The organism is Barnesiella sp. An22, assembly GCF_002159975.1.
Taxonomy (GTDB): Bacteria; Bacteroidota; Bacteroidia; order Bacteroidales; family Barnesiellaceae; genus Barnesiella; species Barnesiella merdigallinarum.
This window is the reverse complement of the sequence record NZ_NFJR01000005.1, coordinates 115,343-173,013: the sequence shown is the minus strand read 5'-3', so window position 1 is coordinate 173,013 and position 57,671 is coordinate 115,343. Positions and strand designations below refer to the sequence as shown.

At 55.2% G+C, this 57,671-nt stretch carries 39 protein-coding genes, 2 tRNA genes and 2 pseudogenes (2 of these 43 running past the window's edge); 23 read left to right on the top strand and 20 right to left on the bottom strand.

Annotation, left to right across the window (positions count from 1 at the left end; translation table 11 throughout):
* The 3 genes from metH to B5F38_RS07215 all read right to left on the bottom strand — a co-directional run.
* Window positions 1-1,298, bottom strand: the beginning of a protein-coding gene (gene metH / locus B5F38_RS07225) for a methionine synthase (RefSeq protein ID WP_087408612.1). The gene continues 2,389 nt to the left of window position 1, outside the view; only the first 1,298 of its 3,687 coding nucleotides appear in the window; the start codon lies at window positions 1,296-1,298; the stop codon falls past the left edge of the window.
* Window positions 1,299-1,537: 239 nt separating this feature from the next.
* Window positions 1,538-2,125 carry a crossover junction endodeoxyribonuclease RuvC gene (ruvC, locus tag B5F38_RS07220; protein ID WP_087408611.1) on the bottom strand — a complete coding sequence of 196 codons (588 nt, stop codon included), beginning with the start codon at window positions 2,123-2,125 and terminating at the stop codon, window positions 1,538-1,540.
* Complete coding sequence (locus B5F38_RS07215; protein ID WP_241147825.1) at window positions 2,126-2,521, bottom strand: DUF4286 family protein; 396 nt, start codon at window positions 2,519-2,521, stop codon at window positions 2,126-2,128.
* Between the two features lie 66 nt (window positions 2,522-2,587).
* On the opposite strand from B5F38_RS07215, the gene B5F38_RS07210 reads away from it, so the two are divergent.
* From B5F38_RS07210 to lgt, 10 genes and pseudogenes are all read left to right on the top strand, one after another.
* Window positions 2,588-4,162 (top strand): sulfatase, encoded by a 1,575-nt coding sequence (locus B5F38_RS07210; protein WP_087408609.1) that lies wholly within the window; start codon window positions 2,588-2,590, stop codon window positions 4,160-4,162.
* Window positions 4,163-4,176: 14 nt separating this feature from the next.
* A complete protein-coding gene (locus tag B5F38_RS07205) occupies window positions 4,177-6,489 on the top strand; it encodes a glycoside hydrolase family 20 protein (RefSeq protein WP_087408608.1) in 2,313 nt (770 codons plus the stop codon).
* Window positions 6,490-6,616: 127 nt separating this feature from the next.
* Window positions 6,617-8,158: an arylsulfatase gene (locus tag B5F38_RS07200; protein WP_087408665.1), complete on the top strand. Its 1,542-nt coding sequence runs from the start codon at window positions 6,617-6,619 to the stop codon at window positions 8,156-8,158.
* A 47-nt stretch (window positions 8,159-8,205) separates the two neighbouring features.
* Window positions 8,206-11,304, top strand: a complete 3,099-nt coding sequence (locus B5F38_RS07195; protein WP_087408607.1) for a glycoside hydrolase family 2 TIM barrel-domain containing protein — start codon at window positions 8,206-8,208, stop codon at window positions 11,302-11,304.
* A 218-nt stretch (window positions 11,305-11,522) separates the two neighbouring features.
* Window positions 11,523-11,596, top strand: a tRNA-Ala gene (locus tag B5F38_RS07190).
* Between the two features lie 85 nt (window positions 11,597-11,681).
* Window positions 11,682-12,599, top strand: coding sequence for a glycerophosphodiester phosphodiesterase family protein (locus tag B5F38_RS07185; RefSeq protein ID WP_087408606.1), 918 nt, complete (start codon window positions 11,682-11,684; stop codon window positions 12,597-12,599).
* A 149-nt stretch (window positions 12,600-12,748) separates the two neighbouring features.
* A pseudogene (locus tag B5F38_RS14590) lies at window positions 12,749-12,841 on the top strand (type I restriction endonuclease subunit M); the annotation flags it as partial.
* Between the two features lie 186 nt (window positions 12,842-13,027).
* Window positions 13,028-14,236: a hypothetical protein gene (locus B5F38_RS07180; protein WP_087408605.1), complete on the top strand. Its 1,209-nt coding sequence runs from the start codon at window positions 13,028-13,030 to the stop codon at window positions 14,234-14,236.
* A gap of 894 nt (window positions 14,237-15,130) precedes the next feature.
* The gene (locus tag B5F38_RS07175; protein ID WP_087408604.1) at window positions 15,131-16,027 is read left to right on the top strand and encodes a diaminopimelate dehydrogenase; all 897 of its coding nucleotides are present in this window, start codon (window positions 15,131-15,133) and stop codon (window positions 16,025-16,027) included.
* Window positions 16,028-16,137: 110 nt separating this feature from the next.
* Window positions 16,138-17,001: a prolipoprotein diacylglyceryl transferase gene (gene lgt, locus B5F38_RS07170; RefSeq protein WP_087408664.1), complete on the top strand. Its 864-nt coding sequence runs from the start codon at window positions 16,138-16,140 to the stop codon at window positions 16,999-17,001.
* A 316-nt stretch (window positions 17,002-17,317) separates the two neighbouring features.
* Here the strand turns inward: lgt and B5F38_RS07165 are convergent, their stop codons facing one another.
* The 6 genes from B5F38_RS07165 to B5F38_RS07140 are packed head-to-tail and all read right to left on the bottom strand — an operon-like array spanning window position 17,318 to window position 26,470.
* Window positions 17,318-18,883: a PCMD domain-containing protein gene (locus B5F38_RS07165; protein ID WP_087408603.1), complete on the bottom strand. Its 1,566-nt coding sequence runs from the start codon at window positions 18,881-18,883 to the stop codon at window positions 17,318-17,320.
* A 10-nt stretch (window positions 18,884-18,893) separates the two neighbouring features.
* Window positions 18,894-19,757, bottom strand: coding sequence for a hypothetical protein (locus tag B5F38_RS07160; protein WP_087408602.1), 864 nt, complete (start codon window positions 19,755-19,757; stop codon window positions 18,894-18,896).
* On the bottom strand, window positions 19,754-20,485 hold the full coding sequence (locus B5F38_RS07155) for a hypothetical protein (RefSeq protein WP_087408601.1): 732 nt from the start codon (window positions 20,483-20,485) through the stop codon (window positions 19,754-19,756). The genes B5F38_RS07160 and B5F38_RS07155 overlap by 4 nt, the downstream gene beginning before the upstream one ends.
* Window positions 20,478-22,586: a PCMD domain-containing protein gene (locus tag B5F38_RS07150; protein WP_087408600.1), complete on the bottom strand. Its 2,109-nt coding sequence runs from the start codon at window positions 22,584-22,586 to the stop codon at window positions 20,478-20,480. Before B5F38_RS07150 ends, B5F38_RS07155 begins: the two co-directional genes overlap by 8 nt.
* 1 nt (window position 22,587) lies before the next feature.
* Window positions 22,588-23,856 (bottom strand): DUF4493 domain-containing protein, encoded by a 1,269-nt coding sequence (locus B5F38_RS07145; RefSeq protein ID WP_158096855.1) that lies wholly within the window; start codon window positions 23,854-23,856, stop codon window positions 22,588-22,590.
* A 16-nt stretch (window positions 23,857-23,872) separates the two neighbouring features.
* Window positions 23,873-26,470: a DUF4493 domain-containing protein gene (locus B5F38_RS07140; protein WP_087408598.1), complete on the bottom strand. Its 2,598-nt coding sequence runs from the start codon at window positions 26,468-26,470 to the stop codon at window positions 23,873-23,875.
* 408 nt (window positions 26,471-26,878) lie between these two features.
* Between B5F38_RS07140 and B5F38_RS07135 the strand changes: the two genes are divergently transcribed.
* The 3 genes from B5F38_RS07135 to B5F38_RS07125 all read left to right on the top strand — a co-directional run bounded on the left by B5F38_RS07135 (window position 26,879) and on the right by B5F38_RS07125 (window position 29,852).
* The gene (locus tag B5F38_RS07135; RefSeq protein ID WP_087408597.1) at window positions 26,879-28,201 is read left to right on the top strand and encodes a UDP-glucose/GDP-mannose dehydrogenase family protein; all 1,323 of its coding nucleotides are present in this window, start codon (window positions 26,879-26,881) and stop codon (window positions 28,199-28,201) included.
* A 378-nt stretch (window positions 28,202-28,579) separates the two neighbouring features.
* Window positions 28,580-29,200: a DUF4923 family protein gene (locus B5F38_RS07130; RefSeq protein WP_087408596.1), complete on the top strand. Its 621-nt coding sequence runs from the start codon at window positions 28,580-28,582 to the stop codon at window positions 29,198-29,200.
* A gap of 154 nt (window positions 29,201-29,354) precedes the next feature.
* Window positions 29,355-29,852: an outer membrane beta-barrel protein gene (locus B5F38_RS07125; protein WP_087408595.1), complete on the top strand. Its 498-nt coding sequence runs from the start codon at window positions 29,355-29,357 to the stop codon at window positions 29,850-29,852.
* Between the two features lie 254 nt (window positions 29,853-30,106).
* On the opposite strand, the gene B5F38_RS07120 is transcribed toward B5F38_RS07125, so the two are convergent.
* From B5F38_RS07120 to B5F38_RS07100, 4 genes are all read right to left on the bottom strand, one after another.
* Complete coding sequence (locus B5F38_RS07120) at window positions 30,107-32,731, bottom strand: valine--tRNA ligase (RefSeq protein WP_087408594.1); 2,625 nt, start codon at window positions 32,729-32,731, stop codon at window positions 30,107-30,109.
* A gap of 136 nt (window positions 32,732-32,867) precedes the next feature.
* Window positions 32,868-34,052 carry a PatB family C-S lyase gene (locus B5F38_RS07115; RefSeq protein WP_087408593.1) on the bottom strand — a complete coding sequence of 395 codons (1,185 nt, stop codon included), beginning with the start codon at window positions 34,050-34,052 and terminating at the stop codon, window positions 32,868-32,870.
* A gap of 47 nt (window positions 34,053-34,099) precedes the next feature.
* Complete coding sequence (locus B5F38_RS07110; protein ID WP_087408663.1) at window positions 34,100-35,377, bottom strand: porin; 1,278 nt, start codon at window positions 35,375-35,377, stop codon at window positions 34,100-34,102.
* A 309-nt stretch (window positions 35,378-35,686) separates the two neighbouring features.
* Window positions 35,687-35,776: transfer RNA gene (locus tag B5F38_RS07100), tRNA-Ser, on the bottom strand.
* 158 nt (window positions 35,777-35,934) lie between these two features.
* On the opposite strand from B5F38_RS07100, the gene mltG reads away from it, so the two are divergent.
* Window positions 35,935-36,981 (top strand): endolytic transglycosylase MltG, encoded by a 1,047-nt coding sequence (mltG, locus tag B5F38_RS07095; protein WP_087408591.1) that lies wholly within the window; start codon window positions 35,935-35,937, stop codon window positions 36,979-36,981.
* A gap of 341 nt (window positions 36,982-37,322) precedes the next feature.
* Here the strand turns inward: mltG and B5F38_RS14400 are convergent, their stop codons facing one another.
* The 3 genes from B5F38_RS14400 to B5F38_RS07085 all read right to left on the bottom strand — a co-directional run bounded on the left by B5F38_RS14400 (window position 37,323) and on the right by B5F38_RS07085 (window position 40,620).
* Entirely contained in the window at window positions 37,323-37,481 is a 159-nt protein-coding gene (locus B5F38_RS14400; RefSeq protein ID WP_164470576.1) for a hypothetical protein, read from the bottom strand.
* 63 nt (window positions 37,482-37,544) lie between these two features.
* Window positions 37,545-39,128: a replicative DNA helicase gene (gene dnaB / locus B5F38_RS07090; protein ID WP_087408590.1), complete on the bottom strand. Its 1,584-nt coding sequence runs from the start codon at window positions 39,126-39,128 to the stop codon at window positions 37,545-37,547.
* A 190-nt stretch (window positions 39,129-39,318) separates the two neighbouring features.
* Window positions 39,319-40,620, bottom strand: coding sequence for a histidine phosphatase family protein (locus B5F38_RS07085; protein ID WP_087408589.1), 1,302 nt, complete (start codon window positions 40,618-40,620; stop codon window positions 39,319-39,321).
* A 292-nt stretch (window positions 40,621-40,912) separates the two neighbouring features.
* Here B5F38_RS07085 and B5F38_RS07080 point away from each other — a divergent pair, with 292 nt between their 5' ends.
* From B5F38_RS07080 to dnaJ, 8 genes are all read left to right on the top strand, one after another.
* The gene (locus tag B5F38_RS07080; RefSeq protein WP_087408588.1) at window positions 40,913-41,380 is read left to right on the top strand and encodes a hypothetical protein; all 468 of its coding nucleotides are present in this window, start codon (window positions 40,913-40,915) and stop codon (window positions 41,378-41,380) included.
* Window positions 41,381-41,642: 262 nt separating this feature from the next.
* Window positions 41,643-42,542 carry a DUF4279 domain-containing protein gene (locus B5F38_RS07075; RefSeq protein WP_158096854.1) on the top strand — a complete coding sequence of 300 codons (900 nt, stop codon included), beginning with the start codon at window positions 41,643-41,645 and terminating at the stop codon, window positions 42,540-42,542.
* A 138-nt stretch (window positions 42,543-42,680) separates the two neighbouring features.
* Window positions 42,681-43,499 carry a 4-(cytidine 5'-diphospho)-2-C-methyl-D-erythritol kinase gene (ispE, locus tag B5F38_RS07070; protein ID WP_087408586.1) on the top strand — a complete coding sequence of 273 codons (819 nt, stop codon included), beginning with the start codon at window positions 42,681-42,683 and terminating at the stop codon, window positions 43,497-43,499.
* Window positions 43,500-43,530: 31 nt separating this feature from the next.
* Window positions 43,531-44,097 (top strand): Crp/Fnr family transcriptional regulator, encoded by a 567-nt coding sequence (locus B5F38_RS07065; RefSeq protein WP_206422484.1) that lies wholly within the window; start codon window positions 43,531-43,533, stop codon window positions 44,095-44,097.
* A 122-nt stretch (window positions 44,098-44,219) separates the two neighbouring features.
* Entirely contained in the window at window positions 44,220-45,374 is a 1,155-nt protein-coding gene (locus B5F38_RS07060) for an acyltransferase (protein WP_087408584.1), read from the top strand.
* 83 nt (window positions 45,375-45,457) lie between these two features.
* Window positions 45,458-48,028 carry a beta-N-acetylglucosaminidase domain-containing protein gene (locus B5F38_RS07055; RefSeq protein WP_087408583.1) on the top strand — a complete coding sequence of 857 codons (2,571 nt, stop codon included), beginning with the start codon at window positions 45,458-45,460 and terminating at the stop codon, window positions 48,026-48,028.
* Window positions 48,029-48,250: 222 nt separating this feature from the next.
* On the top strand, window positions 48,251-48,862 hold the full coding sequence (locus tag B5F38_RS07050) for a nucleotide exchange factor GrpE (protein ID WP_087408582.1): 612 nt from the start codon (window positions 48,251-48,253) through the stop codon (window positions 48,860-48,862).
* A gap of 22 nt (window positions 48,863-48,884) precedes the next feature.
* Entirely contained in the window at window positions 48,885-50,042 is a 1,158-nt protein-coding gene (gene dnaJ, locus B5F38_RS07045) for a molecular chaperone DnaJ (RefSeq protein ID WP_087408581.1), read from the top strand.
* A 100-nt stretch (window positions 50,043-50,142) separates the two neighbouring features.
* Here dnaJ and B5F38_RS07040 read toward each other — a convergent pair.
* Window positions 50,143-52,836 (bottom strand): annotated as a pseudogene (locus tag B5F38_RS07040) (glycoside hydrolase family 2 TIM barrel-domain containing protein).
* 225 nt (window positions 52,837-53,061) lie between these two features.
* Between B5F38_RS07040 and ung the strand changes: the two are divergent.
* Window positions 53,062-53,724: a uracil-DNA glycosylase gene (gene ung, locus B5F38_RS07035; RefSeq protein ID WP_087408580.1), complete on the top strand. Its 663-nt coding sequence runs from the start codon at window positions 53,062-53,064 to the stop codon at window positions 53,722-53,724.
* Between the two features lie 65 nt (window positions 53,725-53,789).
* Here ung and B5F38_RS07030 read toward each other — a convergent pair whose 3' ends face one another.
* The 3 genes in view from B5F38_RS07030 to B5F38_RS07020 are tightly spaced (at most 26 nt apart) and all read right to left on the bottom strand, a layout consistent with a single transcriptional unit that may run on beyond the window.
* Window positions 53,790-54,965, bottom strand: a complete 1,176-nt coding sequence (locus tag B5F38_RS07030; protein WP_087408579.1) for a LamG-like jellyroll fold domain-containing protein — start codon at window positions 54,963-54,965, stop codon at window positions 53,790-53,792.
* 26 nt (window positions 54,966-54,991) lie between these two features.
* A complete protein-coding gene (locus B5F38_RS07025; protein WP_087408578.1) occupies window positions 54,992-56,500 on the bottom strand; it encodes a DUF4091 domain-containing protein in 1,509 nt (502 codons plus the stop codon).
* Between the two features lie 14 nt (window positions 56,501-56,514).
* Window positions 56,515-57,671: the 3' portion of a glycoside hydrolase domain-containing protein gene (locus tag B5F38_RS07020; protein WP_087408577.1), read on the bottom strand. It continues 388 nt past the right edge of the window; the window shows 1,157 of its 1,545 coding nt (coding positions 389-1,545); the start codon falls outside the window, past its right edge; it ends in the stop codon at window positions 56,515-56,517.

The window sequence follows — 57,671 nt, the reverse complement described above, 5'->3', positions numbered from 1 at the left end:
ACCTCCCATTTCGACGAGTCGATCATGACGGGTACCCGGTAGATGTCGGGGTCGGAGACGATGAGGTTCAGGAAGTTGACCATCTCGTCGCGGGCGTCGAGCATGGCGTCGTCCATGTTGATGTCGATGACCTGTGCTCCCGCCTCGACCTGCTGGCGGGCGATGTCGAGCGCCTCGGCGTAGTTCTTTTCGTGAATGAGCCGCAGGAATTTGCGCGAGCCGGCTACGTTGCATCGCTCGCCGATGTTTACGAAGTTGGTCTCGCGCGAGACTACCAGGTCGTCGAGTCCGCTCAAGTGCAGCCTATGGTCGCGGGAAGCCGGACGACGGGGCGCAGCCCCAGCCACGAGTTCGCGATAGGCCGCAATGTGTTCGGGGGTGGTTCCGCAGCAACCGCCCACGATGTTGACCAGCCCCTCGTCGATAAACTCTTTGATTTGTACGGCCATCGACTGGGGTGTTTCGTCGTATTCGCCCAACTGGTTGGGCAGTCCCGCGTTGGGATAGGCGCTCACGTAGCAGGGGGCCATGGCCGCCAGGCGTTGCAGCCAGGGCTTCATGTCGCGGGCCCCGAACGAGCAGTTGAGTCCCACGGCCAGCAGGGAGGCGTGCGATACCGAGGTGAGGAACGCCTCGATGGTTTGCCCCGAGAGGGTGCGGCCGCTTTCGGTAACGGTGACCGAGAGCACCACGGGCACCTCGCGACCCGCCGACTCCATGGCCTGCCGCGCAGCCCACAGGGCGGCTTTGGCATTGAGGGTGTCGAAGATGGTCTCGACGAGCAGCAGGTCTACGCCTCCCTCGACGAGCGCCTCCATCTGTTCGCGATAGGCTGCGGCAAGGGTGTCGAAATGGAGGCTGCGCAGGGCGGGATTCTCCACGTCGGGCGACATGGAGCAGCTCTTGTTCGTAGGTCCTACCGACCCCGCTACGAAGCGCGGTTTCTCGGCAGTCGAGTAGTCGTCGGCCGCTTGGCGGGCCAGACGGGCGGCGGCGAGGTTGATTTCGCGCACGGCCCCTTCGAGCCGATAGTCGGCCATCGATATGGCGTTGGCATTGAAGCTGTTGGTCTCGATAATGTCGGCCCCGGCCTCGAGGTAGGCCCGGTGTATTTCGTCGATGATGTGCGGGGCGGTGAGACATAGCAGGTCGTTGTTGCCCTTCAGCTCCACACCGGTGTGGGCAAAGCGTTCGCCCCGGAACTCCCGTTCGCCGAGTCCGTAGCGTTGTATCATGGTTCCCATGGCTCCGTCGAGCACGAGAATGCGTTGGTCGAGTAGTTGTTTCAGAGTAGTCATATCATGTAGAGGTATGGCGTGAATACAAAAAAGGGCAGGATTGGAAATCCCCGTGTACAAAGGTAACGCTAATTATCGTTTGGCCTCTCGAAATAATCTCTTCTTTGGGGTGGGTGATGTGGTGAAATATTCTGTTTTTCGCCCGACAGAGCAGAGGAAACAAACAAATATTCTGCCAATAATGGAGATAATATGTAGCTGAGGACCGGGGCGGGAGCTGATGCGACGCGGGTCGGACGCTATTTCTTGGGCGAAGGTTTCCCGTTCGAGACCTTGTCGGGGTTCTTGCTGATGAAGTCCTTCCAGCTGTTGTAGCTCTTGGGCACCTGAGGCCGGTTGGTCTGGTAGAAGTGGCAGAGGGCGGCCGCCAGACCGTCGGTAGCATCGAGCTGGGGCAGCATGTTCTCATCGGGGATGTGGAGGATGCGTTGCAGCATGGCGGCCACCTGCTCTTTCGAGGCACCGCCGTTGCCGGTAATCGACATCTTTATTTTCAGGGGGGCATATTCGGTGATGGGAATATCGCGCGAGAGGGCGGCCGCCATGGCTACCCCCTGGGCGCGGCCCAGTTTGAGCATCGACTGCACGTTCTTGCCGAAGAAGGGAGCCTCGATGGCCATCTCGTCGGGCAGATATTGCTCGATGAGGCCCAGCACCCGGTCGAAGATGCGCCGCAAACGCAGGTAGTGGCTCTCGAACTTGTTGAGCTGAATCACCCCCAGCGCCACCACCTCGGGCTTGTTCTTGACCACGCGCAAGATGCCGTAGCCCATCACGTTGGTGCCGGGGTCGATGCCTATGATTACTCGGTCGTTCTCGGGTGTCATTTACAAGTCGATTACTTCGAGCAAGGTGCTGAATCCCAAAACCTGATCGCCAAACCGTTTTTGCATCTCGGCAAGCAGCGCCTCGCCGCACTCTTCGTGCCAGCGTTCCAGCGATTCGGTATCGGGCGATTTGAACTGGAGCGAGAGGCTGGTGCCTTCGTCTTCGTTATCGGCAAAGATGCGGGTCAGTTGCGGCTCCCGCAGCAGGCCGTGCTCCACGACGGTAGGGATATACGACTCTTTCAGCCAGTCGATAAACTCGTCTTTGCGAGCATTGTCGGCATGATAGGTGGTGTTGAAGATAATCATCTCGAACGGTTTTTGAACGGTTATATCAGTTACAAAGGTAAGAAGATTTTGCGAAAGTCGTATGGAGATGGATGTCTCATTTGTCATTGTGCTTTTCTATTTATATATTTGTAGAATCTGTTATTTGTCCAACCTATAAGTGCTTTAATCCTTATGAAATCGATTGACTCCAACTGGCTTTATGCCGTAGCCTCTTTTGCGGTAGTGGGTAGTTTGGCTTCGTGCCAGAACACCAAGAGGGAGGCGCTACGCCCCAATATCATCTATATTATGACCGACGACCATACGGCTCAAATGATGAGTTGCTATGATACCCGCTATATCGAGACTCCCAATCTCGACCGCATCGCCCGCGACGGCGTGCGGTTTACCAACAGCTTCGTGACCAACTCGCTGAGCGGTCCCAGCCGGGCTTGCATGATTACCGGCAAGTTCAGTCATAAAAACGGTTTTACCGACAATACCACCTGCCGGTTCGACAGCTCGCAGCAAACCATGCCCAAACTGTTGCGGCAGGCCGGTTACCAGACGGCTATCGTGGGCAAATGGCACCTCGAGTCGTTGCCTACGGGCTTCGATTTCTGGGAGATTCTGCCGGGACAGGGCGACTATTACAACCCCGATTTCATTACACAGAACAACGATACGGTGCGCAAGCACGGCTATGTGACCAACATCATTACCGACGAGAGTCTCGACTGGCTGCAAAACAAGCGCGACAAGTCGAAACCTTTCTGCCTCTTTATCCACCACAAGGCGATTCATCGCAACTGGATGGCCGATACCTGCAACCTCACGCTGTACGAAGACCGTGAGTTCCCTTATCCCGAGACCTTCAACGATACGTATGAGGGCCGTCTGGCCGCTGCGGCTCAAGAGATGAGCATCGCCAAGGACATGGACCTGATTTACGACCTGAAGATGTTGCGCGCCGATAAGGATAGCCGACTGAAATCGCTGTATGAGTCTTTTTACGGACGTATGGATTCGGCCCAGAAGGCTGCCTGGGACAACTTCTATAATCCCATTATCGACAAGTTCTACAAGGACAACCTGCAGGGCGAGGAGCTGGTGCACTGGAAATACCAGCGCTACATGCGCGACTATGCCAAGACGGTGAAGTCGCTCGACGACAATGTGGGCCGGGTGCTCGATTACCTCGAGAAAGAGGGGCTGCTCGACAATACGCTCGTGGTCTATACCTCTGACCAGGGTTTCTACATGGGCGAGCACGGCTGGTTCGACAAGCGCTTCATGTATGAAGAGTCGATGCACACGCCGCTCATCATGCACCTGCCCAAGGGGCTCGACAAACGGGGCGACATTCCTCAGATGGTGCAGAATATCGACTATGCGCCCACCTTCCTCGAACTGGCCGGGGTTACCGTGCCCGACGACATGCAGGGCGAGTCGCTGGTTCCGCTGTTGCAGGGCGAGTCGCCGGCCGACTGGCGTACCTCGATGTACTACCACTTCTACGAGTTCCCTGCCGAGCACATGGTGAAGCGCCACTACGGCGTACGCACCGATCGCTACAAGCTCATCCACTTCTACAACGACATCGACGTGTGGGAGCTCTACGACTTGAAGAACGACCCTTGCGAGATGCACAACATCTACGGGCAGGAGGGTACCGAGGAGATTACCCGTGACCTGAAGAAGGAGCTGAAGCGGCTGCAAATACAATACGACGACCCGATCTTGAACGAGTTTCCCATTAACGAATAAACGAGGGGAGAGCCATGAAAATAAAACTATGGATTGCTTGCGCTCTGGGGTTGAGCCTGCCGGTATGGGCGGGCGAGTCGGTCGGGGCCGAGGCGTTGCCGGTGATACCGGCGCCGATGACATGCAGCGTAGACAGCGGCTATTTCTACTTTACCCCCTCGACAACAATCGGGGTGGAGTGTGAGTCGCAGTTGCAGATGGTCTCGACTTTTGTCGACCGCTTGGGCCGCACGGCCGGTTTTCTGCCGGCCATCGAGGTAGGAGCTCCCGAGCCCGATGTGCGGCTGACGACGGTGCCCTCGATGCCCCCCGAGGCTTATCGGCTCGAGGTGTCTGCCGGGCGGATGACGATAAAGGCGTCGGGCGATGCCGGTTTCTTCTATGCCTTGCAGACGTTGCGTCAGTTGCTCCCGCCCGCCATCGAGGGGGTGGAGCCTGTGGCGCGTAACCTTTGCCGGGTGCCGGCGATGACGATCGACGACGCTCCGCGGTTCGGATATCGGGGGCTGATGATTGACGTGTCGCGCTACTTTATGCCCAAAAAAGATTTGTTGCAGATTATCGAGGCGTCCTCGATGCTGAAAATCAACAAGCTGCACTTGCATCTGGTCGACGACAACGGCTGGCGCATCGAGATTAAGAAGTACCCCCGCCTCACGCAGGTGGGAGCCTGGCGCGTGAAGCGCGACGAGCTCTTTCCCAACCGCCGCAACCAGGAGCGGGGCGAGGAGGCTACCGAGGGCGGATACTATACGCAGGACGATATTCGGGAGATTGTGCGCTATGCGGCCGAACGTCAGATCGAGGTAATCCCCGAGATTGAGATGCCGGCCCACACCAATTCGTCGCTGGCTGCCTATCCGCAGTTGGCCTGCCCCGTGGAGGACCGCTTTATCGGGGTGTTGCCGGGCATTGGCGGGAAGAACTCCGAGATTGTCTATTGTGCCGGCAACGACAGCGTGTTTTCGTTTCTCGAGGATGTCATCGACGAGATTGTCGAACTCTTCCCCTCGAAATACATACACCTGGGTGGCGACGAGGCTTCGAAGGTAAACTGGGCACGATGCCCGTTGTGCCAGGCCCGCATGAAGGCCGAGCACATCGACCATATCGAGGAGCTGCAAAGTTACTTTATGACCCGCATGTGCGACTATGTGCGCAGCAAGGGCAAGGAGGTGATGGGCTGGGACGAGCTCACCAACAGTACCCTGCCCGAGGGGGCCATCATCTACGGTTGGCAAGGTTTGGGCAAGGCGGCTCTCAAGGCGGCCGAACAGGGGCATCGGTTTGTGATGACTCCGGCCCGGGTGCTTTACCTCATTCGTTATCAGGGACCCCAGTGGTTCGAGCCGTTTACCTATTTCGGCAACAATACCCTGAAGGATGTCTACCAGTATGAGCCGGTGCAGCAGGATTGGAAACCGGCCTACGAATCGCTGCTGATGGGGGTACAGGCTTCGATGTGGACCGAGTTCTGCAACTCGCCGGCCGATGTGGAGTATCTGCTTTTCCCCCGGTTGCTGGCCTTGGCCGATGTGGCCTGGACTCAAAAGGGCACGAAGGATTGGCCCGGATTCCTCGCCCGGCTCGACCGGGTGTTGCCTCACCTCGAGGCATTGGGCGTGACTTGCGCCCGCTCGATGTACAACATCGACCACCGGGTTACCCCCGAGAAGAAGAGACTGCGGGTAGACCTCTCGTGCATCCGCCCCGATGTGGAGATACGCTACACCTGCGACGGCACGGAGCCGGTGGCCACGTCGCCGCTATACGAAAAACCGTTTACGGTCGATGCCTCCACCTGTGTTCGGGCGGCTACCTTTGCACAAGGTGTGCAGATGGGGAAGACCCTCACCCTGGATATGCAGTGGAATCTGGCTACGGGCAAACGGGAGATAGCCAACAACGGGAGTGCCGGTGTACTCACTAACGGTGTGCGGGGCAGTTTGCGCCATACCGATTCGGAGTGGGTGGGCTGGTACGACCAGGATGCCACGTTTGTGATTGACCTGGGAAAGAAGACCCCGGTGAGCGAGGTGACTCTCGGCTGCATCACCAACTCGGGCATGGCGGTTCACAAGCCTGCCGTAATCAGGCTGTCGGTTTCGAACGACAAGAAGAACTACCGCCCGGTGGGCGAGATTCGCTATTCCCGGGAGGAGATTTTCGAGAACCGCATGGCTATCGAGGATGCCCGTTTCGACAACCTCGGGGTGAAAGCCCGTTATCTGAAGTTCGAGGTGGTGAATCCGGGTCTCTGTCCGGCCGGCGATGTGCGCGAAGGGCAGAAGGTCTGGATGTACTTCGACGAGGTGATGGTGCAATAGTCGCCCGACAGCCCAGGGGATAGCCCTGATACGGCTTCCCGAAGAACAATTTTTTTTGACTTTTACCGCACCCTGCTCTATGCGGGGCAAGGGTGCCATCCATACGATACACAAAACAGAGAAAGAGATGAAATCGATACCTTTGATATTACCTTTGATGGCTCTGCCGCTTCCTTTCGCGAGCCATGCCGCCGAGCGGGAGTCGCAAACGCCCAACGTCATATTCATTTATGCCGATGACATCGGCTATGGCGACTTGAGTTGCAACGGCGCCAAGACCATCAGCACGCCCCACGTCGAACAACTGGCCGCCGAGGGGGTGCGCTTTACCAATGCCCATAGTGCGGCGGCCACCAGTACGCCGGCCCGCTATGCCATGCTCACCGGCGAGTATGCCTGGCGTCGGCAGGGCACGGGCATTGCCGATGGCGATGCCGGTATGATCATACGCCCCGACCGTTACACCCTGGCCGACATGTTTCACGAGGCTGGTTACACGACCGGTGCCATAGGCAAGTGGCATCTGGGGTTGGGCGACAAGAAGGGGACGCAAGACTGGAACGGGCTCATTTCGCCCAACCTGTCGGACATCGGGTTCGACTACTCCTACATCATGGCGGCCACGGGCGACCGCGTGCCCTGCGTGTTTGTGGAGAACGGGCGGGTAGCGAATCTCGACCCCGACGACCCCATCTACGTCAGCTATCAGAAAAATTTTCCTGGCGAACCTACGGGCAAGAACAACCCCGAGTTGCTCACCATGCTCCCTTCGCACGGTCACAACCAGAGTATTGTGAACGGCATTTCGCGCATCGGGTTTATGAAGGGGGGCAAGTCGGCCCTGTGGAAAGACGACCGGATTGCCGATGAGTTGACGGCCAAGGCCATCGACTTCATCGAGCAGCACAAGAACGAGCCCTTCTTCCTCTACTTTGCCACGCAGGATGCTCATGTGCCCCGGGTGCCTGGCCCCCGTTTTGCCGGCAAGTCGGGTATGGGACCGCGAGGCGACGTGCTGCTGCAGTTCGACTGGAGCGTGGGCGAGGTGATGGCTGCGCTGAAGCGGCTGGGGCTCGACGAGAATACGATTGTGATTCTCTCGAGCGACAACGGGCCGGTGGTAGACGACGGTTATCGTGACCAGGCGGTCGAGCTGCTGGGCAACCACAAGCCGGGCGGACCCTTCCGCGGAGGCAAATACAGCCTGTACGAGGCCGGTACCCGCGTGCCGTGCATTCTTCGCTGGACCGGTCGTGTGCAACCGGCGGTCTCCGACGCGCTGGTTTGTCAGCTCGACTGGATGGCTTCGCTGGCCTCGCTGCTGGGGGTGTCGATGCCTGCCGGAGCTGCTCCCGACAGCGAGAACTGGCTCGATGCCTGGCTGGGCAAAGACCGTCAAGGGCGCAGCTCGCTGGTCGAGCAGAATGCCCAGAACAACCTCTCGATTATTACCGCCGACTGGAAATACCTCGAACCGGGCGAGGGTAGCCCCTACAACAGCAACGTGGGTATCGAGACCGGTAACAGCCCCGACCCTCAGCTTTACGACATGCGCAGCGATAAGGGCGAGACGAAAAACGTGGCTGCCCAATATCCGGCCGTTGTCGAGGAACTGGCCCGCAAGCTGGCCGAAATCAAGGACGGTCGGGTAGGGCTCCCGCTGGAGTGAGGATGTGTGAAGGTAACTTTTTTTGAAATCTATACTTTTTTGAAACGATGAAGAGAACAATATGGACGGGCCTCTGCCTCGCTTGCCTGACGGCAGCGACCATGCAGGCTCAACAGAACCAGCCCGAGTGGCAAAGCCAATATGCCACGGGACTGAACAAACTGACCCCGCATGCCTATGTGTGGCCTTATGCGGCGGGCGATGTCGAGGCTATTCGCGAGCAGGCCTGTGAGTCGTCGCCCTACTACATGAGTCTGAACGGAGCCTGGCGGTTCAACTGGGTGCGCAACCCCGACACGCGGCCGGTCGACTTCTACCGCCCCGACTACTACGTGGGCAACTGGAACGAGATAGAGGTGCCCGGCAACTGGGAGCGTCAGGGATACGGTACGGCCATCTATGTGAACGAGTCGTACGAGTTCGACGACCCCATGTTCAATTTCAAGAAAAATCCGCCCCTGGTGCCTTACGCCGAAAACGAGGTGGGCTCGTATCGCCGCACCTTCACCGTGCCCGACTCGTGGGCCGGGCGTCGCATCGTGCTCTGTTTCGAGGGGGCCGCGTCGTTCTACTACGTGTGGCTCAACGGCGAGCTGCTGGGCTACAACCAGGACTCCAAGACCCCGGCCGAGTGGGATGTGACCGACCGCGTGAAACCGGGCGAAAACGTGCTGGCCGTCGAGGTCTATCGCTGGAGTGCGGGTTCGTATCTCGAGTGTCAGGATATGTGGCGGTTGAGCGGCATCGAGCGCGATGTCTATCTGTACAGCACGCCGCAGCAGTATATTGCCGACTACAAGGTGGTGTCGCCGCTCGACCGGCAGGACTACCGGGATGGCGAGTTGTCGCTGGCCGTGCATGTGGGCGGAGTCGGCGGGATTGAAAAGCCTACCGTGGCCTACGAGTTGTACGATGCCGACAACCGGCTGGTGGTGCGCGATACCCGCGAGGTGTCGGCCGACAGTATCGTGAGCTTCGAGCAGGTGATACCCGATGCTCACCCCTGGAGCGCCGAGCAGCCCTATCTCTATACGTTGGTTGTGAATCTGAAGGACGAGGCCGGACGGGTGGTCGAGACGACCGGTTGCCCGGTGGGCTTCAAGACCTCGGAAATCAAGGAGGGCCGCTTCTGCATCAACGGGGTGCCCGTCCTGGTCAAGGGGGTGAACCGCCACGAGTTCTCCGACCGCGGCCGCACCGTGAGTAAGGAGCTGATGCTGAAAGATATACAACTGATGAAGCAGAACAACATCAATACGGTGCGTTGCGCCCACTATCCCAACAATCCCTATTGGTACTACCTGTGCGACCGCTACGGACTCTATGTCATCGACGAGGCCAACATCGAGTCGCACGGCATGGGGTACGGCCCGGCTACGCTGGCCAAGGATACCACCTGGCTCAAGGCTCACATGGACCGCACGCGGCGCATGTACGAGCGTAGCAAGAACCACCCTTCGATCTCCATCTGGTCGCTGGGCAACGAGGCCGGCAACGGGGTCAACTTCGAGCACACCTACCGCTGGCTCAAGTCGGTCGAGACCAACCGCCCCGTGCAGTACGAGCGCGCCGAGCAGAATTTCAATACCGACATCTATTGCCGCATGTACCGCAGCATCGACGAGATAAAGGCCTATCTGGCCCAGCCCGACATCTACCGCCCCTTCATCCTCTGTGAGTATGCCCACGCCATGGGCAACAGCGAGGGCGGTCTGCAGGACTACTGGAAGGTGTTCGAGTCGGAGCCGATGGCTCAGGGCGGTTGCATCTGGGACTGGGTAGACCAGTCGTTCCGCGAGGTCGATGCCAACGGCCGCTGGTACTGGAGCTACGGCGGTGACTACGGTCCCGAGGGGATACCTTCGTTCGGCAGCTTCTGCTGCAACGGTCTGGTCAATGCCGCCCGCGAGCCGCACCCCCATCTCCATGCCGTCAAGCATGTTTACCAATATATCAAGTCGACCCTCACCGATGCCGACAACCTCACCGTCACGGTGAAAAACTGGCACGACTTTACCGACCTCGACGCCTATACCCTGCACTGGAACGTGACGGCCGACAACGGTACCGTCGTGGCCCGGGGCGAGCAGGTGGTTGCCTGCGCTCCGCACCAGACGGTCGATGTCGCCTTGGGTCGTGTGGCACTGCCCCGCGACGCCCGAGAGGCCTACCTCAACCTCAGTTGGACCCCCAACCACGCTACGGCTTTTGTCCAGACGACCGACGAGGTGGCCTACGACCAGTTCGTGCTCGAGGCCAATCCGCGCTACGAGGCCAAAATCGATCTGCCTTCGGGCCGGTCGCTGAAACGCGACGGCTACACCTGGAGCAACGACCGGGTATCGGCTTCCGTATCGCCCGAGACCGGCGCCCTGACCTCCTATCGCTACAACGGCGCCGAGATGATAGCCTCGCCCCTGGTGCTCTCGCTTTACCGTCCCTTGACCGAGAACGACAAGAAGGACAAGACCAGCGGCCAGTTGTGGGCGAAGGCCGGCCTCTCGTCGGTATCGCAGCGGGTCACCTCGATCGAGCCGGGCAAGAACGGATGCGAGGTGGCCATTGCGCTCACCAATGCGCAGGGCCAATCGATAGGAGAGGGCACACTCACCTACGCCTTCGACCGTAAGGGCGTGTTGACGGTACACACCACATTCACCCCCGACACCACGGTGGTGAAGTCGTTGCCCCGCGTGGGCCTCACCTTCGGGATGCCGGCCGGGAACTGCCGTCGGGTAACCTATCTGGGCCGGGGCGATATGGAGACCTACGTCGACCGCCTCGCCGGCAAGATAGCCCTTTACGAGACCAGCCCCGACGCAATGTTCCACTGCTATGTAGTGCCCCAGGCTACCGGCAATCGCACCGATACCCGTTGGGCAACCTTCGGCAGCGAGGCCGGTAACGGCTGGAGAGTCACGGCCGATGCACCCTTCCAGTTCAGCGCCACGCCCTACACCGATGCCTGCATCGATGCCGCCACCCACGTAAACGAGTTGCATGCCGACGGTACGGTCACTGTTCACCTCGATGCTGCCCAAACCGGGGTAGGTACCGCCACCTGTGGCCCCGGCATATTGCCCGCCTACCGGTTGCCGCTCGACACCTATCGGTTCGATTTCACCTTTGTCCCGGTGACAAAATAGCATAAAAGCAAGAATAAGAGAGAAACGTAAAAGATTTCATCTCCTTGCGAGCGGGGCGGATGTTCACTACATTCGCTCCGCTTTTTTCTATGGTCTATTTTTTTTCGGGATATAACTCTTTGAAGATGAGGCGCTCGATTTTAAATGCAGAAAAAAGTTGAAAATATCTTTGCACGGTTCGAAAAAAGCGCTTATCTTTGCAGCGCAAATCAGCACGAGGGGTATTAGCTCATCTGGCTAGAGCGCGACACTGGCAGTGTCGAGGTGAGCGGTTCGAGTCCGCTATACTCCACTTCATTATCTATCTTTCAAAACATATCATTGGGTGAGTTTCTCGTATCGAGGAACTTTTTTTATTGGCATAAAAAGGTAAGATAATGAAAATCAACAGTGTAAAACATTTGAGGTTATGGGCCGTGGCCACATTGTGGCTGCTGGCCGTGTCGGCTTGGGCGCAAGAGCGGGCCGAACAGATACGGGAGCGGTTGTTGGACCGCGAACTGTCGTCGGTAATCGTGGTTGCTCATCGGGCCGACTGGCGCAACTTCCCCGAGAACTCCCTGGCGGCGATACAGAGCGCCATCGATATGGGGGTCGACATGGTCGAACTCGATTTGCAGCGCACCCGCGACGGCAAGTTGATTTTGATGCACGACGACACGCTCGACCGCACCACAACCGGCAGAGGCAAGGTAGGGGAGTGGACGCTCGACTCGATACGCACCCTGTACCTGAAAAACGGGTGCGGCATCAGGACCCGTCACCGGGTACCCACCCTCGAGGAGGCCTTGCGGCTGGCCCGGGGAAAAGTCATGATCAACCTCGACAAGGCCGACCGCTACTTCGACCAGGTGTACGAGCTGCTCGAAAAGACAGGAACCACCCGCCAGATTGTGATGAAGGGGAGCCGTCCCGCCGCCGAAGTCAGAGCCCTCTACGGCAAATACCTCGACCGGGTCATCTATATGCCGGTGGTCAACCTCGACAAACCGGGAGCCCGGGAGCAGGTAGAAGCGTTTGTCCGCGCCATGCAGCCGGCCGCATTCGAACTGCTGTATGCCCGTGACGACAATCCGCTGCCCCGTCAGCTGGCCCGTTCGCTCCGAGGCAAGTCGCTCATCTGGTACAACCTCTTGTGGGACACCCTCGCTGGCGGACACGACGATGACCGTGCGCTTTCGGCACCCGACCGGGAGTATGGCTGCCTTGTCGACTCGCTGGGCTGCCGCATCTTGCAGACCGACCGCCCCGCCTTCCTGCTCGACTACCTGCGCCGCCGGGGCCTGCACGAGTGAGGGCCGTGGCATCGCATTTTGCCCGCGGCATATGCCGCGGGGGAGCAAAGCCGTTTCATCTGGGACGAGGCGTCTAATTTCTCCCGTAAATGGTATTTTTTTTGTAAAAGTTGTTACCTTTACTCCAAATATCCCATTTGTGAGTATCTATGGCAGCAATGAATACAGCCGATATAGGCTTTGAGAAGGAGATTTGGAAGGCAGCCGACAAGATGCGCGGCAATATCGACGCGTCGGAGTACAATTAGAAGGTGCACTAAAAAGGGGGGATTCATAAAATCAGATATACATTGAGGTTAATCGGAGCAAATCTTCTCAATTCTTCCTTTTCGTCTCTATACTTGTTCTGTCAAAAGGACCAAAAAGGGCTATTGGTGGAGCCAAGCCGTTCATTATATTTGCTAACAAAAATTAAAAAAACAGTTACTATGAAAACAAAAAATTGGATAGCAATCGGTGTAATGGCCTTGTTGGCAGTCTCATGCAAACCTCTTGATCCTGCCGAAGAGGCTGCACGTGTCAATCGTGAAACCGATAGTTTACTCTCGGTTTATGATTCGATAGCCACGCCGTTCGTAAGGTATCAGGCTCTTATGGACATCAAGAACAAGGCTGACTCCATAATCGCGACAGCCGGGAAAAATTTCAAAAAAGAGAAATACGAAATCTTCAGCAACGCGGTTGTCTATATTGAAGATAATCCTCGTTACGAGTCAGCCTGGACATCGATGATCAACGATAATGGTGCAGAACTCGATAAGATTCCATCCAATACCTGGCTTATCAATGCCGATTCGTCTACGGTCAATACCATATTCAAGTTCAACCGGAATAGAGAACAGATTATCCCATACAATATTAAAGGTTCGAACTTTATAGAATCGAGTCAAAAGGATGGACTGATTTATGGAGAAGGTCTTATTGACAATCCTCTGTTTTTTCACTGTGACGATTCGACGAAAGTCTACGAAATATCCATAGCACCCAATCGTACTGCCCGATTCAGAAAGGCCGGGATGAAAGACCTTGCGCAAGGATATTACACTGCCGTATATGACTATAGAATTAGTTATGAGGAATATAACTATCTGGAAATAGAAAATGGAACAATAAAATATGGAGGTGGGGAATATCCACTTGTGATGGGCACAGAGAACTTTCTGGGAATGAACGTGAAAAAAATGAAGGTTGGAGATCTTATAATCATGTTCCTTCTTGAAAGATATTGCCGGGATGGATGTTACGACTGTTGGGGACCAGTTGACGATTTCAAATTCCGTTACAAGTACTCTCGCAGAATTCTCGACAAGGCAGAAAACATATCATATATCTTTGGAGAACCAGAAGAGGTATGGCGGCCCAAAAAGACCGAATCGGCTTCTTTGGATATTCCGGCAGATGGTGATTGGGATGCCGTACTCGATCTCTACGAAGAGTGTGTCGACGAATATGTGGCTGCGGTCAAAAAGGCGGCCTCGGGAGATTTGTCAGCAGCTGTGTCGTATGCAAAGATAGCCCAAAAGGCGACTGAACTCTCTGAGAAACTGTCTGGGGTAAATGACGAACTGACTCCGAAACAACAGAAAAGATATGTTAGCATACTCAACAAGATGACCGAGATGGCTAATAGGGAATAGCTTTAATTCCATAAATTTCAGAAGAGGGTCTTGCCCTCAATTCCTTGGGGCTGTGTCGTAATGTACGATACAGCCCTTTTTCGCAGGGTCTCCATCTGGATTTTCGATTGGCAGACAGTATGGAGGGACTCTTGTATGTTTTTTTTGAAGTATGTCGGGCATCATGTTTCTCGTTTTACATGAGGTGCAACCGAAAAAAAGTGATAACTTTACGGCTGAATTTTTGAGGGAAACGTAAAAAGCGTTCGGAAATTATCTCGTTTTCAGAATCTGGTAAATTCTTAACACACAGAGATAATGACAACTGGACGCTCACGCTTGTTATACAACGGGCGTGAGCTTGTCGTTTGTCTTGTGTGTGGGTTTACCAGAGCCTTGAAAACGGATGGACGATGCAGCTTACGCCCTTTTTGTATAACCGCTGCCGGAGCGTCGGCGGCATAACGATAGGGATGAGGTATGACGAGTATCGTAGCGTGTAAATTGTTTTCGGCTTTGGGGTGCTGGTTGTGGAGTGTGGTGCTGCCTTGGTCTGCCGGATGGGAGGCAAGCCGTAGTCTCGAGATTACATCGTGGCAGATTACCGTCGAAGGTCGGTGCTGGAGTTTTCGGCTTGCCGACGACGGAGACCGGTCGTGCACCTTTTGTCTGGAGGTCGAGGGGGCGGGTTGGACCGTAACGGTTCAGCATTGAATCTGGCGGAGTGTATTTGTAGCTGGTTAAAAATAGCTGAAACAGGGGGAGGAGGTTTTTATTCTTCTCTCACTTTTTGCTATCTTTAAATAAGATAGGAGTCGGTTCGGGATAATTAACCTTGAAAACTGTGTTTTCGGTTTGCCTCTCCGCTCACCTTTTACTATCTTTACGCCTCGAAAATTAAAAAAAGAACGAGATATGAAGAAAATCAGAGCTGCCATAGTAGGTTATGGCAATATAGGCCACTTTGTATTGGAGGCCTTGCAGGTGGCACCCGACTTTGAGATTGCGGGTGTGGTACGTCGTAGGGTAACCGATATTCCCCGGGAGTTGGCGGACTATCGGGTGGTGACGTCGCTCGACGAACTGGAGGGGGTGGATGTGGCTATCCTCTGCACGCCTACCCGCGAGGTGGAGCATTATGCCCTGAAGGCTCTCGAGAAGGGTATCCGCACGGTCGACAGTTTCGATATTCACACCCAGATAGGCGACTTGCGCAAGACGCTCGACGCCCAGGCCAAGGCTCACGACTCGGTGGCCATCATTTCGGCCGGCTGGGACCCGGGTACCGACTCGGTGGTGCGTGCCCTCATGGAGGCTTGTGCGCCCAAGGGGGTTACCTATACCAACTTCGGCCCCGGCATGAGCATGGGTCACACGGTGGCCGTGAAGGCGATTGCCGGCGTGAAGGCTGCCCTGTCGATGACTATCCCCCTGGGTACGGGCATCCATCGCCGCATGGTCTACATCGAACTCGAGGAGGGTTACCAGTTTGACGAGGTGGCCCGTGCCATCAAGAGCGACGACTACTTTGCTCACGACGAGACGCACGTGATGCAGGTCGAGAGTGTCGATGCCCTCAAGGATATGGGCCACGGTGTGAACATGGTGCGCAAGGGTGTTTCGGGCAAGACGCAGAACCAGCGTTTCGAGTTCGACATGAGCATCAACAACCCGGCCCTGACGGCGCAGATTCTGGTGGGTACGGCCCGTGCCGCCATGTTGCAGCGCCCTGGTTGCTACACGCTTATCGAGATACCGATGATCGATTTGCTCTATGGCGACCGCGACGAGCTGGTGCGCCGGTTGGTATGATGTGACGAAAGAATCGGGGCGGAAGATTCCCGTTTTCGCCGACAAATATGTATCTTTGTCCCTGTCTGTGTGTTTGCACGGGCAGGGCATTGTTTTTTACGAAGGTTATGATTACTGATTTTATCACTTGGACTGCCAACCCGGCACTGTTCGACGGGGTTATTCAGCTTCGTTGGTACGGGCTCTTTTTCGCGATTGGTTTCATCGTAGGGTATAGCCTGATGGACCGCATGTATCGCCACGAGCAGTTGAATGTGAAGTGGCTCGATTCGCTCTTTATCTATGTGGTGGTGGCTATGGTCATCGGGGCGCGGTTGGGGCATTGCCTGTTTTATGAATGGGACCTCTATTCGCAGCACCCTATCGAGATTCTGAAAATCTGGAAAGGCGGCTTGGCCAGTCATGGCGGTGCAATCGGTATTCTCATAGCCATCTGGATTTACTCGCGCCGGGTGACGCATCGCAGCATGCTCTTTACGCTCGACCGTCTGGTGGTGCCGGTGGCTCTGGTGGCGGCCTTTATCCGCACGGGCAACCTGATGAATCACGAGATTTACGGGCACGAGACTTCGCTGCCGTGGGGCTTCCGCTTTATCGAGAATCTGCCGGAGTGGATGGCCGGTGCGCCTCCCGTATTTTCGGCTCCGTCGCATCCGACACAGATTTACGAGGCCCTGTGCTATCTGCTGCTCTTCGGGCTGTTGCTCTACATGTATTGGCGTCGCAATGCCGAGGAGCGCGAGGGGCTCATCTTCGGTACCTTCCTCATCGGTACCTTCCTGTCGCGATTCCTGATCGAGTTTATCAAGAACGACCAGGTGGCCTTCGAGGCTTCGATGTCGTTGAACATGGGGCAGTGGCTCAGCATCCCGTTTGTCATTGGCGGGGTGTGGCTGGTGGTGCGGGCCATGCAGCGTCCGCGACTCCCTATCAAGTATGCACCGGCCAAGGCCAAAGGCAAGGGCAAGCGATAGAGGCGGCGGTATGCCGGGTGAGTGTATGGCCCGGTTCAGAACCGACGTTGAATGAATTTTTTTTGAAGAGAGAGGCGTCATTTATATGATCGACGAAGAGTTGTTCCCGGTAATCGGGGGCAGCTCTTTGTCTGTTTTTTTGGGGGGGAAAGTCTGTTTTTAGAGGAAAAGGTTTGGAGGTTGTCGTGCGGGCGGTTTATGACCCGAGGTTCATGCGGAGGATATGGAGACGAAACACCGAGGCCCTGCCTCCTGCTCGTAGCAGAGTGGGGCAGGGCCTCGGTGTATGGTGTGGGCCCGATGGCCGGGCGAGGTGTCAATAGTCGTATTCGAGCGAGAAGTCGTCGATGAAGAGCACGCTGCCGTCGCCACCCGTGAAGTAGTCGCCGTATTTGCTGGCCGAAGCTACCACAATGATGTAGGAGGGGATGCGTGAGGTATCGCGGTACTCGAGTTCGAGGGTGAAGGGGGTATATTCCGGAACCGACTCTCCCGATGAAATCTCGGCATAGGCAATCACGTGCGGGTCGTTCTTGTCGAACACCTTGCGGTCGCTGGGTTTGGTGCGAATCTCTACCGGGTCGCTCCAGTCGCCCAGGGCGATGTATATCTGGCAGGTGTCGGGTTGTCCCATGAGGGCGGTCAGGTCGCTGTTGGTCTTGTTGATGGGCACCGTGGTGTACTTGAAGTATCCCTTCAGACGAGTGGGCCGCTGGGTGAAGGGTTTGCCGAAGTTGAGCACACCGTTGGAGCCGTCGGTACGCAGGTAGTTGCCCACGTACATGTTGCCGGCTGCCAGTTTGCCCAGCGAGCCGATACCCACGAATTTGGTGGCCAGTTTGGCCGCTTGCCCGGTACCCGACCAGGTGTCGTCGGTGGGCTGGGTGTTGCTGTCGCCGAGTGTTGTTGCCCCCTTGTTGCCGGTATCCCAGAAGTTCTCGCTACCCTCGGGCCAGGGGTTCCATACCTTGCCGTCCAGGTTCCAGTAGTCGAAACTGCCGTTGGGCAGTTCGGCTGCCGAGCCGGTGGTGAAGGTCACCTCGTTGCCCGTGAGGTCGCCCGATACGGCGCGGCACACATAGGTGGTGTTGGCCTTGAGGTGAATCATGCGGGCCGTGAACGAGCCTTTGTCGTGGGTGATATAGGAGTCGGGTACCTGTTCCCAGGTTTCGGCGGTAGCCTCTTTGATTTCGAATCCGTTCTGAGCCCCCTCCTTGCCGCTGCCATGCAGCCAGGCCACATTGGTCCAGGCATCGACCCCGTCGGTCGACACTTCGCTCTCGGTGGGTACGACGTAGAGAGTCCACTCTTCCATGATGTCGTGGTAGGTGATGATTACCTTTTGGTATCCCAGCGAGAAGTCGGAGATATTCTCGATTTGGGGCGAGTAGGTGGTAATCCCCTCGGGACCCAGCACCAGTTCGGTGATGTGGATTTTCGAGAGGTCGGCATCCTTGTTTACATAGGCGACAGCCCGGTGATTGTAGGCGTCGAATACCGGGGCACCGATTTGCCCCTCGACGCTGAAGGCGCGCGCGATGTTTTGGGCCGCCTGTATGGTCCAGGTGTAGTCCTGGTAAATGGAGAGGGTAATCGAATAGTCGTGAGTGAGGTCGATGGTCGAGTCGGCCGGTAGAGTAGAGGTGGCTCCTTCGGTTACGGAGAGCGACTCGATGCGTACCCGCCGCATGTCTACGGTGTCGGCCAGTTCTATTCGCACGGTCTGGGTGGCGTTGTCGATGGTAGCCGCACCCACCTGACCTTGGGCGGAAATGGCAAGAATCTGAGCCTTGATGCGGGGGTAGGGGATGTCGTTCTGGATGCACGATGTCAATAGCAACGCGCAGAACAACGGGATTATGTAGCTTATCTTTTTTCGCATGACTTTCATTCTATATGTGCAGGCACATGCCTATGTTGATGTTGAAGAGGTTGAGCTTGAAGTCGGCCCCGCTCGAGCGTCGGCTACCCGTCTCTACGTTGTTGGTGGTCTGTTTGATGGTGCCGTAGCGCAGACCGGCTACCCCGAAGGAGACGCTGGTGCTGATGTTGTTCATGATGAACACGCAGAAGCCCGGGTTCAACCCCAGTTTGATTTCCGAAGTGGTCGTTTTGGTGTTGCGCAGGTTTTCGTCGGTACCTCGCACGAAACGGTTGGAGCCGCTCGAGAAGGCCAGCTCGGTTTCGTTGAAGAAGCCGAACCGCTTGTTGCGGTCGATACCGATGTAGGCCCGGTGGAATATCGAGGCCGAGAAGGTCTCGCCCAGATAGCGCATGTCGCTCAGGTTGAACTGCATATCCTCGTCGATGTCGATGCTGAGGTTGTCGAGGTTGGCGCTCAGGTGACTGTATCCCAGTTTGATACCGATACACTCGTTGTCTTTGATGAAGTATCCGATAAAGGGGTTGAGCGTGGTGATGTTGCCCTTGAAGTTGAAATCCTTGACAAAAATCAGCAGGTTGTTGTCTTTGCTGTCAAACTCGCCGTGCGAGAGGGTGAGACCCATAATCCACTGCTTCTTGGGTATGAAGAGGTAGTTTTTCAGTCCGCGTTTGTACTTTTTGCGATTGAACCCGCGTTTTTCCACGATGGTATCGGGTTCGGTCGGCGTCGTTGCGGCGACAAGCGAGGCGGCGGGTACCTCTTGTTGCACGGGGTAGGCTACGGCCGTCGAGTCGAGCTCTTGAGCGTGGAGCAGCGATTGACCGGGGAGCATGAAGCCTATGGCGATGAGTATGTATTTCCAGTTTTTCATAAATAAAAAGCGATACCTAATCCCAGAGAGAAGATGTTTACTTTGAAGTTGGCCAGGTTTTGCGACCGTTTACCGGTGTAGACCTGGTCGGTCGTTTGGGTCACGTGGCTGTAATTGAAACCCAGCACACCCACATTCACCTCGATGGCGGTGTAGTCGTTGATAAAGGCCATGAGCCCCGGTGCGATGCCAATCTTGAAGTTGAACGACCGCTCGTAGGTGCCGGTGAGCGCGTCGCCCGAGCCGTTTACCATCTTCGACTCGCCACCGCCCAGGTTGAGCTGCAGTTCGTTGAAGAGGCCGAACCGGTTGCTGTTGCCTATGCTGATGTAGTTGCGCATGATGGCCATGCCCGAGTAGGTGTGGCTGAGGCTGTAGACGTTGTTGACATCGAAGTTGAGGTCGTCGCCCAGTTGTATCGAGGCGCTGTTGAGCTTGGTGAGGCTGCGCTCGTAGGCAAAGCGGCCGCCCAGGCCCAGGTTGTCCTTGACAATGTAGCAGAGCATGGGGCTTATCTTGAAGTTGTAGCCTATGCCGTCGATGTTCTCAATGACGAGGAACTGGTAGTTGTTGTTGCTGTACTCCGAGTAGGAGATCGAGTTGCCCACAACCCATTGTCCCTTGGGTATGAAGGTGTTCAGCACGATGCCCCGGTCGAATTCCTCGGCCCGCGAGAGGCCGGGAATCAACAGGAACAGCGCGAGTATGGGATAGATAAGTTTATTCATAAATCAATTCTAAGTCGTCGATCCACATGGTGCTGCCGGTACTTCCGGTGAAGTAGTCGCCATATTTGCTGGCCGAGGCCACGAGCACGATATAGCTGGGTATACGGTTGAGCGAACGGTAGTCGAGCGGTATTTCAAATTCGAGCAGGCCGCCGTCGGCACCCTGGGTTTCGCTGGTGATTTCCCATTCGCCGTAGGCGATAATCTTCTCGTCGTTCTTGTCGAAGAGTTTCTTGTCTTTGGTGGTGATGCGCACCGGGGCATCCCAGTCGCCGACTGCGATATAGATGTTGCCGATGTCGGTCGAGCCTTTGGGCAAATCGTTGGTCTCGGAGTAGTCGACGCTTCCCGGGGTGTACTTGATATGGCCTTTCAGCTTGGCCGGACGTGAGGTAAAGGGGCGCCCGAAATCGAGGATGCCGTTGGTTCCGTCGGTTCCCACATATTGCCCGGCAAAGAGATTGCCGGCTGCAAATTTGCCTATGCCCAGGAAACTTACAAATTGCGATTTCAGTTTCACCGAATATTTACCGCTGTTTTTGTAGGTCTCGTCGGGAGTGGTTACATTTACATTCAGGGTAGCCGACCCGTGGTTTCCGCTGTCCCAGAACATTTCTTCATTGGGCCCGTATAATACCATGACCTTCGAGAGGGTTTGCCAGTTCTCGAAACTGCTGTTGGGCAGGGGGGTAGCCGCTTCGGTGGTAAAGGTGGCAGTCTTGACCGATGCTTGTGCCCCGGCGACAGCCTGGTATTCATAGGTCGTACCCGGTGTAAGGCCGGTTACCTCGGCCGACAGGGCCGAGCCCGAACGGTTGGCGGCCACCGATGTCCAGTCTTTGGTCCCTGTCCGGCGGTACTGGAAGGTGAGCGGCTCGGCAGTCTCTTTCACCACGTTGCCTCGCAGGGTAGCCCGGCATGCCCAGATGTCGGCCCGTTCGGGGTCGACGGTCACGACGATGGCATCCGACACGATAATCGACAGAGTGGCGGTATTGTCCTTGCCGGCAGCATCGAGGGCCTTGATGGTGAAGGTATATTCGTCGCTCGGGAGTGACTTGACGAAACTCTCCGAGAGGGTAATCTTGGCGTTGGAGAGGTCCTTCTCCTCCTGATAGGTGTGCTTGCACGAGATGCCCCGCGATTCGAATTCGGTAGCCGGCGAGCCGTCGGCTGCCAGGAAATCGACCGAGTCGGTGGGGAATCCCAAAGCGGTGAGTTTGTCGCACGAAAACCATACCCGTTGCAGCCGGGTAGCGGCATTGACCCATACGGCTGTTTGGCTGCCGCCGTTGGTCTCGTAGTAGAGCGTCTCGGTCAGGTCGAACTTGTCGCCGACAATTTGCGGCCGCTGTGTGATGACCACGTTGTGGGTCGAGTCGACCGTCGACTCGTTTACCTTCACGTCGAGGAAAGTACCGCCCGTAGCTGCACTCTCGGCGTTGTAGCTGAAGGAGAAGGCATATTTGGTGGCCGGCAGCACATCTTCGACCACACCCGACAGGGTGTAGCTGCTGCCGTCGGTCTTCTTGCCTTCGAAGCTCCAGGCCAGGTCACGCTCCTTGCCGTTGAAGAGGTAGTAGCCTACCGAGTCGGCGGTAGCTTCGGTAAAGTAGAGTTCGCCGTTGGTGGTAAATATCTTGACCTTGCAGTCGGTCACCACCTCGTTCAGGCCCGGGTCGAAAGCTACGGTAGCCAAGGTGTTGGCCACGGTGCAGGTGACGCTGGCCGTGGTGATTTCGCCGCTTCGCACGTCGAAGTCGGTCGAGCCCGTGTAGTAGGGGGTGTTGAATGCCGCAGGCACCGAGTCGCCGGCCAGTACGAACACATGGTATTGACCGCTGGCGAGGTTGAGGGTTTCGGGGATAGGTGTCGTGGCATCGTAGTAGCGGACGAGTCCTTTGCTGCTGTAAATGCGCGTTTGCATGGAGTTGTAGATGCCTGCGTCGACCGACCGCGTGACAACGGCCACGTCGTCCGAGACACGCACGCTCAGTCGCACCGAGCCTTCGCCCAGTGCCATATCCTCCTCTTTACAGGCGGTAAAGAGGAGCAGGAAGAGGAGCGTACCAGCCAAATATCTCTTTATATTGTATCTCATATCATTCGGTTACAAGGATTAACGATTCGGTTGTGGTGCCTTGTGCATCGGTCGCCTTGATGATGAAGTTGTGTGTACCGGCACCCAGCAGACCGAGCAGCGGCATGAAGTCGCTGATGTCGAAGGTTACTTTCGCTTGGTTCAGCACATTGCCTTCGGTGGGGAATCCCAGTCCTTCGATGGGCTCTTTCAGGTTGCCCGGGTTCACGAGGTCGAGGTGGTCTGAAAGTCCCATGCCGGTAAGTTCCTCGGGGGTAAGGGTAGGCGACTCGATGTCGACCGTGAGTCCCGTGAGACCGGCCGGGTCGCTGCTGGTGATGTCGACCACCACTTTCAACCCTTCGGTGATAGTGACAGGGGTACCCAGTTGTATGGTTTCACTCGTAATTTGGGGAGCCTCGCCCGGTGTGGGTTCGGGGTCAGGATCGGGGTCGGTGCCCGGGTCTACGGGATTGGGGTCGGGGATAATCTCCTCTTCGATGGTCACGTTGCCCTCGTGGTCAATGGTCTCGCACGAGGCGTCGAGGGTCACCGAGGGAGTTACGCCGCCCGTCTCGCTGCCCGGTTCGGGTCGCTTGATGTCGTAGTGAATCTTGCGCCAGTCGCCGGCCTTGACGTTGTCGACCTGGATGCGGTTCACCTCTTCATACCCGTCGATAGTGCCGGTGAAGGTGGCGATGAGCAGGTTGCTCTCACCGTCGGAGCGGAAGTATCCGGCGCGGGTTTCGGTCTGTGAGAAGTCGAGCGAGCCGGAGCCGATGTCGACCGTCACCTTGCAGTCGTCGCCCATGAACGATTTCAGGTCTTCGGAGTAGGTCACCGTCACCTTGATGTTTTGCAGCGTGCACACTACCGTGTCGAGTTGGGTCACCCGGTTCTCTTCGATGGTGAAGGCCTTGTCGGCATAGTAGTAGGGGTGTTCCCATTCGGCCGGCTGCACGCGGTGCGAGAATACGGCCACGTTGTAGTCGCCCACGTTGAGGGTGACAATCTCGGGCATCTCGTTATATTTCCATTCGAGGGTGTCGGTTCCCTGCGAGGGGTATATTTGCACGGTGAAGTCGCCCGTATCGACGGCCCGGCTCACCGGTGCTTTTTCTATCACTTGTGTGTCGTTGTTGGGTATGGCTCCGAAGGTCGAGAGGTCGAGTGTCCCGGTTTTTCCCGACGGGGTTTCTATACCCAGGTCGTAGGTGAATTTCTCCCGGTCGCACGAGGAGGCGGCCACGGCCAGAACTACGGCCAGAGAGATGCCTAATATATTTCTCATAGGGTTATGCTTTATCTTATTCATAGGTGAAAGTTAAGTTGTCGATGGTAAGGGTTGCACCTCGCGAGGCCGATTCGTATTGGCCGTTCGAGACGGAGGTCTTTATGGCCGAGGTCTCTTCGCTCTGGTTGTAAGAGGCGTGGTTCGACGAGGTAATCATAATGCGCAGCGTGGTAGCCTTCTGGTCGGTTACCGAGTAGGTGACGGGCACAGAGAACTCGGTGTAGTCGGTTGCGGCCGAGAGACGGGCCGTGCCGGTGGCAATCACCTTCTGCCCGTTGAGCAGGGTCACGGTCACTACGCCCGTTTCGGTGGGGTCGTTGCTGTCGTTGGCATATTTGTACCATCCCTTCAGGGTCGAGGGGCGTGAGGTGAAGCTCACCCCTTCGGTGTAGATTTCGCTGCCACCCGAGTAGGAGTAGCTGCCCAGGAACAGCTTGCCGGCCGAGCGGTTGGCTATGCCGGGCACGTTGGTGTTGTAGTAGGTGGTATTGAAGGCACCGCCCGATGTGGCGGGGGTGGTACCGTTGGCATCCCAGGCTACGTTGCGTACCACCATGGCGTTGCTCCCGCTTTGGGCCGTGAGATCGCGATAGAGGTCGGGCGTTACGGTGCTCGGAGCAAAGCTGCGGTAGGCGTCCCACGTGAGGGTGGTGTTGTAGGTCGAGGGGATGACAAACCACGAGTTCTGGTTGGCGGCCGAGAGGTTGCAGGTCTTGGCGTTGACGCTGGCCCAGCCCGTAGGCTCCTGTATGGTGAAGCTGCAGGTATTCTGATAGTTGACCGGCCATACCGAGTATTTGCCGCCCTGGTTCATATCGGTTACCGAGATGGTTTGGGCTATCTCTTCGAAGTCGCCGTTGGGCACGGCGGCTGCCGACTCGGTGCGCAGGGTGAGGTCGCCGCTGTAATTGACGTTGTCCTGGCCGCTGTTGCACGAACCTCGCAACTGGTAGCGGGTGTCGGGGTTGAGGCCGGTGATGACGCGGCGGCCCTGGCTCAAGGTCGAGGCGACGGTTTCCCACTGGCCGGTACTGTTGGCAAAGAGCACGGCATAGCGGTCTACGGCCTCTTGATACTGCGAATCTTCGGCAGTGAGTTTGACGGTGGCGCGGCGGGCCCAGATGTCATACTCCTCGGCGGTGATGGTGAAGGCCGGGGTCTTGACCGGTATCGAGATGGTCGAGGTCTTGGCTCCGTTGGCATACGAGCCCTCGACTACGACGGGCTTGTCGGTAGCTTCGATCGAAATCTTTATCTGGTAGAGGTTGCCTTCGCTCGAGACCACGGTCGAGTTGCTGTTTACCTTCGCACCTTCGGCGTTGAGGTAGCTGAATTTCACCTGGTCGATGTAGGCTCCATCGAACTCGACGGGAATCGTAACCGATTTGCTGCCCACGAATACCGGTTCGGGGGTCTGCAAGGCAAAGGTGATGGGTATGCTCTTGACCGACAAGGTGATGGGCGATTCGCTCACCTTGCCATACATGTCTTTGGCCGAGAGGGTGAAGGTGTGCTGGTCGCTCCCGTCGAGGGTGTGCAGGTGGGCAAAAAGTTCGGCAAAGTCGATGAATCCCATCTTGCTGCCCATCTCGGTAAAGCCTTTCAACTTCAGTCCCAGACGGGAGAGCAGGGCGCGGTTTTCGCTGCTCAGGTTCACCAGGTCTATTTCGCGGGGCCACCCTTCGCTTTCGAGGCAGGCCGACGAGGTGGTGAGTGTGCAGGCGGCGAGGCCGGCCTTGGCTGTGAGCGAGATATTTGCCTGCCGGTTGTCGGGGTAGCTGTTCTCTTTCACTTCGAGGGGCGTGCCCGGCTCGAATCCGGCCGGGAGGAACGAGGGGGCCGGGGCTACCATCACCTCGTCGGAGATGTCGATGGCGATAGGCTGTGTCTCGGTTGTTTCGTCAAAGCTGATGCTGAGTTGAGCTTCGCCCGCGGCATTGTCGGCAATATCGAGTTTGATGCGGTAGTGCTGACGCGGTTGCGCATTCTCGATGGCGGCCGGTTCGAAGGTCGACTCGATGCCGTTTTGTTTCTTCAGATAGGTCTGTATGGTTATCTTGCCGGGTTTCACATAGGCGGCACGGGTCTCCTCTTTCTCAAATTTTATATAGTCACCCTCGGCCGCATGTATGGTGGTGGCATAGTCGGCAAAGTATTTCTTGAAGGCATCGGAGTATTCGACCGTCACCTTCACGTTGGCCAGGGTGCAGAGTATCTCGACCGGCGTATTCTCGCGATAGCGTACGGCTACGTCGGACTGCCCCAGGTAGTAGGGCTTGTCGAACCCCTCCTCCTCGAGGTTGCCGTAGTAGGCGCTCATGGTGTAGGTGCCTACGGGAATTTTTTCGGCCGGGTCGAAGTCGGCCAGACTGTCCCAGGCGCGGGAAAAACTGCCGTCGGCAGATACCAACTTTAAGGCAAATTCACTGACATCGGGATTGGTGGTTTCGGTAATTTCGGTGGTCGAGCGAGTGACAGGTACTACTTGGTAATCGGCTGAAACTTTTACGTTTATGGAACCGTATCCCGAATCGACCTGATTCTCCTCGTTTGCGCAAGATACTAACAATAGCACGGTTGCGCCACATAAGAAAAGATTCTTTACATTCATGTTTCTCTTTTTTAATTTCCGTCTATTCGCAGATGGATTAAGTGCGTGGGGAATCCCCAGGAATCGCCCTCATACACTTTGAGTATAAGTCGAAAATCGGCTCAAAGATAGTAAAAATTTTGTAGATAGAACAGCCGAACCGAGGTTTTTGTTAGCTTTCGTGGTGTAAATAGGAGAAGTAATGACCTTGAAATGAATGCTTTTTGTGTGTCTCTTGGCTCGAGTGGAGTGCGTTTTGGAGCTCTTTTCTCGACGAAATCGACAGAAAAGAGCGCATAGCTCGAAAAATGTCACTATCTTTACCCCACGAAGATAGGGCGGGGATTGTTCAAAGGCTGAAAACCGAGGGTTTACGCCTCTTTCTGCTCTCGTCTTTTCGTATTTTTTACGGTACAAAAAAAGATATATATGAAAATAGCGGTAGTAGGTACAGGCTATGTAGGTCTCGTTACCGGAACATGTTTTGCCGAAATCGGTGTCGATGTGGTGTGTGTAGACATCGATGCCGAGAAGATAGCCCGCATCGAGCGGGGCGATATTCCCATTTATGAACCTGGACTCGACGAGATGGTTCTCCGCAATATGAAGGCGGGGCGGTTGCGCTTTACCACCGATTTGTCGACTTGTCTCGACGGGGTAGAGATTCTCTTCAGTGCTGTGGGCACGCCGCCCGACGAAGACGGTTCGGCCGACTTGCACTATGTGCTTGACGTGGCCCACACCGTGGGTCGCTACATGAACGACTATCTGGTGGTGGTTACCAAGAGCACCGTGCCGGTGGGTACGGCCCGCAAGGTGAAGGCGGCCATCCAGAGCGAGCTCGACAAGCGGGGCGTGTCGATTGAGTTCGATGTGGCTTCGAACCCCGAGTTCCTCAAGGAGGGGAGTGCCATTGCCGACTTCATGCGCCCCGACCGTGTAGTCGTAGGCGTGGAGAGCAAACGGGCCGAAGCTTTGATGCAGAAGCTCTACAAGCCGTTTATGATTAACAAATACCGCATTATCATCACCGATATACCTTCGGCCGAGATGATTAAGTATGCTGCCAATGCCATGCTGGCAACCCGTATCAGCTTCATGAACGAAATTGCCTTGTTGTGCGATGAAGTGGGTGCCGATGTGGTTGCGGTGCGCAAAGGCATCGGTGCTGACGATCGCATAGGCAGCCGTTTCCTCTATGCCGGGTGTGGCTACGGGGGCTCGTGTTTCCCCAAGGATGTGAAGGCTCTCATCAGGACCGCCGAAGAGAATGGCTGCCACATGCAGATACTGGAGGCCGTGGAGCGGGTGAACGAGTCGCAGAAGGAGCTGCTCTACCATCGGTTGCACGACTACTTCGGGGGCGATCTGGCGGGCCGCAAGTTTGCCGTGTGGGGGCTCTCGTTCAAACCCGAGACCGACGACATGCGCGAGGCTCCGGCCCTGATTCTGATCGATAGGTTGTGTGCCGCCGGGGCCAGCGTGCGGGTGTACGACCCGGTAGCCATGCCCGAGTGCCGTCGTCGCATAGGCGACCGGGTAGAGTATGCCGAAAATATTTACGGGGCGGTAGCCGACGTCGACGCCTTGCTTATCGTTACCGAGTGGAAAGAGTTCCGCATGCCCGACTGGACCGCCGTGCTTCGTGCCATGAAGTCGCCCGTCATATTCGACGGTCGTAATATTTACGACCCGGCCGAGATGAAGGAGTTGGGTTTTGTCTATCGCAGCATAGGCCGCCCCTTGCATTGAGTTTTTTGTCGATAGCAGAAGTGTAAAAAAAAGGTAAGGCAGACATGCGTCCTATCCCGGGACGGATGTCTGCCTTTTTGGTAGTGAAAGGGGCTGGAGCGATATTCGTCCACTCGCAATGGCTGCTCCTCCTTTTACCGTTACGTTGTGGAGAACCTCTCTCCCGGGCGCCCTTTCTGTCTATAATAACATCGTTTGCCGATTTTGGTTCAAAGCCGATGCTTTTTTATAGAAAAAAAGAGACGAGGAGACTATCTGCTCACACCCTTTCGCCTCGAGAAGGTGTAGGGCACACGGTTCATATTTCCCGATAAAATTGTATATTTGCAGAAGTAATACCATATAAAAGAAACAAATAACAGAAAATAGGATTGGATTATGAAAAGATGGATTTTGGCCCTGTGCGGGCTATGTTTATTCGGGAGCAGTGCCCACGCGCAATTTTCGCTGGGCGATTTGTTAAATTCGTCGACGGTCAACAAAGTGGTAGGAGCACTGACCGACAAAGATGCTACACTCACGGTAGCCGATTTGGCCGGTACGTGGCGTTATTCGGCTCCGGCCTGCAAGTTTGAGAGCGACGATCTGTTGAAGTCGGCCGGAGGCGAGGTAGTAGCTTCGAGCCTGAAAGACAAACTGGCTACCTATTACGAGAAGGCCGGCATTACCTCGTCGCGCGTCTCCTTCTCGTTTGCCGATACGACTATGGTGATGAACTACGGCAGTGCCAAACTGAACGGCTATATCGTGAAGGATGAGCCGAGCGGCAAGTTTGTGGTGACCTTTACGCTGGTAGGCGGGCATATCCCGGTGATGGTAATGGATGCCGATATTACCAAGAGCGGCAATACGATGGAGATACTTTTCAATGTCGACAAACTGGTCGATGTGCTGGTTTCGATTGCCTCGAAGACACAGAGCTCTACACTGCAGACCATCAGTAACCTGTTGTCGGAATACGATGGCGTGTTGATGGGATTTGAACTGACAAAGCAGTAGCGCATCCGGCATATCGGTCGGCAGGAACCGTATCGATTTGACTCTGCGGTTTATCTATTTTAACAGCTCTGTGAAAAAAGAGAGGTTAAAAATAGGATTGTTGGAAACAAATTCTTATATTTGTTCTTACAATTTAAACTAAAAAACACGTAAAATGAAAAAATTAGTTTTAACCTTAGTGCTTGTGTTTGGCATGTTGACAGCCAATGCACAATTTTTTGTGGGTGGTCAATTTGGTTTGACTTACGACGGTGATACCGAAAACACGACATTCCGTATTGCCCCCGAGTTTGGCTATGCGTTTAACGATGCGTGGACCGTTGCCGGATCTATCGGCTATACACACATGGACAACTACAATTCGTTTTACATTGCTCCTTATGCCCGTTGGACCTTCTTCAACCAAGGTATCATAGGGCTGTTGGTCGATGGTGGATTTGGTATCTCTACCGGGAAACACAAAGGTTTCGATTCGGAGACTGGTTTTGAAATCGGTTTTAAACCGGGCTTGGCCTTCAACCTGACCGAGAACTTCTCGTTGGTAGCTCACTATGGCTTCCTGGGTTATCGCGACAAATACAACGGCAACAGCGTTTCGGGTCTGTCGCTGAGCGGCAACGACTTGAGTTTCAGTCTCTACTATAAATTCTGATATTCTATTTCGTGAATCATATGGAGTGCCCGGTTTGCGCCGGGCACTTTTTTTGTGTCTGCCGGTCTGGAAACTTCCCTCGGTCTCTGGGTTGCGGAGTAGTGGCCGGGGCAGGCCGAGCCGGTCTTGTTTGGATAGGAGTATCTCATTAGATTACGGATCTCTATCATCGAGGAATATAAAAAGAAGAGTGTGGTTCCCGATGGAGAGGAACCACACTCTTCTGTATGGTGTGCGACCGATTACGGTCCCGGTTATTTCTTGAGGGCGGCGATGCTCTCTTCGAGCGATTTTATCTTCTCTTCGGCGTCGGCTTTTTTCTTGCGTTCCAGAGCTACGACAGCCTCGGGGGCGTTTTGTACGAAACGCTCGTTGTTGAGTTTGCCCATGACGGTTTTGAGGAATCCTTGGGCGTGTTGCAACTCGCCTTCGAGTTTCTTCAGCTCGGCCTCTACGTCGATGTTGTTGCCCAGCGGTATGGCATACTCGGTGGCGTGTACGCGGAACGAAGCGGCGGCGGGGTCTTTCTCGTCGATGGCTTCGATGGCCTCGAGGTTGGTCATCTTGGTGAGTATGCAATCGTTGGCGTGATCGTGGGCTCCGATGATTTGCAGCGTGAGGGGCTCTTTGTTGGCGATACCCTTTTGCAGACGTATGGTGCGCACACCGGCCACAATCTGCTTGGTGGTTTCGAAGCGGTCGATGATGGTGTCGTCGACGGGGTGAGCTTCGGGCATGCGGGCATACATGATGCTCTCGCCCTCTTTACGCTCGTAGAGGTGTTGCCACAACTCTTCGGTAATGAAGGGCATGAAGGGGTGCAGCATGCGCAGCAGGGCATCGAAGTAGGTGAGTGTGGCGTCGTAGGTGGCGCGGTCGATAGGCTGCTGGTAGCCGGGCTTGATCATCTCGAGGTACCACGACGAGAACTCGTCCCAGAAGAGGCGGTATACAGCCATGAGGGCCTCGGAGAGGCGGTATTTGCCGAAGAGGTCTTTTACCTCGGCCAGCGTGCGGCTGAGCTGGGCGTCGAACCACTTGACGGCGATTTGTGCCGTTTGCGGCTGCTCCAGACTCTCGTCGACGTTCCATCCTTTCACCAGACGGAAGGCGTTCCAGATTTTGTTGTTGAAGTTACGGCCTTGCTCGCACAGAGCATCGTCGTAGAGAATATCGTTACCGGCAGGTGCGGCCAGCATGAGGCCCATGCGCACACCGTCGGCGCCGTAGGTCTTTATCAGTTCGAGGGCGTCGGGCGAGTTGCCGAGCGACTTCGACATCTTCCGGCCTATCTTGTCGCGCACGATACCCGTGAAGTATACGTTCTTGAACGGTTTTTCGCCGGTGTATTCGTAGCCGGCCATGATCATGCGGGCTACCCAGAAGAAGATGATGTCGGGGCCTGTCACCAGGTCGCTCGTGGGATAGTAGTAGTTTATCTCTTCGTTGCCGGGGTGGTTGATACCGTCGAAGAGCGAGATGGGCCACAGCCACGACGAGAACCAGGTGTCGAGGCAATCTTCGTCCTGACGCAGGTCGCTCAGTTGCAGCGAATCGTCGCCGCTCTTTTCGTGGGCCAGTTTCAAGGCCTCTTCGGGAGTCTCGGCTACGACAAATCCGCCCTGGGGCAGGTAGTAGGCCGGGATGCGGTGTCCCCACCACAACTGGCGCGAGATACACCAGTCTTTGATATTTTCCATCCAGTGGCGGTAGGTGTTCTTGAACTTGTCGGGGTGGAACTTGATGTCGTCGTTCATCACGGCTTTGAGGGCCGGCTCGGCGAGTTTGTCCATCTTGACGAACCACTGCATCGAGAGTTTCGGCTCGATGACTACGTTGGTACGCTCCGAGAAACCTACCTTGTTGTTATAGTCCTCGACCTTCTCGAGCAGCCCGGCAGCCTGCAGGTCTTTGGCAATCTGCTTGCGCACGTCGAAGCGGTCCATGCCGATATAGAGGCCGCCGGCCTCGCTGATGGTACCGTTGTCGTTGAAGATGTCGATGGTGGGGAGGTTGTATTTCTCGCCCAGCATATAGTCGTTTACGTCGTGAGCCGGAGTCACTTTCAGACAGCCGGTACCGAACTCGATGTCTACGTAGTCGTCCATGATGATGGGCACGGCCCGGTTGACCAGCGGCACGATTACCTTCTTGCCTTTGAGGTAGGTGTAGCGGGGGTCGTTGGGGTTTACGCACACGGCCGTATCGCCCAGAATGGTTTCGGGACGGGTGGTGGCCACGACAATATATTTGTCCTCACCCTCGATGTAGTAGCGCAGGTAGTAGAGTTTGCTGTGCTCCTCCTTGTAGATAACCTCTTCGTCGGAGAGGGCGGTGAGTGCCTTGGGGTCCCAGTTGACCATGCGCACGCCGCGGTAGATGAGCCCCTTGTTGTAGAGGTCGACAAATACCTTCAGCACGCTCTTGGAGCGAACCTCGTCCATGGTGAAGGCGGTGCGGTCCCAGTCGCACGAGGCTCCCAGCTTCTGCAGCTGCTTGAGGATGATGCCGCCGTGCTCCTCTTTCCACTCCCAGGCATATTTGAGGAACTCCTCGCGGGTGAGGTCGCTCTTCTTGATACCCTGGGCGGCGAGTTTGTTCACCACTTTGGCTTCGGTGGCAATCGAGGCGTGGTCGGTGCCGGGTACCCAGCAGGCGTTTTTGCCCTCCATGCGGGCCCGGCGTACGAGAATGTCTTGTATCGTGTTGTTCAACATGTGCCCCATGTGCAGAATACCGGTGACGTTGGGGGGCGGGATGACTACGGTGTAGGGTTCGCGACCATCGGGCTTCGACTTGAAGAGCCCGTTTTTCAACCAGTAAGCATACCATTTCTCCTCTACGTCGGCGGGATTGTACTTTGTGGCAAGTTCGTTCATAAAGCGATTCTTTCAGATTTTCTTATTATTGTGGTGAGGTACAGAGGTATCGGTCTCTTGTACCAATTGGGTGCAAAAGTATAAAATATTTTCCGAAAACGATACTTCTTTGGCGGCAAAGTGGCCCGTAACCTCTCTATCGGTCGAGATGGTTCACGGCCTCCTCCAGTTGCTCGAGTGCTTTTTGCAGTACGGCCCGCGGTGTACCCACGTTGAGCCGCATGTGGCCTTTGCCTTCGGGACCGAACATCTCGCCGTCGTTGAGGGCGAGCCGCGCCTTGTCGACGAAGAGGTCGATGAGGGCGTCGTGGTCGAGCCCCAGCCGGGTGCAGTCGAGCCAGACGATAAACGAGGCCTGCGGTCTGATGGCCTTGATCTGGGGGATATGCTGCTGGAGGAACTCCTCGACAAAGAGGATGTTCTGCTCGACATAGGCGAGCATCTGCTCGCGCCAGTCGCGGCAGTGGTTATAGGCGGCTTCGGTGGCGATGGTGGCCATGAAGGTGGGTTCGTTCAGCTCGTTGGCCGTGAGCCAGTCGAAGAACCGCTTGCGGATGGTCTCGTTGGGCACGATGGCATAGGAGCTCACCAGTCCGGCGATGTTGAAGGTCTTGGAGGGGGCGCCGAACGAGATGCTGTTCTGGGCGGCCGTCTCCGATACCGAGGCGAAGGGGTGATGCTTGGAGCCGAAGATGGGCATGTCGGCATGGATTTCGTCGGCAATGATGAGGATATGGTGGCGGGCACAGATGTCGGCCACACGTTGCAGCGTGGCGAGCGGCCACACCACACCGCCCGGGTTGTGGGGATTGCAGAGTATCAGTATCTTGCACTGCGGGTCGATAATCGACTCGAGGTGGTCGAAGTCCATCTCGTAGTGGGTGCCGTTCCACTTGAGGGGGTTGTGCACCACTTGCCGGCCGTTGCCCTCGGGCACGGCCATAAAGGGAGTATAGACGGGAGTCTGTATGATGATTTTGTCGCCGGGGTTGCTGAATACGTTCACGGCCAGGCCGATGCCTTTGACAATGCCGGGAATGTAGGTAATCCACTCGCGTTTCACCTCCCATCCGTGCAGGTATTTGAGCCAGTCGATAATCGACTGCCAGTAGCTGGCTGGAGCTTCGGCATAGCCGTAGACAGGGTGTTGCAGACGTCGCACGAGGGCTTCGGTAATCGGGGGAGCTACGGCGAAGTCCATGTCGGCAATCCACAGGGGAATGAGGTCTTCGCGACCGTATCGTTCGCCCAGCACATCGGTCTTCATTGCGCCGGTGTGGTGGCGGTCGATAATTGTGTCAAAATCGTACTGAATGGCCATGATCTATATTGTTTAGGTATTAGGTTTCGTCGAATGGACAGAGCGGGTCAGAATCCCAGCTCTACCTGGAACCGCAACTGCCAGCGGCTGTAATCCGAGGCGGTGAACTCGTCCTTGTAGTTGTAGGAGAGGTCGGCCTGTACTTTGAGCCGGTGGTCGATGAGGTATTTGGTTACGCCCAGGGTCGACTGGTTGTAACAGCGGTAATTGGTGTAGGGCTGTACCTCTTTGTCGGGCTTGATGGTCGAGTTGCGCAGAGCTATTTCCCAGTTGGAGGGGAACAGGTAGCTGGCCTGCACGTTGAGACCCATGCCGGTGAGGATATATTGCTCGACGGTTTCGCCCGATTTGATGAGGGGCGATGAGGTGCATGTGCGTCCCATGAAATCGGTATAGAAGGCAAAGCCTCGGTATTTGAAGATGAAATCGACGAAATAGGACGAGAGGTTGCGTGCCTGGTCGAAGCGGAGCAGGTCGCCGTTGGAACCTTGGGCTCGCAAGGCCCGGTCGTTGTAGCTGTATGCTCCGGCCAGGAGTATCTTGGGCGTCTGCTCGCGTTCATAGTCGCCCTCCATGGCATCGCCTTTGCCGGTAAAGCGGCCCAGGGGGAAGAACTCTATGCGGCCCGTATAGGCGAGTCCGCTGCCCTTGTTGTTGCCCCAGTTGCGCCCTTCGCCCGTAGTAATCGAGGCTTTGGCTGCCAAATCGAATGAGCCGAACAGGTGCTGGTTGTACTCGCCGAAGACACCGAAATCACGGTCGAGGTTGAACTCGGAGTTGACAATCGATCGGTCTACAAACTGCAAGGCACTCGATGAGTTGATTCGGGCCCGGTTGGCACGTATCTTGGTTTGTCCGAAACCGATGTTCCATGTCGCATTGGGCACATAGTAAATCATGGCGTCGCGCACGATGTTGCTGTTGCCGTTGGGCAGGGTTTTCGTGTCGTATGGCGAGAATCCCAGTTGTACGAGATAAGTGAGCTTGGGAGTATAGATATATCCGTCGAATCGCAGACGCAACCGTTTCACGCGCGCGTCGAGTTCCTGAGCTTCGAATTTTTCGTTGAAATCGACGTCGACCATGTTTTGCATTCGTATCCGCATGGTGAGCTTGTAGCTTTTGTTTTTGGGCTGGAACGAGATACCGTTGCCGACCTCGATGTCGGGCATGTGCATGCGTATCAGTCTCAGCTCGTCGGAGTAGTCGGTATCGGGGAGAGTGATATTGAGCGAGTCGTTTTTGAAAGCCGGAGTTTTGGCGGCCGCCGACCACGAAAGAAGCATGAAAACCAATACCGATAAAAAGAATTTTCGATGAGTCATAATGTTTTGAATTTTTTTCATGAGTAAATTTTCATGCAGCAAAAATGAGGTCTAATTTTGAATTTAAATTGAAATGTTACAAAATTTTGTTCGGGATAGAGTGGCGCATAAATTCACCCCGATTCCTGTTGTGGGGTCTCTCGGGGAGTTCGTTTTGTGCAAGACTCTATACTCCTTTGTCTCCTGTCTTTTATTCGGGTCAAAAATACAACCAAAGCGGCAATATTCCAAAGTTGCGGGGCTAATTTTGCGGGATGGAAGAAAGAAAAAAGCCTGCTTCGCTTCGACGATGCAGGCTTTTTGAAGCGTTGGCGGAAGGAGGGGGATTCGAACCCCCGGTACCCATTCGAGTACGTCAGTTTAGCAAACTGGTGGTTTCAGCCACTCACCCATCCTTCCAGAGATGGTGCCGTTGTTGAACGGCGTTTTTCCAAACGCAGCGCAAAGATAAGGCGAATATTTGAATCTGCAAATTTTTTTGGCCTATTTTATTTCGCGAATATTCCGTATTTTTGTCGCTCCTATATAAATGAATCACGTAGTAGTATCGATTGTTTATGGCAAATGTAAAGAAAACGAGAGGGATAAGGATATGGATCGTGTCGCTGACAGCCGTAGCGGCCGTGATTGTGTGTGCCGTCTTGTGGCTGGGTAAGAGTTATGGCTACGACGCGGTGGTGCACACGCGGGCCATGGTGTATGTGCGCGGGTCGTGGAGTGCGGCCCAACTCGACAGTGCCCTGTATGCCGCCTTGGGCGACGACCGGGCGGTGGCTCGGGTGGGGCGTATGCTTTCGCTGTGCGGCTTCGATGCGGCTGAGCGCGAAGGGGCCTATGCCGTAGAGCCCGGCATGAGTGCCTGGCGGGTGGCTCTGAAGCTGTCGCGGGGCAGTCAGACACCGGTGCGGGTGACCTTCAACAATGTGCGTACCCTCGACCAGCTGACCGGGAAGATTGCCGACCAGCTCTGTTTCTCGAAAGAGGAGCTGTCGGCTCTGTTGCAAAGCGACAGCGTGTGTGCCGAGCTGGGCTTCACGCAGGCTACGCTGCCGGCCCTCTTCCTGCCCGATACCTATGAGTTTTACTGGACCGTCTCTCCCGAAGATTTCTTGAAGAAGATGGCGCGGGAGTATGGCCGCTACTGGGACGGCGAGCGCGAGAAACAGGCCGAGGCCTGGGGCTTGACTCCCGTCGAGGTGGCTACGCTGGCCTCGATTGTCGAGGAAGAGACCAACAAACCCGACGAGATGGGTACGGTGACCGGTCTCTATATGAACCGTCTGCACAAGAATATGCCGTTGCAGGCCGACCCCACGGTGAAGTTTGCCTGCGGCGACTTTGCCTTGCGGCGTATCCTCAAGAAGCATCTGGCTATTGAGTCGCCCTACAATACCTATCGGGTGACGGGGCTGCCGCCGGGTCCCATACGCATCGCCTCGAAGCAGGCTATCGACGCCGTGCTGAACCACCGGCCCAACGACTATCTGTATATGTGTGCCCGGGAGGATTTTTCGGGGTATCACAATTTTGCCACGACGCTGGCCGAGCACCAGCGCAACGCCGTGCGCTATCAGCGCGAGTTGAACCGGCGGGGCATACGCTGACCGCCGGGTTGCTTCTGGGTACGTATGGATTGAAATCGGCAAGGATTTAAAATAGCAAAGCCTCGTCTCACGACGGGGCTTTACTACTTGAAATATATCAAAAACAAGAAAGAGGATAATGTTTATACAGGATAAACAAAGGATAATATAATACCAATGAAACACACAAAAAACAAGAATATTATCGTATAAATCAAACTCTTTTGAATCGGGCTCCCGGCCTGTCTCCGGCGGGGCGACGCTTCGCTTCCCGAGTGGGAGGGGCTCTGTGGGGGCCGTTTTCGATAATAAAACAACGCTGGGGGGAGAAAGGTTTCGGCGGTTGTCGATTTTAACGTGCGTTAACTATCGGCAATCTGTTCGGTATGAGGTACGATGGCTGTTTCGGGCTCATCGTCTATCCAGATAGCCAGGGTGAGCCAGAACAATAGCAGGACAATGGCCAGGGCTACGCCGATGGCCATCCAGATTTTTTGTCGTTTTTGTCGTTTGTTTTCCATACGTCGATGTTACTTCGATTGTTTTGGTAGAGTAACATCGTCGAGGAAATAAAGTTCGGACCCTTAGAAGGGTAATTTTTCGTCTTTCCCGGGATTCAGAAAGTCGGTGTTCCCCGGCAGGGGTGCGCTACCGGGCAGCGGGTCGCCGGGCAGACCGCCTGCCATCTGTCCGACAGGTGCGGCGTTGAATTTCGAGGTGACCGGCGCGCTGAGGTCGGAGAGGCGGGTATCCTCGTCGTAGTTCTGGAAGCGGGCCAGGTAGGAGACGAACTTGAGGTTGACGATGTCGGTGGCACCGTTACGGTGCTTGGCGATGATGAACTCGGCCAAACCCTCGATGTTGTTGCCGTTGCCGTCTTCCTTGGAGCGGGTGTAGTATTCGGGACGGTGGATGAAGCAGACCATATCGGCATCTTGCTCGATGGCTCCCGACTCACGCAGGTCGGAGAGCTGCGGCCGCTTGGCCTCCTTGCTGTCCTTGTCGTTGCCACGCGACTCGACGCTACGGTTCAGCTGCGACAGGGCGATGATGGGTATCTGCAACTCCTTGGCCAACTGCTTGAGCGACCGCGATATGGTGCTCACCTCCTGCTCACGGCTGCCGAACGACATGCCGCTGGCGTTCATCAGCTGCAGGTAGTCGATGATGATGATTTTGATGCCGTGCTCGCGTACCAGCCGGCGGGCTTTGGTCCGCAACTCGAATACCGACAGACTGGGTGTCTCGTCGATGTAGATGGGGGCATTTTGCAGAATCTCGATGCGCGACATGAGGCGCTCCCACTCGAAGGGGCTCAACTGTCCGCTCTTGATTTTGTCGCCCGGAATATCGCAGGTGTTGATGATGAGACGGTTCACCAGCTGGATGTTCGACATCTCGAGCGAGAAGATAGCCACCGGGGTGTTGTAGTTGACCGCCATGTTTTTGGCCATGGAGAGGACGAAAGCGGTCTTACCCATGGCAGGTCGGGCGGCGATGATAATCAGGTCGGAGTTCTGCCAGCCCGAAGTGATTTTGTCGATGTCGTGGAACCCGGTCTGCAGGCCGCTCAAACCGTCGGTACGGTTGGCTGCCACCTGTATCTGTTTGATGGCTTCGCTCACGACGGGGGCAATTTGCACCACATCCTTTTTCAGGTTGCGTTGCGAAATCTCGAAGAGTTTTCCCTCGGCCTCTTGCATGAGGTCGTCGACGTCGTTGGTTTCGTCGAATGCCTTGTTCAGGATTTCGCTCGAAAACTCGATCAGCTCGCGGGCCAGGTATTTCTGGGCCACGATGCGGGCGTGATACTCGATGTGTGCCGCCGAGGCCACCCGGCCGGTCAGCTCCGAGATGCGCAGGGCACCGCCTACCTCGTCGAGTTTGCCGTCGAGACGCAATTGCTCGGTGACGGTGAGCATGTCGATAGGGCGTTGCTGGGCACCCAGTTTGGCAATGGCGCTGTAAATGGTCTGGTTGTTGGGGTCGTAGAAGCACTCGGGTTTCAGGATGTCGCACACGGTGGTGTAGGCATCCTTCTCGAGCATGAGGGCTCCCAACACGGCCTCTTCGAGCTCGGTGTCCTGGGGTTGTATCTTGCCCTGTTCCGAGACTTTCGGGGCATAGGTTTTCTTCTGACGGGGAGTATAGTTTCTTCGAGTTTCCATATATCGCTTTCTTTCGAGATGCAAAGGTATATAATCTTTGTGTGCCGAGGTACAGGGCGAGCCAAATCTTATGAAGAAGTTTTCAACAAGAGGGAGTGACAGGCTTGGGCCTGAAGGGGACGATTCGTCTCGCATTCAGGCCCAAGTAGGTATATCGGCAGTGAAATAGTGAGGTTGCAGGTCTCGGCCTTTAGGGCAGGGCGGGGGCTACGTCGGGGAAGCTCTCCATCCGGTCGGCACAGTAGGCTTTGAACGCCTCCCAGTCGTAGTAGGGGGCGTGGCCCGAAGCGATGGGCAACTTCACCTCCTGCTCGTTGAAGAGCACCTTGACCAGCACCCGGCCGGCCGGGTTGCGGTAGAGAATCCACTGGATGTTGGTGGCCATGGGGTTGTATTTGAAATCCTGCCAGCAGTCGGCCACCTTCTCGGGGTCAGACTCGGCCACGGCGGCATTCTCGATGCCGAGCAGAGCCAGCAGCGGGATGGTGTTTTCGCCGTGGGCAAATCGCAGGTTGGCCTCGATGCCGTTGCCGTCGACAGCCGCCTGCGAGGTAGCCAGCATGTCGGCCAGCAGCGGCTTGGCTATGGCCACGGGCAGTCCTTGGCCGTCGGGGTAGTTGGCTTTGCGCAGGTATTGCGAGAGGTTGTTCACGCTCCACAAGTCGTACTTCTCATCCTCGGTAAACCAGGGGAAGAGGTCGATGTCGTAGTCGGTATTGGGCAGAATCATGGCCAGGGCATAGAGGTGCGTCATAAAGGTGACGGGGTTGGGAATCAGCTCTTCCCACCCTTTTTTGAAGGTCTGTTCGATGAGCCGGGTGGGGGTGTGCCGCGTTTGATACTCCTTGAGTACCGATTTCCACGACCCTTTGGCCAGATATTGCTTGTAGTCCTTGCTGTTGAAAGGGCGCAAGGTGTTGTCGTAGCCGTTGCTGGGGTCCATGGAGAAATCGGCCTCCGGGGTGTAGCCTCGCATCTCGGCCACGAAGGCCGCCATGCTGGCCATGGAGCGGGGTACGGTAGTCGATTGGGCGATGAGGTTCACACGGCCGTCTTGCGGGGTAAATGCCGGGCGGAAGCGGTTGTACATGCGGCGGGCCATATCACGGTGTTGTTGGGCCCCGAGGGGAGTGAGGTCGCCCCAGCGGTGATTCATGCGGTGGTATATCGAGTCTATTTGACTTTTCAGCAGTTTCCCCTGCGAGGTGAGCATGCTGAGCGAGTCGGCCCGGTTCAAGGTTTTATAAAGGTTGGGCACCAGTGTTTTCGAGTCGTGTGTGCGGGAACCGTGCCGGGCTATGTGGTCGACATGGAAGGGGACGAACCCTTCGGGAGCCGGCGTGTCGGTGGTGTCGTTGCAGTAGTAGGGGGTACCCGTACTGCTGAAAAACTGCGGGTTGCGATGCAGGAAATCGCGGGTCGAGGTTTGCCCGTATGCGAATGACGATAGGGCGAGCAGGAGAGCGCCTGCCGTGAGAATTCTTTTGTTCATCTAAGCACTTTTTGAGTTATGCGGGTAAATTTAGAATAAATTCTGCAGATACTAAAATTTTTATTCATTTTTAGAATGTGGAAACGGTTCCATTTCCTTTTCGGTTTCAGGCCAAAATGTATTTTTTTGTCTCTTTTCCTGAGAAAAACTTCAGTTTGATTGTCTTGTAAGAGTATTTTTTGCTTCTTTGCATTTATAGCTGCATTGGTGACTTTAATCCATGTCCCGTAAAAATCCGATATACGAAGAAGCTATAAAAGTGGGAAATAGTTATATTAAAAATTTATAGTTTATGACAAGGAAAAAGATTGAAATCGGGGATATTTTTGAAGTCCCTACGGCAATAGGAAATGCATATATCCAATACATGGCCGAAGTGAATCAAGTGACATTGATACGCTTGCTTCCGGGGGTATATCATGAACCCGTCGATTTGGAAAAATTAGTCCAGCAGAAAGAACGATATATCTGTTTCGTTCCGTTGGGAATAGCTTTACGAAGAAAATACATTCGCAAAGTCGGTTTTTCCGAAGTCAAAAAGTTCAAAGTCCCTAAATATTTCAGAGGAGTAGAAAAAGTTTGCGGAGAGTTCAAAGGGTGGGTAATTACCAATATTCAAAATAATGAATGGAGATTAGTAAAAAAACTGACAAAAAAGCAAAAAGAATATCCGCCCAGCGGAATCTGGGGTATAGAATTTTTAATAGCCCGTATTGAAAAAAACTGGAACCCGGAAACTTGGGGAGACGAGGGTGTATAAATATATATGTTTACAGGCGATTAACTTTAATGAAGTAATCGCCTTTCATTTCTTTGAGAATATTTTGTTTTTTTATAAATATTCCCTTTCTTTGAGAAAAGAAACACCTCAACTTGCGTACCATGAAATTCTATCGAAATACCCTGCTGATATTTTATGCTTTCATTGCACAATCAATACCGTTTGAAGACGATAAGTAGTCCTGCCTTCAAATATAAATGATATAATTATTATGGGCTTATTAAAAAATAGAATAATTAAAATGGGATGCGATTTTTGGATCGATACCGAAGAAGATGCTCCCTCGGTCGTAACCCGTATGACCGGTGTACAACCCTCGTGGGCCACAACAAAAGGCGAAATATTCAGAACAAGACCCCACAATGCAATACCCGGTAAGGTAATACCCGGAAAGTTCTTTAAACAAAACCTGTGGGAATTATCCGGTACTGCCTATTTTGAAAAAGACGACCATCTGATACCTTTCAAATCGATCGATATGCTCGAAATGATCGAGAAACAGAAAAGTTCTTTCCAAAAGATTTTTAGGAACTACAAATACAAATGCCTCCTTCATTTCTGCTATACCAACCGGCATAAACTTCAATTCCGCATTCCGCCTGAACTGTGGAAGCGTATCGCTCCGTACGGATTGTTGGTCGACTTCGACCTGTACCTGCTCAGTAAAAGCAAGAAAAATAACATTAACCGAATCAAGACCGGAACCGAGATGGGCTGCACGCTCTATATCGAGACCGGGAAGAATGACCCGGTTATCGTTACCGAGATGACCGGAGTATCTCCCACCCGTATCAAACGGAAAGGATACCCCGACATACCCTACACCGAGCTCGGCACTCACCCGGTCTTCGATGAGAAAAATGTCTGGTTTTACGATACGTTCGACAACCGAAAAGCATCGAAATACTTCGATCTGGTATATCAATCCACCGAAATATTGGACTTGGTAGAGAGCCGTTTAGAGTCGTTCCGAAAAGTTTTCCGCCGTTTCAAAAACAGCGGATTGATACTCCATTGCAGTATGGGACATTATAACTTCCAGTTCAGAATACGGCCCGACATGTGGCAAAGAATCGCCAAGCTGAATATCCCGGTAGATTTTTATCTATACTACATAAGTACACCTTATTTCGACGACTGAACCATTGGACTCATGGGAACACAGAAGATTGAAATCGGGGATATACAAATGCCTCCTTCATTTCTTTTTTAGAAGAAGGTTGTCCATGTGGGGGAGAATGGTTAATTTCGCCGAGAAACTCGAAAAACAGACAAAACCATGATACGGTTTCCCAATGCAAAAATCAACCTGGGGCTGCGCATCGTTTCGCGTCGCCCCGACGGGTATCACAATCTCGAAACGGTGTTTTATCCCATACAGTTGCAAGATGCGCTGGAGCTGGTGCCGACGTCCGACCCGGCTACGAGCCTCACGCTGTCGGGGATAGTCATCGACGGCGACAGCCGCGACAACCTGGTGATGAAGGCGTGGCGGCGGTTGAGCGAGCGATTCGACCTGCCACCGGTGTCGATACACCTGCACAAGGCGATACCCTTCGGGGCCGGACTGGGCGGTGGGTCGGCCGATGCTGCCTTTCTGCTGGCGATGGCGTGCGACTATTTCCACCTGCCGCTGAGCGACGAGGAGCTCGACCGCGAGGCGGCCGCTTTGGGAGCCGACTGTCCTTTCTTCCTGCACAACAAGCCGTTGCTGGCCAAGGGGATAGGCGACGAGTTCGAACCGGTAGCTCTCTCGCTGAAAGGGTACCGTCTGGTACTGGTGAAGCCGGCCGTGGCGGTGCCTACGGTGGTGGCCTATTCGCTGGTGACTCCTGCCGAGCCCGATGAACCGGTGAGCGTGACCATTGCGCGGCCGGTGGCCGAGTGGCGCGACCGGCTGGTCAACGATTTCGAGAAGAGTGTCTTTGCCCGCTTCCCCGAGGTGGGGGCTATCAAGGAGAGCCTCTACGAGGCCGGTGCGGTCTACGCCTCGATGTCGGGGTCGGGGTCGTCGGTCTTCGGACTGTTCGACCGGGAGGTCGACCTGGCCGATTGCTATCGCAACTGCTTCGTATGGAGCGGTATGTGCGAGGTGTAGAGCCTTGATGGGAGAGGAGAACAAGTCTATGATGGATGTAGTGATTGAAACGATAAATGCGTTGTATCCGCTCTCGCCCGAGACGGTGCAGGCCTTGAAGGAGAGCGTGACCGAGTGCCGCTTCCCCCGGCGGTATCAGTTGGTGCGGGCCGGCATCTACTGCAAGTATGCCTACTTTATCGAGCAGGGCATGACGCGCTCGTTCTGGCTGGTCAACGGCGAGGAGATAACCACCTCGTTTTCGTGCGAGGGGGGCATCGTTTTCAGCATGGACGAACTCTATTACGACAAGGTGAGCGAGGAGTATGTCGAGACCCTCGAGGAGGTGGTGGCCTATCGCATTGCGCTATCGCGGCTGCGCGAACTGTTTGAGACCAATCTCGAGCTGGCCAACTGGGGGCGCATCATTCACCAGAACGAATACCGGCGGTTGCACCGTTCGCACAAGGAGCGACTCACCCTCTCGGCCCGCGAGCGGTACGAGGCGTTTCAGCAACAGTTTCCGCAGGTGTGCCAACGGGCCCAACTGGGTTACATCGCCTCGTATCTGGGCATCACGCTCTCGACACTCAGCCGGTTGCGCCGGGCCAAAAAATAGTGGGGGAGTCCCGGCCGTTTTTGATGTAGGTCAAATTTCAAGTGCGGCAACTGCTGTAATTTTGCAGTCGTAGCACGCTGCTACGAAAAACAGAAATTCATCCAGTAGAAAAATTCATCATCATGCAAAACATCTCTTCTGCCGCCTTCTCCGATACCAAACCCCATTACGAACTGCTCGACGGGTTGCGGGGCGTGGCGGCCCTCCTGGTCGTGTGGTACCACGTGTTCGAAGGCTATGCCTTTGCCGGGGGAACCCTTATCGAAGGTATCAATCACGGATACCTGGCTGTCGACTTCTTTTTTATCCTGTCGGGATTCGTCATCGGGTATGCCTACGACGACCGTTGGGGCCGGAGCCTGACGCTGAAAAACTTTTTCAAACGCCGGCTTATCCGCCTGCACCCCATGGTGGTGATGGGGGCGGTGCTGGGAACCATCACCTTTTGCCTGCAGGGGCGGGTGCAGTGGGACGGTACCCATGTGGCCACCTCGATGGTGATGCTGGCCCTGCTGTGCGCCATGTTTTTCATCCCGGCCGTCCCCGGTGCCGGTTACGAGGTGCGGGGCAATGGCGAGATGTTCCCGTTGAACGGCCCCAGCTGGTCGCTCTTCTTCGAATATATCGGTAACCTGCTCTATGCGCTGGTGCTTCACCGGCTCTCGACCCGGGTCCTGACCGGCGTCGTGGTGGTGCTGGGGCTGGCGTTGGCCGGCTTTGCCACCTTCGACGTGTCGGGTTACGGCAACATCGGGGTAGGGTGGACGCTCGACACGGTCAACTTCGTGGGCGGTCTGTTGCGCATGCTCTTCCCCTTCTCGATGGGGCTGCTGCTCTCGCGTCGCTTCAAACCGGTGCGGGTGCGGGGTGCCTTTTGGATTTGCTCACTCGTCTTGCTGGTGCTGTTTCATGTGCCCTATCTGCCCGGGACCGAAAGCTTCAGCCTGAACGGACTGTTCGAGACCGTTTGCATCGTCGCCGTATTCCCGGTATTGATTGTTCTGGGGGCTTCGGGGGCTACTACCGATGCCTTTTCGACCCGGGTGTGCAAGTTTCTGGGCGACATCTCCTATCCGCTCTATATTACCCACTACGCCTTCATGTATCTGTTTTATGCCTGGCTTATCGAGAAGGGTTACTTCACCTTTGGCGAAACTTGGCAGGTGGCCCTGTGCGTGTATGTGTGGAATGTGGCGGTGGCCTACCTTTGCCTGAAACTCTATGACGAACCGGTGCGTCGTTGGTTGAGTCGGAAATTTTTGAAGAAAGGCAAATAATTGCTATTTTTGAACCCGGAAGAGGGGAGCGGTCTCGTGCTGGTGCCGTCTTGACCAATGGAAAACAACAGAAACCAAAAAATATGATGAAGTGTAGCAAAGTATTGACCGCATGGGCTGTCGCGATGTTGGCCTGCGGTAGTGTGTGGGCTCAGGAGGCCGAATTCGATTTGTCGAGTCAGCGTTCCGAGTCGCAAGATGTGTTGGCCGTTCCGGGCAAGAAGCTCGATCACGGCGGTATTGTGGTGAACCCTACGCCGCAGCAGATGACCCTCGACCGGGCGCATGTGCTGGATTTGTCGAAGGGGGTGAACCTCAAGGACCGTCAGGGCCGTTTCTCGGCCGATGTGCCGTTCCTGACCCAGAACAAGAAGGGGGTGAAACTCATCGTCGACTATGGCGAGAAACAGGCCGAACGCAAAGGTGTGAAAGCCATATCGGGAGCCTACTGGCTGTGTGTGAATCAGAAGGGTATCGATATTGTGGGTTACGACGAACGGGGTGCCTTCTACGGCTTGCAGACGTTGCGGCAGTTGCTCGAGAGTCCGGCGGCAGCCGACGGCCGTTTGCCCTATGTCGAGGTTAACGATTACCCCGATTTGAAATATCGTGGTGTGGTCGAGGGCTTCTACGGCACTCCCTGGTTGCACGAGGTGCGTATGTCGCTCATCGACTTCTACGGCAAGTTCAAGATGAACAGCTACCTCTACGGTCCCAAAGACGACCCCTATCACAGCTGCCCCAACTGGCGGTTGCCCTATCCCGAGAAGGAGGCCGAGCAGATTAAGGAGCTCATCGAGGCCTGCCGCCGCAACCGGGTCGATTTCGTGTGGGCCATTCACCCGGGGCAGGATATTAAATGGAACGAAGAGGATTATCAGAATCTGGTGAATAAGTTTAACTGGATGTACGACCTGGGCGTGCGTGCCTTTGCCCTCTTCTTCGACGACATATCGGGCGAGGGTACCAACCCCGTGAAACAGACCGAACTGCTCAACCGCCTGACGGCCGACTTTGTCAAGGCCAAGGGCGACGTGGCTTACCTCACGGTTTGTCCTACCGACTACTCCAAGCTGTGGGCCAACCCCACACCGCAGGGACCTCTGGCCATTTATGGCAACACGCTCGACCCCTCGGTCGAGGTATTCTGGACCGGCGACGTGGTGTGCAGCGACCTCACGCCCGAGACGATGGAGTGGGTCAACAGCCGCATCAAACGGCCGGCTTACTTTTGGTGGAACTATCCCGTGAACGACTATGTGCGTCACGTCATTCTGCAAGGCCCGGTTTACGGGCTCGATACCACCCTGACCTCCAACGACCTCTGCGGTATCGCCAGCAACCCCATGGAGCATGGCGAGGCTTCGAAGCTGGCCCTTTACGGCGTGGCCGATTATACCTGGAACGTGGCCGACTACAACCCCATCGACAACTGGGAGCGGGGTTTGGGCGAACTGATGCCCGAGGCTCGCGAGGCATACCGTACTTTTGCCATTCACTCGTGCGATACCGAGAACGGCTATCGCCGCGACGAGTCGTGGGAGACCCGTACCTTCCGCCTGGCCGATTGGGACGACGCTGCGGCCGATGCCCTCTGGCAGGAGTTCGACCGGGTAGAGAAAGCCCCCGCTACCATAGAGCGCAACTGTGCCAACCGGGGCCTGGTCAAAGAGTTGACCCCCTGGCTCGTCGAGTTTGAAAAGCTGGGTGCGCGCGGTAAACGGACCATCGAGCTGGCCCGCCTCTATCGCACGGATGGCGACCATGCCGCCTTCTGGAACCTCTATGTGCAAAACCTCATGAGCCGCGACGACCGCGCCGCCTACGAGGCTCACAAGAGCGGAACCATGAAACTGCAACCCTTCTACGAAAATGCCATGGACGATATGGCTCACGGTTTCCTGGCCCGCGTGTGGGGCGAGACGCCCATCTATTACAAGGGCATCGGTACCTTCAGCACAATCAAGACTCCGCAGGCGAAACTGATGCTGGACCACGACACGGCAACCTATTACACGTCGGGTATCGCTCAGAAGGCCGGCGACTGGATGGGCCTCGACTTGGGCAAGGTTGAGCCGGTGACCGAGGTTTCTATTCGTCAGGGACGCAACTCGGTCGACGATGTCGACTACTTCGACCACGCCGTGGTAGAATATTCGGCCGACGGAAAGACGTGGACGCCCCTTACCGGCGAGTTGAAGCAGCAGTATGTCATCGACTGGCAGGGCGAGCCGGTACAGGCCCGATACATTCGTTTGAAACGGCTCGAGTCGGCCCGCACCAACTATGCCTCGATACGTTCGTTCGAGGTGAATCCGCCTCGTCTCGAGCGGTTGGGCTTTGACCTGAAGGCCGACGACATGCAGCAGGCTCTCTACCTGTTCGACGGCCAGCTGGGCACGAGTTATCGCAACGAGGGTACCATCACCTTCGGGGTGAAACCCGGTGTGGAGGCTTATGCTCTGTTGATGAACAGCCGGAAGGATGGCAAGCCGCTGGCCGTAACGGTGAAGCAGTTGGCCGCCGACGGTTCTACACTGGCCGAGGTGACGGCAACCGAACCCTTCTGCAAGGTTGCTTTGCAGCCCGGTGTTTCGTCCATACAGCTCACGGGCGATGCCGAGATATTCGAAATCGTACCGACCCGGAAATAGGCCGACGACACGCTGTCGCAGATATACGAGGGGCGGCCCGGTGGGGCTGCCCCTTGGTGTTTTATCGGGCACGAGCGTGAGGCTGACAGTCGGGTAGGCCGGGCGTGACAAAAATACAGTCGCTATCGGTTTGGCAGTGTTTTTGATACTATATAAATGCTTGTTGAAGATAATTCTTCGAGGAGGCAGAATATGAATCGTAAAAAAAGAAAAACTAAAAATATGGCTGAAGAGAAAGACCGCGAAAAATCGCAAGTAATTGAGGACGAGGTTCCTGAAAAGAACAAAGAGGAGGCTTGTGAGCAACAGCCCCAGGATGCGGAGAAGGGCGAAACCGAAGCCGCTGCCGAAGAGGGCGAGGTAGATGAGGCTGCCAAATTGTCAGCCGAGCTGGACACGTTGAAAGCGACCATCGAAAAGATGCAGAAAGATTATCTGCTGTTGATGGCCGAGTTTGATAATTTCCGTAAACGGACCTTGCGCGAGAAAGCCGATTTGATTAAGAATGGCGGCGAGAACTGCATGAAGGCTATCCTGCCCGTAATCGACGACTTCGAACGTGGATTGGCCGCTGTGGAAAACAGTAACGATCTGGAAGCCGTGAAAGAGGGTATGAATTTGATATACAACAAATTCAAAACCTATCTCGAACAAAACGGCGTGAAAGAGATTCCCACTCAAGGTGCCGATTTCGATACCGAGTATCACGAGGCCGTGACTACATTCCCGGCTCCCGACCCTGCCCAGAAAGGCAAGGTAATCGATACCGTGCAGAAAGGCTATACGCTTAACGACAAGGTAATTCGTTTTGCCAAGGTAGTAGTGGGTGAATAACGATTTGGAGGGATAGAGAGCAATGGAAAAAAGAGATTATTATGAAGTGCTGGGAGTCGCCAAAAGTGCGACGCCCGAAGAGATAAAGAAGGCATATCGTAAGAAAGCTATTCAATATCACCCCGACAAGAACCCCGGTAACAAGGAGGCCGAAGAGAAATTCAAGGAGGCCGCCGAAGCCTACGAGGTGTTGAGCGATCCCGACAAGCGGGCTCGTTACGACCAGTTCGGGCATCAGGGTGTGGGCGGTGCTGCCGGTGGTGGATTCAGTGGCGGCGGTATGTCCATGGAGGATATATTCTCGCACTTCGGCGATATATTCGGCGGAGGTTTCGGCGGATTCGAAGGCTTTGGCGGCGGCAGCAGTTCACGTGGCGGCCGTCGGCATGTGAACAAAGGGTCGGACCTGCGTGTGAAGGTAAAACTCACCCTCAAGGAGATTGCCACCGGTGTCGAGAAGAAAATCAAGGTGCCCAAATATGTAAGCTGTACCTACTGTAAGGGAACGGGTGCCGAGAACGGAACCGCCTACACCACGTGTACGAAATGTAACGGTTCGGGTGTAGTGACTCGGGTTCAGCAGACATTCCTCGGGGCCATGCAGTCGACGACGACCTGTCCCGATTGCGGTGGCGAGGGACGCATCATCACCAAGAAGTGCCCCCACTGTGCCGGCGAAGGCATCGTGCGCGAGGAGGAGGTCATCACCCTCAACATCCCCGCCGGTGTTTCCGAAGGCATGCAGCTCTCGATGGCCGGCAAGGGTAACGCTGCCCGTCATGGCGGTGTGAACGGCGACCTGCTTATCCTCATTGAAGAGGAGCCGCACCCCGATTTGGTTCGTGACGAGAACGACCTGATATACAACCTGCTGCTCGACCTGCCTACGGCTGTGCTGGGTGGTTCGGTCGATGTACCTACGCTCGACGGCAAAGCCCGTATCAAGGTAGAGCCGGGTACGCAACCGGGCAAGATATTCCGCTTGCGGGGCAAAGGTCTGCCCTCGGTCAACCGTTACGGCGTGGGCGATTTGATAGTGAACGTATCGGTCTACATCCCTGAGAACCTGAATGCGGCCGAGAAGAAACAATTCGAAGAGATGAAAAACTCGTCCAACATGCAACCTACGCTCACGACCAAGCAGCGTATATTCAGCAAGTTGCGCCACATGTTTGAATAATACACATAGGATATGATAAACGAACCGCGCGATACGTCGTCGAGATGTGCCGCGCGGTTTTTTTTGTGCCATGGAGAGACTTGTCTATGCAGGGCGATGGCTATTCAAAGTCGCTTTGCTGTTGTTCCACCTCTTTCAGTTTCAGTCGGTTGAGCTCTTGTTGCAACTCTTCGATGCGCCTTTCGCAGTCGGTCGGGGTTGATTGTCGGGCCTGACGGGTATCGCCCGACTGGTTTTGTAGCTGTTTCAGCTCCTCGCTGTCGGCAATTATCGGGAGAGCGGGGCGGTGGGAGACAAGGGTCAGTTCAGCCGATACGGGGGTATGTTTGCCCGACCACACGACCGAAGCCCGCACTTTGATTTCGCCCGGCGTCGTCGTAGCTCTTACCAGTACGGGAGCCGTACCCCACAAGACCGGTCGGGGATTGGTGAAGGTCTCTTCGTTGGCTACCAGTTCGCCGGGGCCCTCGATTTCGAATTTTATCTCGTAGTTGTTCAACCGCTTGATGTTGCCGTTGTCATCGGCTACGGCGGCTACCACGGTCAGCAGGTCCGAGCCGTCGGCCGTCAGCTCTACCCGTTCGTCATCGGCCCAGAGCAGCAGACGTGAGGGGCGGCGGCTTGGCATTACCTTGTGGGTGGCTACCACTTTGCCGTCCATCACTCCTTCGGCCAGCAGATACGAGTCGGCATGTTTTCCGTTTCGCGCCAGCTCCTTGTCCTGCATCACGTCGAATGCCCCTTTGAATGTAATCACGGGCGAGGGCATCCCCTCGTGATTCTGGGGTTTGTGGTAAATCCGGGTCTTGCCGTTGCCGCCATAGGTGAGCCGCACCTCGTCGCAGTTGCTGTAGACCGTTACATCTTCGGGCGAGAAGGGTGTCATGGCATTGGCAATATAGACCATGGGACCCGTCTCGGCCGGCAGGTCGGGGTTGATTTTGGCCGGGCGCTGGGCACAGAACATGTAGTACGACAGTTTGGGTTGTCTGAAGGCATCCATGATGCCCCCGTAGAAGGGGTCGGGATGGTAGCCCCGCTGGTGGTCGAACGAGTGCCACAGGCAGCCCCCCACATGTTGTCGGGGATTGCGGTAGAGCACGTCGTAGCAGGTATACTGATAGTCGGTTTTGGCATAGCCTTGAGCCTGTTTGAGCATGGGAGCCTCGCCCCAGGCCCGGTTGACCCGGCTGGGCGAGTTGTGCGAATTCCAGTCGTCGACGTTGTCGCCCCATTCGCGTGTGAAATAGCTGATTTTGGGGTCCAGCGTATCGGTGTTGAAGGCCCCGCCCTTGCCGTTCAGCGGGTGAGTGAAGTGTACGGGGAAATATTGATGGCCGAGAGCCGTCACGTCGCATCCGGCATAACAGTAGGGATAGGGATACTCTTCGTGCAGGATGTTCACGACATTCAGGGCAAAGTCGTCGGGGTACCAGGTTTCGTTGAGGATAGGTTCCCACAGCCATACCGACGGGTGGTTGCGGTCACGCCGCACCATGTTGCGGATGTCGCTGTACACGCGTTGTGCGAAGACCGGCTCCTGATTCCAGAATTGCCATCCCGGTGTGTTGACAATCACGAAGAGACCCAGCTCGTCGCAGGCATCCATAAAGGCGGGGGTCTTGCGGATAGTGGGCGTTGCGGATGACCCGCAGGCCGGCATCGCGCAGCTTTTTGGCGTCGCGCCAGTGCAGGCTGTTGGAGAGGGCGTTGCCGATGACGGCAAAATCCTGGTGGCGGTTGGCGCCGATTAAGGGTTCGGGGTAGGGCTTGCCGTTCAGCCAGAAGCCATCCTCTCCCTTGAACTCGATACTGCGGATACCTATGCGGCGATAGTAGCCGTCGACAGTCTTGCCGTTGGTATCCTGTACATACACGTGCAGTTTGTAGAGGTGGGGCGAGTCGGGCGACCACAGGCGGGGCTGCAGAACTTGACTTTGGCCCGATACCCGGTGGGCTTTTCCTGCGGCCAACGACAGCGTTTTCTCGAGGTCGAAGATGAGTTTGCCGTCGCGGTCATACAGCTGCCATACGACCCTCCCGCGGAATATCCGGTTCGACGCGTTGCGTATGTGCGTATCGATATGGACCACGGCCGATTGCTCCGATACCCGATCGTACGAGACAAACAGTCCGCCCGAAGCCTTCTCGTCTTCGTAGTTGGGGTCGGTGATGAATACGGGGTTGTGCACGACGAGCCAGCAATCGCGGTAGATGCCGCCGAAGTAGGCAAAGTCGAGCATCGCCTGCTCTTTGCCGGGAGGATAGGCGGGGGCGTCGCTATTGTCGGCCCACACGGCAATCACGTTGTCTTGACCATATTTCAGATAAGGTGTAATATCGACGATGACCGGCAGGTATCCGCCGTAGTGACTTTGCAGCAGCACGCCGTTGAGCCACACTTTCGATTTGCCCATGATAGCCTCGAAGTGGAGAAACTGCCGTCTCCCTCTCCAGGCCTCGTCGGGAGTAAAGTGCTTGCGATACCACACCTCGCCCTGATAGTTGATGCAGCCGCTGGCCTCGGTAGGCAGATATTCATTCCATCGGGGAGCGAGACCAGTCGCCAGGAGCGGTCGTCGAAGTCGTTGCGTTCGGCACCTTCGACCGGCCCTTTGTAAAATCGCCAGGCCGGGTTCATGCTGTAGACCTCGCGTCCCGTTTCGGGCAGCGCAAAGAACCCGGCCGTAGAGAACAGCGGTTGGTAGCTTTCGTTACTCCAGGAGGGTAGAATCGAGAAGAGTGCGGCGGCACAAAGCAGCAGAAGTGCAGGGCGTTTTACATGGTGTTTCATGGTCGTGACAAATGAACGGGAGAGCCAGAATACTCGGCGGAGGGTCGGAACATGCCGGCCTTCCCGGTTGAAAATCCAAAAATACACAGAAAGATTGTGACATGAAACGGTTGGGCTGTTATTCTCGGGTAAGGAACAAATTTTTTGCCTGTACCAGAATAGGACAGAAGTTCGGTTTCTGTTTTCTCCCCGATTTGTTATCTTTGCTGTTACATAGTTGAAGCCATGAAAGTAAAGATAGAGGAGAGTTGGCGACGTCGATTGCAAGAAGAATTTGACAAACCCTATTTCGAGCAGTTGGTCGCCTTTGTGCGGAGCGAGTATGCTCGGGTGCAGGTATTGCCGCCGGGGCATCAGATTTTTCAGGTATTCAATGCCTGCCCTTTCGAGTCCGTGAAAGTCGTTATTCTGGGGCAAGATCCCTATCCCAATCCCGGGCAATATTACGGAGTTTGTTTTTCGGTTCCCGAAGGTGTGGCGATTCCCGGTTCGCTCTGCAATATCTTCCGGGAAATCGAGAGCGACATAGGCAACCCCATGCCGGTATCGGGCAATCTGGACCGCTGGGTACGGCAGGGCGTATTCCCGATGAACTCGGTACTCACGGTGCGGGCACACGAAACCGGTTCGCACCGAAACCGGGGGTGGGAGACTTTTACCGATGCCGTAATCCGCAAATTGAGCGACGAACGGGAGCATCTGGTCTTTATGCTGTGGGGCAGCTATGCTCGGGCCAAGGCTTCGCTTATCGATACTAGCAAGCACCTGGTGCTCGAGGCGGCACACCCTTCACCCCGTTCGGCCGACCATGGCTTTTTCGGTTGTAGGCACTTCGGTCGTGCCAATGCCTATTTGCAGAGCCAGGGTATCGCCCCTATCGACTGGTAGTTTTTTTGTAACAAAGGCGGAAACAACAGATCGATGTTCCCGCCTTTTCTATGAAAAGAGTTGATTTAGAGAGCTACTTTATAAGATTTGTTCACTCCTTCTATTTGTACGATGTATATGCCGTGGGCGAAGCCGCTTGTTTCGATAACAGCCGATTGGTCGCCGGCAGTAGTCTGGACGCACAGAATGCCTTGGCTGGAGTAGAGAGCTACTCGAGTACCGTTCGGTATGCCCGTGATATGAAGAGATTTACTTTGCCGGATGATGGAAACCGACGAAGCGATTTGCTCGATTGAAGATACAGGCGACAGGTCTACAGCGAGAGGTTCGGAAAAGTCGGTCTCCATGAAGGAGTGAGCTTTTACACGTGCGGTATAGACCTTTTGGTCGAGGTTCGTAAAACTGGCTCTCGGCTCAGTGAGGTTTGTACGGCTCTCGACGGTCTGGTCGCCGTCGAGCAATTCTACACTCCAGGTATTACCTTCGGTCCCGTCCCATAAGAGGTCGAACGAGTGGTCGGCTTTATTTTCTATCCGTAAGTTGGCAGGAGTTGCGGCAACCGTTTCCCAACTGTAATCGGTATCTATGGTTCCCATGCACCAGGCCTGGTTGCCTTCGGGGTCGGCCAGGTTGACCGTATGGTCTCCACTGCCTTCGGCAAAATTGAAGTTTTTAATTAGTCCTTCGGTCGAAGGGTCTATCTGTTTTTGATAGTTGTCTTTGATTTCATCTGGTGTGCGGGCTACGCTCCACAGTCTGAAATCGGCCATCTTGCAGATGCAGGGATTTCCCCAAGGGGCACGACCCAAGTATAGCGGATAGCCGTCGGCGGCTGTGTCGTAACCGGCGATATTGCTTTGTGAGCCGACAACCTCGCCGTTGACATAAACAATGATTTGACTGCCGTCGGCCACGCAGGCTATATGGGCCCAATTCCCTTTCCACGAAGTAGGGTCGATCCATAGCGACTCGCCGTCGAGCTGGAATTTGAACCATCCGTCAAATCCCAATACAAAACCTTTGTCGTTGTGCATGTTACTGGCAAAGAACCCCGTATTGTCGTCGATATAAAGCCAGGTTTCTATGGTTATTTGATTGGATCCGATAGTGGTCTCCAGCGCATTGAGGCCGGCTGCCGAAGTCTTTAACGAAATAGATCCGATGTCGGCATGAGCAGACAGAATGGTAAGGATACAGGCTGTCGCAAGTGTCGCAACTTTTGATAATGTGTTTGTTTTCATAGATGTAAAATTTAATATTAGACAAGTTATTGGCAGAGAATTTCCAATACGGATTCTCGGAATTTTTCTATCTCGTGGCTGTTTTGCGTGAATTCATTCGGATTGCTGTAGATGGACTGAACGAGCGTTTCGCTTTTGGCGCGTCCGATTTTCTTCTCGAGAAGAGCCAGATATTCGTAATCCTCCATACTGTCTCTCCAACGCTCCATGCGAATCGATACGACAGGATGCTCGCAATGGAAATACCGGCCGGGATAGATGAGAATGCCGTCGCCCTCGGGTAGGTCTTTGCGGAAGGCTAGGGTATCGGTTTCGGCATAGGCATTGACTGCCCAGTAGAGAAATCCGGTCGTACGCTCTTTCCAACTGCGCCACAGCACGGCCCGGTGTTGGTATCCCGTCATCGAGAGCAGCAGGTTGGGCTGGTTTTCGCCAGGCCCCATGCACACATAGGTCCACCACTCTTCGTTTTCCTTGAGCAGAGAGCGGCACGTATCGGCATTGGCTTCGTTCCCTTGCAATGCCCAGGCACTCATGGCAAATATCTGGGTGTCGCCTTGCCACAAGTCGAAGACCGAAAAAAGTTTATCTTTATAGGGCCCGTCTTTCGGGCCGCAATAGAAGGTGGTGAGCACTTTGGCTTCAGGCTTGAGCGAGTGTATCTCCCGGGCATATTGGCCGATGAGTCGGTATTCGTTCATGTATGCCGGTTCGTCCCACAGGTAGAAATATGCCCGGTCGAGCAAGTGGTGCTTTTCGAGCGATTGCAGCATGCCGTCCAGTTCGTCGTGCGAGAGCGAGTGATAGGGAATGGCAAAACGGTTAAAACGGGGATCGGCAAGAAATGCCAGAGTGCGGGAATCGTCCCATTTCCAGGGCGACGACGAAGCCTCGTGTCGCATGCTGTTGGCCAACCAGGTCGAGAAATAGGGATTCATGCGGTAGTCCAGACACAGTTCAGCCCATTCCAGCTTGTTTTTTAAAGTCTGTTCTTCGGATGTCGAGTCGATGAGGTTTTTCTCGATAATACCGAATGTAGCCGGGATCGATGGGGTAGTGGGCAGAGTGACATCGTATACATGCAGGTCGAGCTTTATTTTCTGTTGTTTTCCATTCCCGGCAATAATCAGTTGCTCATTGTATTTCCCGGGTACCGTTTTATCGGTCGTGCGGTAGGTAATCCACAGTTTGGCAATGGTATCGGTCAGTAGTATTTTGTCATCTTCGACCGGTACCAGCGCATCGTCGAATCCGTATACGGGAGTAATCTGTCGGCATGAGTATTGAATACCGTTGTCTTTGGTTGTCCGGTGTATGGTATAAGTCTCACCGATTTGGCCCTTGAAAACGAGTTGAATGTGTTCGGCTTCGTTTCGGGCAAGCATGAGAGCGGCTGAATTGTGGGGCTGGAGTTCGTGAAAGTCGGATGCTTTGTCGACCGAAGGTACCAGATAGCATTCGATTGATTGCTGACATGACCCCAATAAGAGGATACCGCCTGTCAGAAGCAGGTGTTTGAGAAAGGTAGATTGCATAGTAGTGTCTTGTTTTATTCGGAGATGCCTTCAATTAAATTTTTTCGCAGGGCCAAAGCATATTTGCTTTGACTGGTGTAGTTGGTCGGACCTTTGTATACGTTGTTCAAAAGCGAGAGTGTGGCTTCGCGTCCCACTTTCTTCTCGTACATCATCAGCATGTCGTACTCTTCGGCACCGTCGCGCCACCGTTCCAGCCTGATCGAGGTGCATAGCTTGTCCGAGTCGAACGATTCGCCCGGGTAGATGAGTACGCCGTCTCCTTCTGGCAAATCGGAACGAGGCCGTAGCGGATAGACACTGGCAAAACCGTTGACAACCCAGTACAGGAATCCCGAAGTTTGTTCCTTGTAGCAACGCCACATGGTGGCCCGGTTTTCAATGGCGGTGGAGTTGGACGCAAGACCGGGGGTGATTGACATGCACACATAGCTCCACCACTCCTGGTCCGGGCGTAGTTTGTCTTTGCACCGGTCGGCCCAGGTTTCGCTGCCCTGCAAGGCCCATACACTGGTGCAGAAGAGCGAGGTGGCTCCGTTCAGCAGATCGAACGTGGCCAACAAATCGTCTTTATACTCTCCATCGGTCGGGCCGCAATAGAAGGTGGTGAGCACTTTGGCTTCGGGGGCATATTGGTGAATGCGGTCGGCCATGCTCCTGATCTCTTCATACTCGGCTGTTTTGGTCGGCTCGTCCCATAGATAGAAGTAGGCTTTTTCGAGGAGCCCGTTTTCGCGAGCCTTGTTTAGCATGGCTTGTAATTCTTCGTCCGAAAGGCCATGAGAGGGGAGAGCAATGCGGTTGAACCGTTTGTCGGCCAGGTAGCTCCACGTACGGTCGTCGTTCCAGTCGTAGGGCGATGAGAAGCACTCGGTCTTCATCGTACCGCTCAGCCAGGTGGAGAAGTAGGGCGAAATTCGATATTCGAGCAACAGGTCCGAAGCCTCTTTTCTCTTCTCGATTTTTCCCTCTTCAGACAACCCCGAGAAAATAAAGTTCTGGGGGTTAATGCCAAATACCGAAGCGATAGAGGGGGTCTCGGGCAGCGAAGCATCGACTACATTGAGCGATATGGCCACGGCATACTCCTGGCTGCCCTCTTTGAAACGAATGACCTCTTTGTATCGTTTGGTCTCGGCATTGGGCTTTATCTTGAACGTAAGCCAGGCCC

Coding starts and splice junctions, on each gene's coding strand:
- ruvC (WP_087408611.1), bottom strand. CDS start 2,125: ATGACACCCGAGAACGACCGAGTAATCATAGGCATCGACCCCGGCACC.
- B5F38_RS07215 (WP_241147825.1), bottom strand. CDS start 2,521: ATGACAAATGAGACATCCATCTCCATACGACTTTCGCAAAATCTTCTT.
- B5F38_RS07210 (WP_087408609.1), top strand. CDS start 2,588: ATGAAATCGATTGACTCCAACTGGCTTTATGCCGTAGCCTCTTTTGCG.
- B5F38_RS07205 (WP_087408608.1), top strand. CDS start 4,177: ATGAAAATAAAACTATGGATTGCTTGCGCTCTGGGGTTGAGCCTGCCG.
- B5F38_RS07200 (WP_087408665.1), top strand. CDS start 6,617: ATGAAATCGATACCTTTGATATTACCTTTGATGGCTCTGCCGCTTCCT.
- B5F38_RS07195 (WP_087408607.1), top strand. CDS start 8,206: ATGAAGAGAACAATATGGACGGGCCTCTGCCTCGCTTGCCTGACGGCA.
- B5F38_RS07185 (WP_087408606.1), top strand. CDS start 11,682: ATGAAAATCAACAGTGTAAAACATTTGAGGTTATGGGCCGTGGCCACA.
- B5F38_RS07180 (WP_087408605.1), top strand. CDS start 13,028: ATGAAAACAAAAAATTGGATAGCAATCGGTGTAATGGCCTTGTTGGCA.
- B5F38_RS07175 (WP_087408604.1), top strand. CDS start 15,131: ATGAAGAAAATCAGAGCTGCCATAGTAGGTTATGGCAATATAGGCCAC.
- B5F38_RS07165 (WP_087408603.1), bottom strand. CDS start 18,883: ATGCGAAAAAAGATAAGCTACATAATCCCGTTGTTCTGCGCGTTGCTA.
- B5F38_RS07160 (WP_087408602.1), bottom strand. CDS start 19,757: ATGAAAAACTGGAAATACATACTCATCGCCATAGGCTTCATGCTCCCC.
- B5F38_RS07155 (WP_087408601.1), bottom strand. CDS start 20,485: ATGAATAAACTTATCTATCCCATACTCGCGCTGTTCCTGTTGATTCCC.
- B5F38_RS07150 (WP_087408600.1), bottom strand. CDS start 22,586: ATGAGATACAATATAAAGAGATATTTGGCTGGTACGCTCCTCTTCCTG.
- B5F38_RS07145 (WP_158096855.1), bottom strand. CDS start 23,856: ATGAGAAATATATTAGGCATCTCTCTGGCCGTAGTTCTGGCCGTGGCC.
- B5F38_RS07140 (WP_087408598.1), bottom strand. CDS start 26,470: ATGAATGTAAAGAATCTTTTCTTATGTGGCGCAACCGTGCTATTGTTA.
- B5F38_RS07135 (WP_087408597.1), top strand. CDS start 26,879: ATGAAAATAGCGGTAGTAGGTACAGGCTATGTAGGTCTCGTTACCGGA.
- B5F38_RS07130 (WP_087408596.1), top strand. CDS start 28,580: ATGAAAAGATGGATTTTGGCCCTGTGCGGGCTATGTTTATTCGGGAGC.
- B5F38_RS07125 (WP_087408595.1), top strand. CDS start 29,355: ATGAAAAAATTAGTTTTAACCTTAGTGCTTGTGTTTGGCATGTTGACA.
- B5F38_RS07120 (WP_087408594.1), bottom strand. CDS start 32,731: ATGAACGAACTTGCCACAAAGTACAATCCCGCCGACGTAGAGGAGAAA.
- B5F38_RS07115 (WP_087408593.1), bottom strand. CDS start 34,052: ATGGCCATTCAGTACGATTTTGACACAATTATCGACCGCCACCACACC.
- B5F38_RS07110 (WP_087408663.1), bottom strand. CDS start 35,377: ATGACTCATCGAAAATTCTTTTTATCGGTATTGGTTTTCATGCTTCTT.
- mltG (WP_087408591.1), top strand. CDS start 35,935: ATGGCAAATGTAAAGAAAACGAGAGGGATAAGGATATGGATCGTGTCG.
- B5F38_RS14400 (WP_164470576.1), bottom strand. CDS start 37,481: ATGGAAAACAAACGACAAAAACGACAAAAAATCTGGATGGCCATCGGC.
- dnaB (WP_087408590.1), bottom strand. CDS start 39,128: ATGGAAACTCGAAGAAACTATACTCCCCGTCAGAAGAAAACCTATGCC.
- B5F38_RS07085 (WP_087408589.1), bottom strand. CDS start 40,620: ATGAACAAAAGAATTCTCACGGCAGGCGCTCTCCTGCTCGCCCTATCG.
- B5F38_RS07080 (WP_087408588.1), top strand. CDS start 40,913: ATGACAAGGAAAAAGATTGAAATCGGGGATATTTTTGAAGTCCCTACG.
- B5F38_RS07075 (WP_158096854.1), top strand. CDS start 41,643: ATGGGATGCGATTTTTGGATCGATACCGAAGAAGATGCTCCCTCGGTC.
- ispE (WP_087408586.1), top strand. CDS start 42,681: ATGATACGGTTTCCCAATGCAAAAATCAACCTGGGGCTGCGCATCGTT.
- B5F38_RS07065 (WP_206422484.1), top strand. CDS start 43,531: ATGGATGTAGTGATTGAAACGATAAATGCGTTGTATCCGCTCTCGCCC.
- B5F38_RS07060 (WP_087408584.1), top strand. CDS start 44,220: ATGCAAAACATCTCTTCTGCCGCCTTCTCCGATACCAAACCCCATTAC.
- B5F38_RS07055 (WP_087408583.1), top strand. CDS start 45,458: ATGATGAAGTGTAGCAAAGTATTGACCGCATGGGCTGTCGCGATGTTG.
- B5F38_RS07050 (WP_087408582.1), top strand. CDS start 48,251: ATGGCTGAAGAGAAAGACCGCGAAAAATCGCAAGTAATTGAGGACGAG.
- dnaJ (WP_087408581.1), top strand. CDS start 48,885: ATGGAAAAAAGAGATTATTATGAAGTGCTGGGAGTCGCCAAAAGTGCG.
- ung (WP_087408580.1), top strand. CDS start 53,062: ATGAAAGTAAAGATAGAGGAGAGTTGGCGACGTCGATTGCAAGAAGAA.
- B5F38_RS07030 (WP_087408579.1), bottom strand. CDS start 54,965: ATGAAAACAAACACATTATCAAAAGTTGCGACACTTGCGACAGCCTGT.
- B5F38_RS07025 (WP_087408578.1), bottom strand. CDS start 56,500: ATGCAATCTACCTTTCTCAAACACCTGCTTCTGACAGGCGGTATCCTC.